The sequence below is a fragment of the Myxococcales bacterium genome, from assembly GCA_016717005.1.
Classification (GTDB): Bacteria; Myxococcota_A; Polyangia; order Haliangiales; family Haliangiaceae; genus UBA2376.
In genome coordinates, this window is the sequence record JADJUF010000007.1 from 303,014 (window position 1) to 360,684 (window position 57,671).

51 protein-coding genes and 1 pseudogene (2 of these 52 running past the window's edge) are annotated in these 57,671 nt (G+C 74.6%); 20 read left to right on the plus strand and 32 right to left on the minus strand.

The features are described 5' to 3' along the window. The 15 genes from IPL61_08220 to IPL61_08290 all read right to left on the minus strand — a co-directional run. Nucleotides 1-54, minus strand: partial view of a hydrogenase maturation nickel metallochaperone HypA gene (locus IPL61_08220; protein MBK9031308.1) — the start only. 309 nt of this gene lie to the left of the window's left edge; only the first 54 of its 363 coding nucleotides appear in the window; it begins with the start codon at nt 52-54; its stop codon lies beyond the left edge, outside the window. After that, a complete protein-coding gene (locus IPL61_08225) occupies nt 54-932 on the minus strand; it encodes an enoyl-CoA hydratase/isomerase family protein (protein MBK9031309.1) in 879 nt (292 codons plus the stop codon). The genes IPL61_08220 and IPL61_08225 overlap by 1 nt, the downstream gene beginning before the upstream one ends. 18 nt (nt 933-950) lie before the next feature. Further along, entirely contained in the window at nt 951-1,982 is a 1,032-nt protein-coding gene (gene hypE, locus IPL61_08230; protein MBK9031310.1) for a hydrogenase expression/formation protein HypE, read from the minus strand. After that, nucleotides 1,979-3,136, minus strand: coding sequence for a hydrogenase formation protein HypD (gene hypD / locus IPL61_08235; protein MBK9031311.1), 1,158 nt, complete (start codon nt 3,134-3,136; stop codon nt 1,979-1,981). The genes hypE and hypD overlap by 4 nt, the downstream gene beginning before the upstream one ends. After that, entirely contained in the window at nt 3,129-3,437 is a 309-nt protein-coding gene (locus IPL61_08240) for a HypC/HybG/HupF family hydrogenase formation chaperone (protein ID MBK9031312.1), read from the minus strand. The genes hypD and IPL61_08240 overlap by 8 nt, the downstream gene beginning before the upstream one ends. Continuing rightward, nucleotides 3,428-5,695 carry a carbamoyltransferase HypF gene (gene hypF, locus IPL61_08245; GenBank protein MBK9031313.1) on the minus strand — a complete coding sequence of 756 codons (2,268 nt, stop codon included), beginning with the start codon at nt 5,693-5,695 and terminating at the stop codon, nt 3,428-3,430. The genes IPL61_08240 and hypF overlap by 10 nt, the downstream gene beginning before the upstream one ends. Then, nucleotides 5,692-6,150 (minus strand): hydrogenase maturation protease, encoded by a 459-nt coding sequence (locus tag IPL61_08250; protein ID MBK9031314.1) that lies wholly within the window; start codon nt 6,148-6,150, stop codon nt 5,692-5,694. Before IPL61_08250 ends, hypF begins: the two co-directional genes overlap by 4 nt. After that, nucleotides 6,150-7,853: a nickel-dependent hydrogenase large subunit gene (locus tag IPL61_08255; protein ID MBK9031315.1), complete on the minus strand. Its 1,704-nt coding sequence runs from the start codon at nt 7,851-7,853 to the stop codon at nt 6,150-6,152. The genes IPL61_08250 and IPL61_08255 overlap by 1 nt, the downstream gene beginning before the upstream one ends. A 15-nt stretch (nt 7,854-7,868) precedes the next feature. Next, the gene (gene hybB, locus IPL61_08260) at nt 7,869-9,047 is read right to left on the minus strand and encodes a Ni/Fe-hydrogenase cytochrome b subunit (protein MBK9031316.1); all 1,179 of its coding nucleotides are present in this window, start codon (nt 9,045-9,047) and stop codon (nt 7,869-7,871) included. Then, nucleotides 9,044-10,039: a hydrogenase 2 operon protein HybA gene (gene hybA, locus IPL61_08265; protein MBK9031317.1), complete on the minus strand. Its 996-nt coding sequence runs from the start codon at nt 10,037-10,039 to the stop codon at nt 9,044-9,046. The genes hybB and hybA overlap by 4 nt, the downstream gene beginning before the upstream one ends. Nucleotides 10,040-10,050: 11 nt before the next feature. Continuing rightward, nucleotides 10,051-11,208 (minus strand): hydrogenase small subunit, encoded by a 1,158-nt coding sequence (locus tag IPL61_08270; protein ID MBK9031318.1) that lies wholly within the window; start codon nt 11,206-11,208, stop codon nt 10,051-10,053. Between the two features lie 140 nt (nt 11,209-11,348). Further along, nucleotides 11,349-12,119, minus strand: a complete 771-nt coding sequence (locus IPL61_08275) for a hypothetical protein (GenBank protein MBK9031319.1) — start codon at nt 12,117-12,119, stop codon at nt 11,349-11,351. A gap of 117 nt (nt 12,120-12,236) precedes the next feature. Further along, the gene (locus tag IPL61_08280; protein ID MBK9031320.1) at nt 12,237-12,458 is read right to left on the minus strand and encodes a hypothetical protein; all 222 of its coding nucleotides are present in this window, start codon (nt 12,456-12,458) and stop codon (nt 12,237-12,239) included. A 122-nt stretch (nt 12,459-12,580) separates the two neighbouring features. Further along, nucleotides 12,581-13,567 carry a YcbK family protein gene (locus IPL61_08285; GenBank protein MBK9031321.1) on the minus strand — a complete coding sequence of 329 codons (987 nt, stop codon included), beginning with the start codon at nt 13,565-13,567 and terminating at the stop codon, nt 12,581-12,583. A gap of 150 nt (nt 13,568-13,717) precedes the next feature. Beyond that, the gene (locus IPL61_08290) at nt 13,718-14,197 is read right to left on the minus strand and encodes a cytidine/deoxycytidylate deaminase family protein (GenBank protein MBK9031322.1); all 480 of its coding nucleotides are present in this window, start codon (nt 14,195-14,197) and stop codon (nt 13,718-13,720) included. Nucleotides 14,198-14,255: 58 nt separating this feature from the next. Here IPL61_08290 and ileS point away from each other — a divergent pair, with 58 nt between their 5' ends. From ileS to IPL61_08305, 3 genes are all read left to right on the plus strand, one after another. Further along, complete coding sequence (ileS, locus tag IPL61_08295) at nt 14,256-17,111, plus strand: isoleucine--tRNA ligase (protein MBK9031323.1); 2,856 nt, start codon at nt 14,256-14,258, stop codon at nt 17,109-17,111. Between the two features lie 9 nt (nt 17,112-17,120). Next, nucleotides 17,121-17,786: a signal peptidase II gene (gene lspA / locus IPL61_08300; protein ID MBK9031324.1), complete on the plus strand. Its 666-nt coding sequence runs from the start codon at nt 17,121-17,123 to the stop codon at nt 17,784-17,786. A gap of 62 nt (nt 17,787-17,848) precedes the next feature. Next, the gene (locus IPL61_08305) at nt 17,849-18,619 is read left to right on the plus strand and encodes a hypothetical protein (GenBank protein MBK9031325.1); all 771 of its coding nucleotides are present in this window, start codon (nt 17,849-17,851) and stop codon (nt 18,617-18,619) included. Here the strand turns inward: IPL61_08305 and IPL61_08310 are convergent. From IPL61_08310 to IPL61_08335, 6 genes are all read right to left on the minus strand, one after another. Further along, nucleotides 18,591-19,967, minus strand: a complete 1,377-nt coding sequence (locus tag IPL61_08310) for an anthranilate synthase component I family protein (GenBank protein ID MBK9031326.1) — start codon at nt 19,965-19,967, stop codon at nt 18,591-18,593. The two genes, IPL61_08305 and IPL61_08310, sit on opposite strands and share 29 nt — an antisense overlap. After that, nucleotides 19,964-21,700: a tetratricopeptide repeat protein gene (locus IPL61_08315; GenBank protein MBK9031327.1), complete on the minus strand. Its 1,737-nt coding sequence runs from the start codon at nt 21,698-21,700 to the stop codon at nt 19,964-19,966. The genes IPL61_08310 and IPL61_08315 overlap by 4 nt, the downstream gene beginning before the upstream one ends. Continuing rightward, nucleotides 21,697-24,147 carry a ComEC/Rec2 family competence protein gene (locus tag IPL61_08320; protein MBK9031328.1) on the minus strand — a complete coding sequence of 817 codons (2,451 nt, stop codon included), beginning with the start codon at nt 24,145-24,147 and terminating at the stop codon, nt 21,697-21,699. Before IPL61_08320 ends, IPL61_08315 begins: the two co-directional genes overlap by 4 nt. Before the next feature lie 227 nt (nt 24,148-24,374). Then, nucleotides 24,375-25,238 (minus strand): DMT family transporter, encoded by an 864-nt coding sequence (locus IPL61_08325; GenBank protein ID MBK9031329.1) that lies wholly within the window; start codon nt 25,236-25,238, stop codon nt 24,375-24,377. Between the two features lie 209 nt (nt 25,239-25,447). Further along, nucleotides 25,448-26,641 carry an outer membrane protein transport protein gene (locus tag IPL61_08330; protein MBK9031330.1) on the minus strand — a complete coding sequence of 398 codons (1,194 nt, stop codon included), beginning with the start codon at nt 26,639-26,641 and terminating at the stop codon, nt 25,448-25,450. Continuing rightward, on the minus strand, nt 26,638-29,121 hold the full coding sequence (locus tag IPL61_08335) for a hypothetical protein (protein MBK9031331.1): 2,484 nt from the start codon (nt 29,119-29,121) through the stop codon (nt 26,638-26,640). The genes IPL61_08330 and IPL61_08335 overlap by 4 nt, the downstream gene beginning before the upstream one ends. Before the next feature lie 1,313 nt (nt 29,122-30,434). Here IPL61_08335 and IPL61_08340 point away from each other — a divergent pair. From IPL61_08340 to IPL61_08350, 3 genes are all read left to right on the plus strand, one after another. Next, a complete protein-coding gene (locus IPL61_08340; GenBank protein ID MBK9031332.1) occupies nt 30,435-31,127 on the plus strand; it encodes a CPBP family intramembrane metalloprotease in 693 nt (230 codons plus the stop codon). A gap of 62 nt (nt 31,128-31,189) precedes the next feature. Next, entirely contained in the window at nt 31,190-32,842 is a 1,653-nt protein-coding gene (locus IPL61_08345) for a SpoIID/LytB domain-containing protein (GenBank protein MBK9031333.1), read from the plus strand. A gap of 399 nt (nt 32,843-33,241) precedes the next feature. After that, entirely contained in the window at nt 33,242-33,823 is a 582-nt protein-coding gene (locus tag IPL61_08350) for a carbonic anhydrase (GenBank protein ID MBK9031334.1), read from the plus strand. On the opposite strand, the gene IPL61_08355 is transcribed toward IPL61_08350, so the two are convergent. Both IPL61_08355 and IPL61_08360 read right to left on the minus strand, forming a co-directional pair. Beyond that, nucleotides 33,757-35,307 carry a hypothetical protein gene (locus IPL61_08355; GenBank protein MBK9031335.1) on the minus strand — a complete coding sequence of 517 codons (1,551 nt, stop codon included), beginning with the start codon at nt 35,305-35,307 and terminating at the stop codon, nt 33,757-33,759. The two genes, IPL61_08350 and IPL61_08355, sit on opposite strands and share 67 nt — an antisense overlap. A 171-nt stretch (nt 35,308-35,478) precedes the next feature. After that, nucleotides 35,479-35,643, minus strand: a complete 165-nt coding sequence (locus IPL61_08360; protein MBK9031336.1) for a hypothetical protein — start codon at nt 35,641-35,643, stop codon at nt 35,479-35,481. A gap of 54 nt (nt 35,644-35,697) precedes the next feature. Here IPL61_08360 and IPL61_08365 point away from each other — a divergent pair, with 54 nt between their 5' ends. Genes IPL61_08365 through IPL61_08375 form a run of 3 tightly spaced genes read left to right on the plus strand, consistent with a single transcriptional unit; the run spans nt 35,698 to nt 38,599 of the window. Beyond that, a complete protein-coding gene (locus IPL61_08365) occupies nt 35,698-37,158 on the plus strand; it encodes a hypothetical protein (protein ID MBK9031337.1) in 1,461 nt (486 codons plus the stop codon). A gap of 5 nt (nt 37,159-37,163) precedes the next feature. After that, complete coding sequence (locus IPL61_08370; protein ID MBK9031338.1) at nt 37,164-37,709, plus strand: DUF1697 domain-containing protein; 546 nt, start codon at nt 37,164-37,166, stop codon at nt 37,707-37,709. Nucleotides 37,710-37,741: 32 nt separating this feature from the next. Then, on the plus strand, nt 37,742-38,599 hold the full coding sequence (locus tag IPL61_08375) for a hypothetical protein (GenBank protein MBK9031339.1): 858 nt from the start codon (nt 37,742-37,744) through the stop codon (nt 38,597-38,599). Between the two features lie 99 nt (nt 38,600-38,698). Here IPL61_08375 and IPL61_08380 read toward each other — a convergent pair whose 3' ends face one another. The 5 genes and pseudogenes from IPL61_08380 to IPL61_08400 form a co-directional block, all read right to left on the minus strand. Then, complete coding sequence (locus IPL61_08380) at nt 38,699-39,463, minus strand: hypothetical protein (protein MBK9031340.1); 765 nt, start codon at nt 39,461-39,463, stop codon at nt 38,699-38,701. Between the two features lie 276 nt (nt 39,464-39,739). Beyond that, on the minus strand, nt 39,740-40,714 hold the full coding sequence (locus IPL61_08385) for an RluA family pseudouridine synthase (GenBank protein ID MBK9031341.1): 975 nt from the start codon (nt 40,712-40,714) through the stop codon (nt 39,740-39,742). A gap of 5 nt (nt 40,715-40,719) precedes the next feature. Continuing rightward, complete coding sequence (locus IPL61_08390) at nt 40,720-40,986, minus strand: hypothetical protein (protein MBK9031342.1); 267 nt, start codon at nt 40,984-40,986, stop codon at nt 40,720-40,722. Nucleotides 40,987-41,045: 59 nt separating this feature from the next. Then, a complete protein-coding gene (locus IPL61_08395) occupies nt 41,046-42,614 on the minus strand; it encodes a helix-turn-helix domain-containing protein (GenBank protein ID MBK9031343.1) in 1,569 nt (522 codons plus the stop codon). 41 nt (nt 42,615-42,655) lie between these two features. Further along, nucleotides 42,656-44,025: pseudogene (locus IPL61_08400) on the minus strand (L-seryl-tRNA(Sec) selenium transferase). Between the two features lie 48 nt (nt 44,026-44,073). Between IPL61_08400 and IPL61_08405 the strand changes: the two are divergent. Continuing rightward, nucleotides 44,074-46,299 carry a hypothetical protein gene (locus tag IPL61_08405; protein MBK9031344.1) on the plus strand — a complete coding sequence of 742 codons (2,226 nt, stop codon included), beginning with the start codon at nt 44,074-44,076 and terminating at the stop codon, nt 46,297-46,299. A 43-nt stretch (nt 46,300-46,342) separates the two neighbouring features. After that, a complete protein-coding gene (locus IPL61_08410; protein ID MBK9031345.1) occupies nt 46,343-47,797 on the plus strand; it encodes a sigma-54-dependent Fis family transcriptional regulator in 1,455 nt (484 codons plus the stop codon). A gap of 130 nt (nt 47,798-47,927) precedes the next feature. Here the strand turns inward: IPL61_08410 and IPL61_08415 are convergent, their stop codons facing one another. Both IPL61_08415 and IPL61_08420 read right to left on the minus strand, forming a co-directional pair. Next, on the minus strand, nt 47,928-48,830 hold the full coding sequence (locus IPL61_08415; GenBank protein ID MBK9031346.1) for a LysR family transcriptional regulator: 903 nt from the start codon (nt 48,828-48,830) through the stop codon (nt 47,928-47,930). A 3-nt stretch (nt 48,831-48,833) separates the two neighbouring features. After that, a complete protein-coding gene (locus IPL61_08420; protein ID MBK9031347.1) occupies nt 48,834-49,133 on the minus strand; it encodes an acylphosphatase in 300 nt (99 codons plus the stop codon). 50 nt (nt 49,134-49,183) lie between these two features. On the opposite strand from IPL61_08420, the gene rho reads away from it, so the two are divergent. The 7 genes from rho (at nt 49,184) to IPL61_08455 (ending at nt 54,672) form a co-directional block, all read left to right on the plus strand. After that, nucleotides 49,184-50,452, plus strand: coding sequence for a transcription termination factor Rho (gene rho / locus IPL61_08425; GenBank protein MBK9031348.1), 1,269 nt, complete (start codon nt 49,184-49,186; stop codon nt 50,450-50,452). 53 nt (nt 50,453-50,505) lie between these two features. Continuing rightward, the gene (locus tag IPL61_08430; GenBank protein ID MBK9031349.1) at nt 50,506-51,366 is read left to right on the plus strand and encodes a metallophosphoesterase; all 861 of its coding nucleotides are present in this window, start codon (nt 50,506-50,508) and stop codon (nt 51,364-51,366) included. Between the two features lie 144 nt (nt 51,367-51,510). Further along, the gene (gene rpmE / locus IPL61_08435) at nt 51,511-51,717 is read left to right on the plus strand and encodes a 50S ribosomal protein L31 (GenBank protein ID MBK9031350.1); all 207 of its coding nucleotides are present in this window, start codon (nt 51,511-51,513) and stop codon (nt 51,715-51,717) included. A 65-nt stretch (nt 51,718-51,782) separates the two neighbouring features. Further along, nucleotides 51,783-52,871, plus strand: a complete 1,089-nt coding sequence (gene prfA, locus IPL61_08440) for a peptide chain release factor 1 (GenBank protein ID MBK9031351.1) — start codon at nt 51,783-51,785, stop codon at nt 52,869-52,871. Next, nucleotides 52,868-53,335, plus strand: a complete 468-nt coding sequence (locus IPL61_08445; protein MBK9031352.1) for a hypothetical protein — start codon at nt 52,868-52,870, stop codon at nt 53,333-53,335. The genes prfA and IPL61_08445 overlap by 4 nt, the downstream gene beginning before the upstream one ends. A gap of 51 nt (nt 53,336-53,386) precedes the next feature. Next, entirely contained in the window at nt 53,387-53,995 is a 609-nt protein-coding gene (locus IPL61_08450; GenBank protein ID MBK9031353.1) for a hypothetical protein, read from the plus strand. After that, on the plus strand, nt 53,992-54,672 hold the full coding sequence (locus tag IPL61_08455) for a hypothetical protein (GenBank protein ID MBK9031354.1): 681 nt from the start codon (nt 53,992-53,994) through the stop codon (nt 54,670-54,672). The genes IPL61_08450 and IPL61_08455 overlap by 4 nt, the downstream gene beginning before the upstream one ends. 70 nt (nt 54,673-54,742) lie before the next feature. Here IPL61_08455 and IPL61_08460 read toward each other — a convergent pair whose 3' ends face one another. Further along, nucleotides 54,743-55,249 (minus strand): TlpA family protein disulfide reductase, encoded by a 507-nt coding sequence (locus IPL61_08460; GenBank protein MBK9031355.1) that lies wholly within the window; start codon nt 55,247-55,249, stop codon nt 54,743-54,745. Nucleotides 55,250-55,285: 36 nt separating this feature from the next. Then, on the minus strand, nt 55,286-56,323 hold the full coding sequence (locus tag IPL61_08465) for a thioredoxin domain-containing protein (GenBank protein MBK9031356.1): 1,038 nt from the start codon (nt 56,321-56,323) through the stop codon (nt 55,286-55,288). Nucleotides 56,324-56,430: 107 nt separating this feature from the next. Between IPL61_08465 and IPL61_08470 the strand changes: the two genes are divergently transcribed. Further along, nucleotides 56,431-57,150, plus strand: coding sequence for a TetR/AcrR family transcriptional regulator (locus IPL61_08470; protein ID MBK9031357.1), 720 nt, complete (start codon nt 56,431-56,433; stop codon nt 57,148-57,150). Then, a protein-coding gene (locus tag IPL61_08475; GenBank protein ID MBK9031358.1) for an electron transfer flavoprotein subunit beta/FixA family protein crosses the window boundary here: on the plus strand, nt 57,147-57,671 show its 5' portion. The gene runs 303 nt beyond the window's last position; the window shows 525 of its 828 coding nt (coding positions 1-525); its start codon is at nt 57,147-57,149; its stop codon lies off the right edge, out of view. Before IPL61_08470 ends, IPL61_08475 begins: the two co-directional genes overlap by 4 nt.

Below are 57,671 nucleotides of genomic sequence, written 5' to 3' on the forward strand. Positions count from 1 at the left end.
GGCCGCGACCGCGACCTGATCGACCAGCGCCGAGACGATCGAGTACTCGTGCATCACGACCTCCCGGGCGCGGGCGGCGGCGCCGGCGGCGTGAGGTCCGGCCCCGGGAACTCGGGCGCGCGCTTCGCGAAGAACGCGTCGAGGCCCTCGGCGAAGTCGGCGCCGTCGGCGATCCGCACCAGCTCCTCGAGCTCGCGATCGAGGTGGACGTCGAGCCGATCGACGCCCGCGGCCGCGTTCATCAGGCCCTTGGCGACGCCCATCGCCTCGGTCGGGCCGGCCGCCAGCCGCGCCGCCAGGGCCCGGCCCGCGCGCTCGAACTCCTCGGCGGGGAAGACCGCCGTGACCAGGCCCGCCGCCATCGCCTCGGCGGCGGTCAGGCGCTCGCCGAGGAGCGCCAGCTCCAGGGCCCGGCGCAGGCCGAGCAGCCGCGGCAGGAAGAACGTCGACGACTCGGCGCCCGTCAGGCCGGTCTTGAAGTAGGCCCACTCGAAGGTCGCGCGCCCCGACGCCACCACCAGGTCGCACGCCATCGCGAGGCCCAGCCCGCCGGCCGCGACCGGCCCGTCGACGACCGCGATGAACGGCTTGGGCGCGCGCCGGATCTCGGAGATCGTGGCGTGCAGGTACTCGAGGATCTGCTTGAAGATCGCGCCGTAGCCGCCGGTGCGCGGCGGCCCGCCGCCGGCCACCAGGTAGCCGAGGTCGGCGTCGTCGCCGCCGGCGCGGATGTACTTGAGGTCGGCGCCGGTGCAGAACACGCCGCCGTCGCCGCGCACGATCACCGCCCGCACCGCCCGGTCGCGCGCCAGCGCCAGCCCGGCCTTGCGCAGGTCGCGCGCGGTCTCGACGTCGAGCGAGTTCATCCGCGCGCGCCGCGCGATCGTGAGGACGCCGACCGGACCGTCGTACTCGATGTGGATGTGGCTCATGGTGACCTCCGCAGCGCCTCAGCAGATCCGCGGCAGCGGCTCGCCCTCGGGCTCGATCAGCAGCCGCCGCCCGAAACCGGTGTCGAGCACGACGCGGCCGGGCGCGTCGGCCACGCAGGTGCCGATCAGGGCCGCGTCGGCGCCGAGCGGGTGGGCCCGGATCGCCGCCAGCACCGCGTCGGCGCGATCGGGGCGCACGCCCATCACGACCTTGCCCTCGTTGGCCACGTGGAGCGGATCGATCCCGAGCAGCTCGCCGACCGCGCGCACGTCGGGGCGGATCGGCACCGCGGCCTCGTCGAGCACGACCCCGACCTGGGCCTTGTCGGCCAGCTCGTGCAGCGCGCTGGCGAGGCCGCCGCGGGTCGGATCCTTCATCGCCACGATCGCGTCGCCGCCGGCGGCCAGCGCCGCCCGCACCAGGCCGTTGACCGGGGCCACGTCCGAGCGCAGCTCGACCTCGAGCGCGAGCTCGCCGCGCGCCGCCAGCACCGCGAGGCCGTGATCGCCCATCGTGCCGGTCACCAGGATCCGATCGCCGGGCGCGAGCCCGCGATCGGTGACGACCCGATCGGTCAGGCCGACGCCGGTCGTCGTCAGGATGATCCGATCGACCTCGCCGCGGCCCATGACCTTGGTGTCGCCCGTCATGATCCGGACCCCGGCCTCGGCGCACGCGGCCTTGATCGACGCGGCGATCCGGACCAGCTCGGCGCGGGCGAAGCCCTCCTCGATCACCACCGCCAGGGTCAGCATGACCGCGTCGGTCGCGCCCATCATCGCCAGGTCGTTGACGGTGCCGCACACCGCCAGCCGGCCGATGTCGCCGCCGGGGAAGAAGATCGGGTGGACGACGTGGGCGTCGGTGGTGGCGACCAGCCAGCGATCGCCGATCCGGACCGCGGCGCCGTCGTCGAGCGCGGCCAGCCCGACGTCGCCCTCGGTCATCGGCGGCCCCGCGAGCTCGGCGACGAACACCTCGCCGACGAGCTGGCGCATCGCGCGGCCGCCGGCGCCCATCTTGAGCGTGACCCGATCGGACGCGGTCATGGGACCTCCGGGGCGGGCGCGGCGCGGCCGATCGCGACCAGATCGGGGTGGCCGCCGTACTGGTGCCAGATCCGGCAGGTGCCCTCGGACGACACCATGCACGCGCCGACCGGCGTCTCGGGCGTGCACGCGCGCCCGAACAGCGTGCAGTCGCGCGGCGCGGCGATGCCGGCCATGATGTCGCCGCACACGCAGTGCTCGACCAGCGCCGGCGGCGCCATCCGCCACAGCGCCTCGACGTCGATCGTGAACCGCCGCCGGGCGTCGACGTGGGCGAACTCGTCGCGCAGCCGCAGGTTGCCGCTGGGCACGTGGGCGATGCCGCGCCAGCGCCCGCCGATCGGCCGGAACACCTTCCACAGCAGCGCCTGCGCGACCTTGTTGCCCTCGCGCGCCACGCAGCGCGGGTAGCAGTTGATCGCGCGGGCGTCGCCGGTCACGACCAGCTCGACCAGCGCGACCAGGGCCGCCAGGATGTCGAGCGGCTCGAACCCGGCCACGACCACCGGCCGCCGGTGCCGGGCCGCGAACTGCTCGAACACCGCCGCGCCGGTGATCGTCGCGGCGTGGCCGGCGGCCAGGAAGCCCTCGACCCGCGCGCCCGGCATCTCGGCGACGATCTCCATCACCGGCGGGATGTACTTGTGGGCCGACAGGACCGAGAAGTTGGGCGGTGGCCCGGCCACCAGCACCGCCGCGGTCGCGACCGCCGTGGTCTCGAAGCCGCTGGCGAAGAACACGATCTCGTCGGTGGTGGCCCGGGCCAGCTCGACCGCCTGGGCCACGCTGTAGACGACGTCGATGCGCGCGCCCTCGGTCTGGGCGTCGGCCAGGGACATCGCGGTGCCCGGCACCTTGAGCATGTCGCCGTAGGTCGCGACCCGGACGCCGGCCCGCGCCAGCGCCACCGCCTCGTCGATCTCCGGCAGGTCGGTCACGCACACCGGACAGCCCGGCCCCATGATCACCTCGAGGTCGGCCGGGAACGAGGCGCGCAGGCCGTAGCGCGCGATCGCCTGCTCGTGGCTGCCGCACACGTGCATCACCGAGATCTGGCGACCGGCGCCGGCCACCAGCTCGCCCAGCCGGGCCGCCAGCGCGCGGGCCCGGACCGGGTCGCGGAACCGCATCTCGGTCACGGCGGCGTCAGCCATCGCCCGGGCTCCGATCCGCGGGGCCCGCGACCCCGGCCAGCTCGCCGCGCACGTCGGCCGCCATCAGATCGCCGTCGGCCCGCACGTCGCCGAGCAGCTCGTCGTACAGCGCCAGGGTCTCGGCGATGTCCTCGGGCGGGATCCGGCGGATCGCGTAGCCGACGTGGTTGAGCACGTAGTCGCCCGGGCCGACCGGCTCGTCGATCACGTCGAGCCGGACGTGCTTCTTGACGCCCCAGAAGTCGACCGTGGCGATCATCCCGTCGACCGTGATCACCCGGCCAGGCACGCCTAGACACATGACGCGTACGTCCTCTCTGCGCGGCCGGCGGCGACCAGCACCTGCCCCAGCGCCAGCCCGCCATCACCGGGCGGCACCGCGCGCGGCAGGTAGACCTCGAGCTCGCCCAGCTCGCGCACGACGCCCTCGGCCAGCGCCCGGTTCTGGAAGCAGCCGCCGCCCAGCACCACCGGGTGCGCGCCGACCATGGCGGTGGCGGCGCGGACGAGCGCCGCGGCGCCGAGCACGAGCGCGCGATGGAACCGCGCCGAGATGATCGAGCTCGGCTGGCCCGCGCGCAGATCGTCGACCACCGCGCGCACCAGCGGCCGGTGGTCGAGCTGCCACACCGGCCCGGCGCGATCGATCGGCAGCGGGTAGCCGCCGTGGTCCTCGAGCGTGGCCGCGTGGTTCCAGGCCTGCGCGACCTGGCCCTCGTGGCGCGCGACCGCGCGGCCGAGCACCAGCGCGCCGACGCCGTCGAACAGCCGCCCGACGCCGTGGACCCGCGGCGCGTTGAGGTCGCCGGCGACCAGCTGCCGCAGCACGCGCACGTCGGCGGCCGGGATCTCGGCGAACAGCGCCAGCGCGTCGAGCGGCGGCGCGCCGGCGAAGGCGTCGTCGAGCAGGGTCAGCGCGATCCGCCACACCTGGCGCACCGCCGCGTCGCCGCCGGCCAGGGCGATCGGCCGCAGCGTCGCGAGCCGCGTGCACTGGGCCGCGTCGCCGAACAGGAGCTCGCCGCCCCAGGCCGTGCCGTCGGTGCCCAGGCCGGCGCCGTCCCAGGCCAGGCCCAGGACCGGCCCGCGCAGGCCGCGCTCGGCCATGACCGCGGCGACGTGGGCGTGGTGGTGCTGGACCGCGACGTGGGTGACGCCGGTGCGCGCCAGCGCCAGCCGGGTCGACAGGTAGTCGGGGTGGAGGTCGTGCGCGACCAGCTCGGGCCGGACCCGGACCAGGCGCTCCATGCGCTCGATCGCCTCGGCCAGGAACTCGAACGCGCGCGGGTTGTCGAGATCGCCGACGTGCGGGCCCAGGTACGCGACGTCGCCGTGGGCCAGGCAGAACGTGTTCTTCAGCTGGGCGCCGACCGCCAGCGTCGGCCGCGCGATCGGCCGCGCCAGCACGATCGGCCGGGGCACGTGCCCGCGCGAGCGCCGCAGGATCATCGGCGCGCCCGCCACCACCTGCGCGACCGAGTCGTCGCAGCGCGTGGCGATCGGGCGGTCGTGCAGCAAGAGCGCGTCGGCCAGCGGCGCCAGCCGGGCGCGGGCGTCGTCGTCGAGCTGCGCGATCGGCTCGTCGGTGACGTTGCCCGAGGTCATCACCAGCGGCCGCCCGACCGCGGCCAGGAGCAGGTGGTGCAGCGGCGTGTACGGCAAGAGCAGCCCGATCTGCGGGGTGTCGGGCGCGACGCCGTCGGCGAGGCCGGCGCCGCTCCGGCGCGTCACCAGCGTGATCGGGCGCTCGGGCCCGGCCAGGACCGCGACCTCCTCGGGCGCGAGCCACGCCAGGCGGTGGGCCGCGGCCACGTCGGCGACCATCACCGCGAACGGCTTGGCGTCGCGGCGCTTGCGCGCGCGCAGGGTCGCGACCGCGGTCGCCGAGGTGGCGTCGCAGGCGAGGTGGTAGCCGCCCAGGCCCTTGACCGCGACGATCGCGCCGCCGCGCAAGAGCGCCGCCGCGTCGGCCAGCGCGTCGCCCGGTCCGGGCGGCTCGAGCGCGAGCCGCGGCCCGCACCGCGGGCACGCGATCGGCTGGGCGTGGAACCGGCGATCGTCGGGGTCGTCGTACTCGCGCGCGCACGCCGGGCACAGCGGGAACCCGGCCATCGTCGTCGCCGGCCGGTCGTAGGGCAGATCGAGCGCGATCGTGAACCGCGGCCCGCAGTACGTGCAGCTCGTGAACGGGTACTGGTAGTGGCGGTCGGCCGGGTCGGCCAGCTCGCCCAGGCACGCCGGGCAGGTCGACAGGTCCGGCGGGATCGACAGCGCCACCGCGCCCGCGACCGTGCTGGTGTCGATCGCGAAGCCGGTCGGCGCCGCGGCGTCGAGCGGCTGCCACGCCAGCTCGCGCACGCGGCCCGGCGCCTCGGCGCCGAGCTGCGCGACGAACGCGTCGAGCACCGCCGCCGCGGCGAACGCCTCGATCACCACGCCGCTGGCGTCGTTGCGGACCCGGCCGTCGACGCCGAGGGTCCGGGCCAGGCGGTACACCCACGGCCGGAAGCCCACGCCCTGGACCGTGCCGGTGACCGCGATGCGCCGGCCGATCGTCATGACGCGGCCACCACCTCGGCCACGACCCGGGCCGCCAGCGCCGGCAGCACCGCCTCGATCTCGGGCGACAGCTCGAGCCCGAGCGCGATCCGCGCCGGGGTCGCGCCGTGCACGACCACCCGGGCCGGCGACCGGCCCAGGAGCTGCAGGTTGGCGAGCAGATCGTTGATGCCGTGCTGGTGCGGCGACAGCTTGTTCGAGAACGCCGCGGGGATGCGCTCACCCTCGAGCCGGACCAGCGTCCCGGGCGCGCCGGCGCCGGCGATCGCGTCGACGATCACCAGCAGATCCAGATCCTCGAGGTCCTCGAGCAGCTCGTGGGTCGAGGTGCCGCCGTCGATCGTCACCACCCCGGCCGGCAGCGCGCCGGCGGCCGCGAGCCGCTCGACGCACCGCACCCCCAGGCCCTCGTCGCCCATGATCAGGTTGCCGACGCCGAGGACCACGACCCGCACTATAGCGCCCTGACTGCGACGATGTCGCGGCGCGCTGGGTCCACCAGGTGGACCGCGCAGGCCAGGCACGGATCGAACGAGTGGATCGTGCGCAGCACCTCGAGCGGCCGCTCGGGATCCGCCAGCGGCGTGCCCACCAGCGACGCCTCGTACGGCCCGGGCTGATCGGCCTCGTTGCGCGGCGCCGCGTTCCACGTGGTCGGCACGACCGCCTGGTAGTTCTTGATCTTGCCGCCGTCGATCACCACCCAGTGGGACAGGATCCCGCGCGGGGCCTCGTGGAACCCGAACCCGCGGGTCTCGCCCGACGGGAACACCGGCTTCTCGAAGGTCTGGACGTCGCCGGCGGCGATGTTGGCCATGAGCAGCCCCCACTGCTCCTCGAGGATCTCGACGTTGCGGGCGCACATCACCGAGCGCGCGGCGTGGCGGCCGATCGTCGAGTGCAGCCCGTCGAGCGGCACCTTGATCTTGCCGACGGCCTCGACCGTCGCGAGCACCCGGGTCAGGTGCTTGAGGATCGCCTGATCGCCGACCGCGGCCGCGACCAGCACCCGCGCCAGCGGCCCGACCTGGGCCGGCTGGCCAGCGAAGGTCGGCGACTTGACGAACGAGTACTTCGCGTCGGGCTGGTGGTCGGTGTACTCGGCCACCGTCTCGCCCGCGTACGGGTGCAGCGGGCCCTTGCCGCCGCGGTACCACGCGTGCTTGACGCTCTCGGCGACGTTGTCCTTGAGCAGCGCGTCGCCGAACGTGGTGATCCGCTGGAGCTTGGCCAGATCGCCGCCGGGGATGTAGCCGCCCGGGGTCGAGAACTGGGTGCCCTGCTCGTCGAGCGGGAAGTCGGGCGCGGCCAGGTAGTTGACCACGCCCTTGCCGATCGTCGTCCACTCCGGGTAGAAGGCCGCGACCGCGGCGACGTCGATCGTGTAGACCTGCGTGATGAACTGCTTGAGCTCGTCGATCGCCGCCTTGACCGCGAGCAGGCGCTCGATCGACAGCACCGACTGGCTCTCGAGCGCGATCGGGTTGGACACGCCGCCGACCGCGACGTTCTGGATGTGCGGGGTCTTGCTGCCGAGGATCGAGACGATCTTGTTGGCCTTGCGCTGGACCTCGAGCGCCTGCAGGTAGTGGGTCACCGCCAGCAGGTTGACCTCGGGCGGCAGCTTCATCGCCGGGTGGCCCCAGTAGCCGTTGGCGAAGATGCCGAGCTGGCCGCTGCCGACCAGCGTCTCGAGCCGGGCCTTGGTCGCGGCGTGGACCGTGACGCCGTTCAGCGGCCAGGCCGAGATGCTCTCGGCCAGCGCCGCCGTGGCCTTGGGATCGGCCTTGAGCGCCGAGGTGACGTCGACCCAGTCGAGCGCCGACAGGTGGTAGAAGTGGACCAGCTCGTCGTGGACGGCGTGGGCCGCGATCATCAGGTTGCGGATGTACTGCGCGTTCTTGGGCACCGGCATCGCCAGCGCGTCCTCGACCGCGCGCACCGACGCGATCGCGTGGACGGTCGTGCACACGCCGCAGAACCGCTGGGTGATGGCCCAGGCGTCGCGCGGGTCGCGGCCGAGCAGGATCTGCTCGACGCCGCGCCACATGGTGCCCGAGGCCCAGGCGTCGGTGACCTTGCCGCCGTCGACCTCACAGTCGATCCGGAGGTGGCCCTCGATGCGGGTGATGGGGTCGATGACGATGCGCGTGCCCATGGTGCCGCTCGTTCCTCACGCGGGGCCGGCGGCCGCCCGCGCCCCGCCCAGCTTGGGCAGGACCGGCAGCACCCGGATCGCGATGATGAAGGCCAGGATCTCGAAGGCGATCAGGCCGATCGTGACGACCAGCTCGCCCAGCGACGGGAAGTAGTGCCAGCCGGCGCCGGTGTCGTAGGCGACCAGGTAGGCGTCGAGGCGGTACAGGATGCCGGCCACGGCCATCGCCATGGCGGCGACGAACACCCGCGCCGGCCGATGGCTGGCCGGCCCCCACAGGAGCACCACCGGCGCCGCGAACAGCGCGGTCTCGATCCAGAACAGCAGCACCAGCGGCCGCGCCACCACCAGCCCGCCCAGCTGTCCGCGCACCGCCAGGTCGATGAACCGGGCCACGACGAACGCCGCGGCCACCACCTGCCCGACCTTCATCAGCTTGGTCAAGAGCTCGCGCTCGACCGGCCGCCGCAGCGCCAGCGACGTGACGCTGCTCTCGATCACCACCGCCGCCAGGCCCATGCCCATGGTCGAGGACAGGAACAGCACCGGCAGGAGCTGGGTCTGGTACAGCGGATCGATCTGCGGGCCGAACACCAGCAGCATCGAGCCCAGCGACGCCTGGTGGATCGTCGGCAGGACCACGCCGATCGCGACCACGACGAACAGCAGCCGGTCGATCTTCTGGCGCGTCCGCTTCCAGCCCAGCTTCTCGAGCACGACCGGCATCAGCTCGAGGAACAGCACCAGCGTGTACGCGGTCATGCACAGCGACACGCCCAGCAGCACCGAGTTCCACTGGGCGTAGCGCGGCAGGAACACGTGCCAGAAGTCCCAGTAGCGCCCGAGGTCGATCACGACCGACGCGCCGGCCAGCAGGTAGCCGAACAGCGCGGTCAGGAGCGCCGGCCGCACCATCGGGTGGTACTGGCCGCGGTTGAGGATGTAGACGACGAACGCGACGGTGAAGCCGCTGGCGCCGAGCGCCGAGCCGATCACGTCGTCGTAGGCGATCCACAGCCCCCACGGGTAGCCGTCGGACAGGTTCGTGACCGCGCCCAGGCCGCGCAGGAACCGCACCGCGATGACCGCGCCGGCGACGCCGACCAGGAGCGCCAGCACGCCGATGAACGGCGACCAGATCCGCCCGCCGATCGGCGCGGCCTCGTCGGGCCGGGGCTCGGCCGCGGCGCTCACGACCCACCTCCGGTCGGCGGCGGCGCCGCGTCACGCTTGGGCCGCATGTTGCGCCAGGCCAGGAGCGCCAGCGCGCCCAGGAACCCGAGCGGCGCGATCAGGTTGTTGTAGATCGCGTGCTGCAGCGACTCGGAGATCCGGGCCGGCGCCACCGACGGCAGCTTCGGCTTGTTGAGCAGCTCGAACGGCACGCCCGACAGGTGCATCACCTGGGTGCCGCCGATCTCGTGCTCGCCGTAGGTGCGCGCGACGTAGCGGCCGGCGGCGCCGCGGTACGTGTCCGTGCCGCCGATCTTGCCGCGCGGGTACGTGGTCTCGGCCCCCGGGGTCAGCGCGCGCCGCCGGGCGATCTCGGCCTTGAGGTCGATGACCGGGCCGAACAGCGTCGCGCCGGTCGGGCACACCTCGGCGCACGCGGCGTACTTGCCGTCGACCGCGCGGTGGTAGCAGAGCTGGCACTTGGAGATGTGCGGGTCCGGCGTGTCGAACGTGAACCGCGGCACGTTGAACGGGCACGCCGCCACGCAGTAGCGGCAGCCGATGCACGCGTCGACGTTGTACTTGACGACGCCGGTGACCTGGTCCTTGGTCATCGCCGAGACCGGGCACGCCGAGACGCACGACGGATCGACGCAGTGCATGCACGAGACCTTGGTGAACGCGAAGCCGTCCTTCACCTCGTCCTTCTTGGTGCCGGCGCCCTCGCGATAACACTTGATCACGTTGAGCGTCTCGCCCGAGATGTCGAGCGGGGCGTCCCAGTAGTTGCCGATCGTCAGGGCGGTGTGCTCGGCCGGCAGGTCGTTGGCCTCCTTGCACGCCGCCATGCACGCGCGGCAGCCGATGCACAGCGTGCCGTCGAACAGGAGCCCGAGCGCGCCGTCGGGCAGGTGCCGGGCACCGCGCGCCTGGGCCTCCCGGCACAGCGGCGTCGCGGCGACCGCGCCGGCGCCGCCAGCCAGACCTCGGAGCATGGTTCTGCGGGTCAGCATGGGGGCCTCCGCTACCGCGTGCCTTCGTCGCCGGCGGCCGCGGGCGGCTCGTCGGGACGGTTGCCGAGGTTCTTGGCGATGCGCGCGCCGACGCCGACCGCCAGCCCGCCCACGGCCGCGACCGTCGCCACGGTCGCCAGGGTCGAGCCCTGGCCCTGCTGCTCGGCCGGCCGCGCGAACTGGGTCGGCGGCGTCACGGTCAGCAGGTTGGCCAGCGCGTGGATCGGCTTGGTGAAGCCGACGCCCTGCTCGGTGCAGCCGATGCACGGGTGCCCGCACCCGACCGGCCACGTGCCGGTGCCGGCGTCGCCGAACAAGATCGACGGGCAGTTGGCGTAGGTCTCCGGCCCCTTGCAGCCCAGCTTGTACAGGCACCAGCCCTGCCGATGCCCCTCGTCGCCGAACTCGATCGCGAACCGGCCAGCGTCGAAGTGCGCGCGCCGCTCGCAGTTCTCGTGGATGAGCCGACCGTACGCGAACTTCGGGCGGCCCTTGGCGTCGAGGTCCGGCAGCGTGCCGAGGACCAGGTAGTGCACGACGGTGGTGAGGAAGTTGTACGGGTTGGGCGGGCAGCCGGGGATCGTCAGCACCGGCTTGCCGAGGATCTCGGCCACCGAGCTGGCGCCGGTCGGGTTGGGCGCGGTCGACGGCATGCCGCCCCACGACGCGCACGAGCCGATCGCGATCACCGCGGCGGCGTCGGCCGCGCACTCCTTGACCAGCTCGATCGCGGTCTGGCCGCCGATCTTGCAGTAGGCGCCGTTGGCGCCGGTCGGGATCGCGCCCTCGACGACGAGCACGTAGGCGCCCTTGTTGGCCGCCATCGCCGCGCGCCGCGCGTCCTCGGCCTGGTGGCCGGCCGCGGCCATCAAGGTCTCGTGGTAGTCGAGCGAGATCACGTCGAGGATCAGCTTCTCGAGCGTCGGGTGCTCGGCGCGCAGCAGGCTCTCGGTGCAGCCGGTGCACTCCTGGAAGTGCAGCCAGATCACCGACGGCCGTCGCGCCGTGGCCAGCGCTTGCGCCACCGCCGGCGCCGCGGCCATCGACAGGCCCATCGCGGCGGCCAGCCCGCCACAGACCTGGAGGAACTCACGCCGGGGCATCCCGAAGCGCGCTTCTGCGCGATCGAGATCGTCGGCTCGAGGTGCGAGCGGGAGCGTCCGTTGCATGGGTCCCCTCCACGTAGCGCTGTAGATCGTCGGATGTCCTTCCGGACGGTGCAGGAGCGTGCATCAAGCGCGCCCACCGATCGACGCCCGTTCGCGCGCCGTTGTGCGCAGACATCGCGCGCGCGCCGACGATCGCGCGATCAGCGCCGCAGACTTTGCGGAGATTCGCGGCGACGCCGGGCGCGGGGCTCGAGTCCGTGTTCGCCGCGAGCCCGCGCGACCTGTCGCTCCTGCACGCGCTGTTCTACCGAGGTCGCGGGGGCGTGGTGAGCACGCGGCCGGTCAACCCACGAGCCGCAGCGCCTGCAGGGCCACCGCGCCGACCTCGAACACCACCCGCGCAGTCGCGCTCTCGCGCCGATCCGCCGGCCCGCCCCGACATAGAGGATCCCGAGGCCGACGCCGGTCACCGCGATGCCCGCGCGCGCGCCGGCGAACGGCATCACCGCCGCCTCGACCACGGCGGCCGCGGCGATCCCACACGCGGTCGCGACGCCCGACGCCACCCCGACGCCCGCGAGCGCGGTCGCCACCAGCTCGAGCAACCATCGCCGCAAGGCCAGCTCGGCCGCGACCGCGACCGCCACGATCACCAGCGCCAGGGTCGCGGCCCGGGCGATCGACCCGCGCACCACCGGCAGCGTGCTCCACTCGACCCCGCGCCTGAGCGCGTCGCCGACCGGCGCCGACGCGAGCAGCGCCAGGCCCAGCGCGGCTGCGCCCACGATGGCGCCGCCCCCGGTCACCGCCGCCCGCGCGTCGCGGTCAGCCGCGCTCGCCCAGCCGCGGCCGTCGAGCAGCCGCGCCACCGTCGCGATCGCGAACAGCGCGCCGATCCCGAGCGGCCCGCCGACCGCGACCGCGGCGATCACCGCCGCGCCCGCCAGCCCGCGCTCGATCGTCAGACTCATCGTCGCCCCTGCCGCGCAGCGCCCGCCGACACGACCGCCCTGCGCACGGGACCGCCGGCGGGGTCGCTCAGCCCGCCCCCACCGCTCCGCGGACACCCGGACACCCGGCTCGCCGATCTACTGCCCGGGGCACGGACCGCAGTCAGCCTGATAGATCTGCCACTCCCCGTCGACGACGTAGCAGCAGTCGAAGTCGTGCCCGCACGTGCTCTGGCACAGCTGAATGCACTCGTTCTCGTTCGACCGGCCCACGTCGCACTGGATCGGCTCCGGGCCGGGGTCCGGGTCCGAGCAACCCAGCCACAGCCCGGCGACCACGAGCAATCCCAGGATCCGCATGACGTCGAAGGTAACGCAGCCCCGAGGCCGCGCTGCGCGGATCCCGATCGATGCGTGACCCGCGGCACGCGCCCCGGCCCACGACACCGAGCCAACCCCACCGACCGAACCGAACCGAACCCTCAGCTCGTCGGCCGCTTCGCGCGCGCCGTCCGGCCAGCCTTCTTCTTCGTCGCCTTCTTGCCGCTGTTCGGGCCGCTGTAGTCGGTCCAGCGGTAGCTGGCCTCGCCCGGGGCGCGGAAGTCGACGTGGATGAAGCCCGAGTGCGGGTAGATGCCGATGCCCATGCCGCCGCGGTCGAGCGCCTGCGCGAACGTGTACTGCTCGCGGACCGAGGCGCCCTTGACCTTGATGTCCATCGCCGAGGCGTGGAAGTGCCGGCTCGAGTCGCGGTCGACGAACCGGAAGCCCGAGACCACCTCGATCTGCTTGCCGCCGAAGTGATCCTGGATGCGCGACAGCTGGTCGTACAGGCGCGGGTCCATCGCCCGCACCTCCTTGGACCGCTTGCACCGGAAGATGTTGTCGAGCGCCGCGAGCGCCGCCTCGTCGTACTCGCCGTCGGGCTTGTAGAGCTGGACCCGGATCTCCTCCTGGAGGTTCTCCGAGCGCAGCCACAGGTCGCCCGAGGGCTGGGTCAGCTCGGCGACCTCGAGGCGGCCGGCGCCGTGGCCCTGGAACTCCTGCACGAACGAGCACTTCTTGCGGACGCGGGCCTTGCGGCCCTTGCCGACGGTGACGTCCTTGCACAGCTTGATCTTGCCGCTGGTGCGGTTGCCGCGCACCGCCGACTGCGGCGAGCCGGTCCGGGCCGCGGCGACCTTCTTGCCGCCCCTGGCCTGCTTGCCCTTCGCGACCTTGCCGCCCTTGGCGTTCTTGGCGCCCTTGCGGTTCTTCGCGGCGGTCTTGGTCGCCTTGCCACCCTTGGTCGACTTGGCGCCCTTGGTCGCCGGCTTCGCGGCGGCCTTGCCGCCCTTGGCCGCCCCGCTGCCCTTGGCGTGAGCCGTCGCGACCTCACCGACCGACCCGACGCCCGCTGGACCGACGACACCCGACGCGACGAGCCCGAGCGCGAGGGCACCGAGCAAGAGAACGCGACGTAGGTTCACATGGACCTCATGCTGCTGGGAGTTGGCAGGCTCACGGCCAGGGCGCGCGGAACCGGGGGCCAGGCTAGGCGACGCCCGGCCTGGGATCAAGAAAGATGGCCGTGATCATGTGTTCAGCCCGGATCCCCGGCGGTCGCTCCCGGCGGGCCGTCACCCGGCGCTCGGCGGCAGCGGCGGCGCGGGCGCGAGCGTCACACCCGGCAGCGGGATGTGCGCCAGCTCCAGGCCGATCTGCTTGGCCACCTCGAAGCTGCGGGTGTCCCGGTAGAACTCGCCGTAGCAGATGCGGACCATCCCGGCGTTGGCCACCTGCTTGAAGCAGTTCCAGCACGGCGACGCCGTCACGTAGAGCGTGGCGCCGGCGATCACCACGCCGTTCTTGGCGGCCTGGAGGATCGCGTTGGTCTCGGCGTGGATGGTCGCGACGCAGTGGCCGTCCTCCATCATGTGGCCGACGTCCGAGCAGTGCGGCATGCCCCGGATCGAGCCGTTGTAGCCGGTCGACAGGATCGTGCGACTGCCGACGATGACCGCGCCGACGTACTTGCGGGGGCAGGTCGATCGGGTCGCCACCACCTGGGCGATGCTCATGAAGTACTCGTCCCACGACGCGCGCTGGGGTTGCGACATGCGCGAAACCTACCCTGCCCCTCCGACGGCGCCGCGGCGCGTGGTAGCGTCCGCCGCCATGTCCGCCCAGGGTCAGGGAAAGTACAAGGACACCGTCACGTTGCCCGAGACGGCGTTCCCGATGCGCGGCGATCTCGCCAAGCGCGAGCCCGAGCTGCTCGCGGCCTGGGCCGAGGCCGACATCTACCGGCAGATCCAGACCGCGCGCGCGGACGCGCCGACGTTCGTCCTGCACGACGGGCCGCCCTACTCCAACGGCCACATCCACTACGGCCACATCCTCAACAAGATCCTCAAGGACCTCGTCGTCAAGCACAAGACGATGATGGGGTTCCGCGCCCCGTACATCCCGGGCTGGGACACCCACGGCCTGCCGATCGAGCTCGCGGTCGAGCGCGAGCTCGGCCCCAAGCGCCGCGAGCTGAGCCAGGCCCAGGTCCGCGCCGCGTGCCGCGACTACGCGCTGCGGTTCGTCGGCATCCAGCGGGCCGAGTTCCAGCGCCTGGGCGTGTTCGGCGACTGGGCCAACCCGTACCTGACGCTGTCGCCGGTCTACGAGCAGGCGATCGTCAAGGCGCTGGCGGCGTTCGCCCGCGGCGGCTACCTGTACCGCGGCAAGAAGCCGGTCTACTGGTGCCCGCGCGATCGCACGGCGCTGGCCGAGGCCGAGATCGACTACAAGGACAAGACCTCGCCGACGGTCTACGTGCGGTTCGCGCTGCCCGACGTCGACGGCGCCCAGCTGGCCCCGGCGCTCGCCGGCACGCGGGTCGCGCTGCCGATCTGGACGACGACGCCGTGGACCCTGCCGGCCAACCTGGCGATCGTGCTCAAGCCCGACCTGGGTTACGTCGCGGTGCCGTCGCCGCGCGACCCCGGCGAGGTGCTGGTGTGCGCGCGCGCGCTGGTCGAGGCCTTCACCCAGGCGATCGGCGCGCCCGAGCTGGCGGCCCAGGCGGTCGCGCTCGACGAGGACGCCGTCCGCACGCTCGAGGGCGCGCGCTACGTCCACCCGTTCGTGCCGGCGCCCAGCCCCGACGGCCCCGAGTTCCGGGTGTGGTTCGCCGACTACGTCACCGTCGAGCAGGGCACCGGCCTGGTCCACACCGCGCCCGGCCACGGCGCCGACGACTACAAGACCGGCGTCGCCCACGGCCTGCCGCCGTACGCGCCGCTCGACGACGCCGGCCGCTACACCGCCGAGGCCCCGGCCTGGCTCCACGGCAAGTCGACCGACGACGCCAACCCGCTGGTGATCGAGCGCCTGGTCGCCGACGGCGCGCTGCTCAACCCGCCGACCGATCGCTACCAGCACAGCTACCCGCACTGCTGGCGCTGCAAGGGGCCGATCCTGTTCCGCGCGACCGCGCAGTGGTTCATCAAGATCGATCACGACGGCTTCCGCGAGCGCGCGCTCGAGGGCATCCGCGCGACGACCTGGATCCCTGAGTGGGGCGAGAACCGCATCCACGCGATGATCGCCAACCGGCCCGACTGGGTGCTGTCGCGCCAGCGGCTGTGGGGCACGCCGATCCCGGCGTTCCACTGCGGCGCGTGCGAGCACCCCCACGCCGAGGCCACGACGATGGAGCACGTCGCCGCGATCTTCGCGCGCGAGGGCGCCGACGCGTGGTGGACCCGGCCGGCCGCCGAGCTGGTGCCGCCGGGCACGACCTGCGCCGGCTGCGGCGCCGACGCCGCGCAGTTCGAGAAGGAGATGAACATCGTCGACGTCTGGTTCGAGTCGGGCGTGTCGTGGCTGGCGATCGCCGCCCAGGCGCCCGACCACGCGGCGATCGACCTGTACCTCGAGGGCTCGGACCAGCACCGCGGCTGGTTCCACAGCTCGCTCCTGGCCGGCATCGGCGTCGCCGGCAAGCCGCCGTACGCCGCGGTCCTGACCCACGGCTTCGTGCTCGACGGCGCCACCGGCACCCCGTACTCGAAGAGCGAGATCGAGCGGGCCAAGCAGGAGGGCCGCAAGGTCACCTACGTGCCGCCCGAGGACATCATCAAGAAGTCCGGCGCCGAGATGTTCCGGCTGTGGACCGGGTCGACCGACTTCCGCAACGACATCCCGTACTCGCAGGAGCAGCTCGGCGGCCTGGCCGAGTGGTACCGCAAGCTGCGCAACACCGCGCGGTTCGTGCTCGGCAACCTCGCCGACTTCGACGCCGACGTCCACGATCGCGCGTCGGTCGCCGGCGGCCTGCGCGCGGTCGATCGCTACCTGCTGGCCAAGGTCGACGATCTGGTCGCGCGCGTGGTCGCGGCCTACGAGGCCTACGAGTTCCACGTCGCGCACCGCGCGCTGGTCGAGTTCGTGACCGTCGACCTGTCGGCGCTCTACGGCGACGTCGTCAAGGATCGCACCTACTGCGACGCCAAGGACGCGCCGCGCCGCCGCGCCGCGCAGGTCGTGCAGTACGAGGCGCTGCGCGCGATCACGCTGCTGGCGGCGCCGGTGCTGGCGTTCACCTGCGAGGACATCTGGGCCCACCTGCCCCGCCGCGCTGGCGATCCGACCTCGGTGCACATGGCCACGTACCCGACCGGCGCGCGCCTGGCCGAGGGCGATCCGCTGGTGGCCGACTTCGCCGTGCTGACCGCGTGGCGCGACCGGGTGACCAAGGCGCTCGAGCCGTTCCGCGCCGCCAAGCACAAGTCGGTCGACGCCGCGGTGACGCTGCGGGCGCCGGCCGCTGATCGCGCGGTCCTGGACCGCCACGCCGCCGACCTCGCCGACCTGTACATCGTCTCGGCGGTGACCGTCGTCGACGGGGTCGAGCCCGCGGTCGAGGTCGCCGCGCACGGCGGCGTGCGCTGCGAGCGCTGCTGGAAGTGGTTCGCGGCCCTGGCCGCCCTCCCGAGTGATGTCTGTCACCGTTGCGCCGCCGCGCTGCCCGCGCCATAAGGACCGCCGATGCCTCGCCGCTGGAAGATCTTCCTCATCGTCGCGATGATCACGCTGGTCGCCGATCACGCGTCCAAGTACTGGGCGCGCAACTCGCTCGACACGCACCCGGCCGGCTGCGCGATCCCGGCCGACATCGTCGCGCACAAGTGCGTGGGCGTGAAGGAGACGGTGATCGACGGCTACTGGGACTGGCGGCTGTCGTTCAACCCCGGCTCGGCGTTCGGCCTGTTCGACAGCCAGGACGGCGCCCGGGTGTTCCTGTCGATCGTCGGCATCCTCGCCGTGGCGGCGATGGTGTTCATGGTCAAGAAGGCCAAGGACGAACAGCGCCTGCTGGCGATCGCCTTGGGCCTGGTCGCCGGCGGTGCCGTCGGCAACCTGCTCGACCGCATGTACTTCGGGGTCGTGACCGACTTCGTCCTGTGGCACTACCACGCCAAGGAGTGGCCGGTGTTCAACGTCGCCGACGTCGCGCTGGTGATCGGCGTCGGCATGATGTTCTTCGACGTCGGCGGCGACGGCAAGCAGGACAAGGCCAAGCGCCAGGCCAAGGCCGCGGCCCGGGCCGAGCGGATCGCCAAGGCCGACGCCGAGGACGCCGCCGCCAAGGCCAAGGCCGACGCCGAGGCCAAGGCCGACACCGCTGCGGCCAAGGCCGACGGCGCCAGCTGAGCGACCTCGCCTCGAACCGCTGCTTTCTCGACTTTCACGGCTGCAGCTGGCACGATCCGCCGATGGGTCGTGCCTCGCACCTGATCATCGGGCTCCTCGCGACCGCGGTCCTCGCCTCCACCGCGTGCACCAGCGACGACGGCGACTGGGTCGTCCGGCCGCCCGGCAACGGCACCGGCACCAACGGCCGCGCCGACGCGGGCGTCGACAGCGGACCGACCGGTGACGCGAACGCGACGCTGGTCGGGGTCGTGTGCGTGGTCGATGATCTGCGCGCACCCGACGTGTGCCCGACCGTGCCGGCCGCCGCTGGCGTGCTGGTGCGCCGCCTCGGCGAGTTGACCGGCGTCGACTCGAACGCGGTCGGCGCGTTCAGCCTGCCGGTGGCCGATCCGATCGAGCTGATCGAGGTCGCGGTCGGCTCGACCGCGCTGGTGCCGGCGCTGGTGCCGGTGCAGAACGACGGCGCGGTGGTCCACACGCCGACGCCGACCGTGACCGCCTGGGCCGACGCGCTGGCCGACGTCGGCGCCAGCGTCAGCGACGGGCACGGCTCGATCGCGCTGTACGTCGAGACCGCGGCCGGCGCGCCGGCGAGCGGCGTGGTGTTCACCCAGCCGGCCGGCGGCTCGCTGCCGCCGTTCTACGATCTGGCCGGGGTCCAGGCCTGGGCCTCGGGCGGCGGCACCGGGCCGGCCGGCGCGGTGCTGTTCGTCGATCTGCTGCCGGCGACCTACTCGCTGACGGGCCTGGCGCCGGGCGGGGCCGTCGTCAGCCCCAGCGTCCAGGTGATCGCCGACACGATCACGTTCGTCCGCGTCGCGCTGCCGTAGCGAGCTCAGCGGCGGCGTCGAGCCGCGCCAGCGCCGCGCGCCAGCCGGCGGCCTTGTCGTCGGTCTCGGCCAGCTCGGCGGCCGGGTCGCTGTCGGCGACGATGCCGCCGCCGACGTGCACCGCCAGCGCGCCGTCGACGATCGTCGCGATCCGGATGCCGATCGCGAGGTCGAGCCCGCCGCCGCCGCCGAACCAGCCGAGCGCGCCGCAGTACGGGCCGCGCGCCACCGGCTCGAGCTCGTCGATGATCTGCATCGCGCGGATCTTGGGCGCGCCGGTGATCGAGCCGCCGGGGAAGGTGGCGCGCAGGAGCGCCGCCCAGGTGGTGCCTGGCCGCGGCGTCGCCGACACCGTCGACACCTTGTGGTAGAGCGCCGGCAGCTCGACCACCGCGCCCAGCTCGTCGACCGCGACCGAGCCCAGCGCCGCGACCCGGCCCAGATCGTTGCGCTCGAGGTCGACGATCATCAGGTGCTCGGCCGCGTCCTTGGGGTGATCGATCAGATCGTCGGCGGCGGCGCGATCAACCTGCGCGACGCCGGTGCGCCGGCGCGTGCCCTTGATCGGCGCGGTCACCAGGCGCGCGCCGGCCCGGCGCAGGAAGCACTCGGGCGAGCCCGACACGATCGTCGCGCCCTCGGCCTCGAGCAGCCCGCCGTAGGCCGCCGGCGCCACCGCGTCCAGCGCGGCGTAGACCGCCAGCGCGTCGCCGGCCGCGCGCACCGGCGCGCGCAGCCGCCGGGCCAGGTTGACCTGGTACACGTCGCCGGCCTCGATGTAGGCGCGGATCGTCGCGACGCCGGCCTCGTGCGCGGCGGCGGCCTCGTCGGCGACCAGCGGCCCCAGCCGCGGCGGCGCGCCGATCGCGGCGGGGCCGTCGCGCAGCGCCGCCTCGAGCCTCGCGCCGGCGGCCGGATCGTCGGCGACGATCGTCGCGGTGGTGGCGCCGGCCGGCCACCACGCCAGCGCCGGGTACGCGGCCAGCCACGCGTCGGGCGCGCTCGATCCGGGTGGCCGCGGCCCGAGCCGCTCGATCGCGCGGCCCAGATCGTAGCCGAGGTACCCGACCACGCGCGGGCGCCGCGGCCCGGCGTCGCCGAGCCCACCGGCGTGGGCCCGCAGGAACCGATCGATCGCCGCGATCGGATCGTCGGTCGTCGTCGTGACCTCGGCGCCGTGCCGGACCACGATCCGATCGGGCCAGACCGTCAGGGTCGCGCACGGATCGGCGGCGACCACCGAGCCGCGCTCGCCGGTGGCGTCGACCGCGGCGTGGCAGAGCACCCGGCCGGGCCGACCGGCCAGCCGCGCGGCCGCGGCGATGGGAGCCAGCGCCAGCGCGGTCACGAGCGCGGCGGCGTCGGCGCCTGCTCTTCCTCGACCAGCACCACGCCCTCGCCGGTGCACTCGACGAACAGCTCCGAGCCGGGCCCGGCGTCGGCCGAGGTCACCGCGCGCGGCACGACCCGCCCGATCCAGCCCGCCAGCGCGGTGGCGTCGACGTAGAGCACGCGCTCCTGCGCCAGCTTGACCGACAAGAGCGGCCGCCCGGTCCGGAACGCGACCGCGCCCGAGCCGCGGAACTGCACCATCGGGATGCTCTCGCGCGAGCCCGGCACGTGGCCGTTCTCCCACCGCAGCTGGGGCTCGAACGCGAACACCAGATCCTCGCGCAGGTAGAAGATGTCGTCGTCGAGCGTGACCGCGGTGAACTGGCCGCCGAGCGGCGCGGCGATCAGGTGGCCCTGGCCGGTGACCGAGAACATCGCGCGCCCCGCGGTCTCGAACGGCTCGGTCCGGCTCTGGCCGCGCGACCGCCGCTGGGCCGGCTCGTACTCGAGCTGGCCGCCGGTGACGTCGACGCCTTCGGTCCGGCTCCACATCTTCTCGCGCACGCGCACGATCAGCACGCCGCCGGCGCTGATCTCGAACGGCTCGTCGCCGTCCTCGAGCCGGACCAGGCGCGTGGTCGCGAACTCCGACAGCGGCTGCGGCGGCCGATGGCCGGCGGCGACCCGCGCCGCGCCGCGCGCGGCCGACGGCGCGGCCTGGGCCACGGCCCGCGAGATCGCGCCGTGATCGACCTCCTCGACCAGCGCGTCGAGATCGTCGATCGGCGCCCCCGCGTCGGACGTCGCCGGCGGCGGCGGCGGCGGCGCCGAGCGGCGCGAGCCCAGGCGCGGGCGCGGCTCCCGCGGCGGCGGCGGCGGCGCCACGATCGGCACCGGCGCCGACTCGACCACGGCGGCGGCCTCGACCACCACCGCGTCGTCGTCGGCCTGGGTCGTGTCCAGCGCCGAGAGCGCGTCGAACGCCGAGTCGTCGTCGGTGGGCGCCGGCGACGGCGCCGGCGCGACGGCCACCATCTCCGGCGCGGCGGCCACCGGCTCCGGCGCCGCGGCCACCGGCTCCGGCGCCGCGGCCACCGGCTCCGGCGCGGCGACGACCGGCTCGGGGACGGTCCGCTCGGGCGCCGCCGCGACCGGCGCGGGCTCGTCGGCCGGCGGGGTCGAGACGAAGCGGGTCGAGGCGCTCGCGACGTCGACCTCGACCGGCGCGGCCGCGCGCAGGCGGTTGACCACGCGCTCGATCGCCATGCGCTCTTGCGCGGTGAGGTTCTCGGCGATCTCGCGCGCGAGGTCGACCTGCCCCGCCTGGAGGAACGCCTGGTAGGCGTCGGGGAAGCGGCCGCCGCGGGCGTAGGCCAGCCCGAGGTAGCTGACCGCGCGCCCCTGGCTGGGATCGATGTCGCGGCTCTTCTCGAGGGCGGCGGCCGCGCCGACCGCGTCGCCGAGCTTCAGCAGCACCAGGCCGAGGTTGAGCTGGTGCGAGGCGTCGCCCGGGGTCAGGCTCACGAGCCGGCGGTAGACCGGCAGCGCCTCGGCGTACTTGTTGGCGCGGAAGTACGCCAGGCCCAAGAGCGCCAGGGCCTTGGCCCCCTCGGGGTCAGCGTCGAGCGCCGCCAGCAGCTCGCGCTGGGCCTCGCCCAGCCGGTTCTGGCGCAAGAGCTCACCGCCCGCGATCAGGTGCTGCTCGTACCGATCGAACGGAGAGACGCCGGCGGGGCCCAGGTCGGTCACCGCGGCATTATCACCCGTGGCGGCGGCGGCGTCTCGCCCGGCGGCCGGTCGAACGTCGCGACCTCGACCTGCCCGTCGGCGGCGATCGTGATCGTCACGGCGCCGGCCTCGTCGGTGCGCACCACCGCGGCCCCGACCGCGCGCCACCGCGCCACCACGGCCGCCGACGGGAACCCGAAGCGGTTGCCGCGCCCGAGCGAGATCACCGCCAGCCGCGGCCGCGCGGCCGCGACCAGCGCCGGGCTCGACGAGGTCGGGCTGCCGTGGTGGGCGACCTTGACCACGGTCGCGGCGACGTCGCCCGCCGCGACCAGCGCGTCCTCGCCCTCGTCCTCGACGTCGCCCAGGAACAGCACGCGGGCGCCGCCGCGGCTGACCCGCACGACCAGCGAGTTGTCGTTGACCGTCCGCACCGGATCGGCGGTAGCCACGGCCTCGCCCGCGGGCCCGCGCGGCCCCAGCACCTCGACCGTGACGTCGCCGAAACTCCGCGGGCCCAGCGGCGGCGCCACCAGCTGGGTCCCGGTCGCGACCAGCGCCGCGACCACGTCGGCGTACGAGCGGCCGTGCGCGGGCGCGTCGGCGAACGGCGCCGATGGATCGGGCGCCGCGTCGTCGCCCGGCGCCGCCGCCCACAGCGCACGGATCGGCACCTCGGCCGCGACCGCGAGCAGGCCGAGGTAGTGGTCGGGGTGCGGGTGGCTGACGATCGCCACGTCGATCGCCCGCACGCCCCGGGTCCGCAGGTACGCCGCGACCGCGCGGCCCGGCGCGAGCTGGGCCCGGGCCCCGGTGCCGGGCGCGCCGCCGGCGTCGATCAACCACACCTGCCCGTCGGGCAGCTCGAGCACCGCGCCGTCGCCCTGGCCCACGTCGAGGAACGTGATCCGCAAGGTCGCCGGGCGCGCCGCCGCCCGGTGCGCCCACCACGACCCGCCCAGCACCGCGCACGCGACCGCGGTCATCGCCGCGACCCGGGCCCGCGCGACGCCGTGGCGCGCCGCGAGCCACGCGCCGAACAGCCCGGCGCACGCGCCCAGCTCGAGCGGCGTCGGCGGTCGCACCCACAGGGTCGGCGTGGCCCGGGCGATCACCGCGATCACCGCCGCGGCCCAGCCGGCGATCGCGATCGCGAGGTCGAGCGCGACGCCGCCGACCGCCGGCGCGACCGCGGTGATCAGCGTGCCGATCACGCCCAGCGGCAGCGCCGCCAGCTCGAACGCCGGGCCCGCCACCAGGTTGCCGACGACGCCGCCCAGCGACACCTGGCCGAAGTGCCACGCGCTGATCGGCGCGGTCGCGACGGTGACGTGCCACGACGTGCGCACCGCCGCCACCAGCGCCCGCGCCGCGCGCCGCCACCCGCGGACCGGCGCGGCCGCGCGCCCGCGCGCCGACGCGATCAGCGTGACCGCGGCGACGAACGACAGCTCGAACGCCGGATCGAACACGACCGACGGCCGCTGGCCGATCGCGAGCAGCGCCGCCAGGCCGAGCGCGTCGCCGATGCGCGCGCGCCGCTCGCACACCTCGCCGAGCAGCACCACCGCGACCACGACCAGGGCCCGCACGGTCGCCACCTGGCCGCCGGTGACCAGCGTGTACCCGACCGCGAGCGGCAGCGCCGCCGCCGCCGCCGCCCGCCGCGGCGCCAGCCGCGCCGCCAGCGGCGCGATCATCGCGAACAGCCGGGTCAGCGCCGCGAACGCCACCAGCGCCACCACCGCCAGGTGCAGGCCGCTGACGCTGAGCGCGTGATAGACGCCGGCCGCGCGCCAGGCGTCGTCGGTCGCCGGCGTCACCGCGCTGCGATCGCCGACCACGACCGCGCGCACCAGCGCGTTGCCGACCCCGTCGCCGCCGCGGCGCGCGATCGCCCGCGACGCCCAGCGCGCGACCTGCGCCGGCCGCCGCCACAGGCTCGCGCGATCGCCCGACGCCAGCACCTCGAGGCCGCGCCCGCGCAGCTCCCAGCGCGCACCGCGGTCGCGCGCGATCTGCGCACGATCGGGGCTGCCGGGATCGCGGTAGCCGCGCGGGGTCACCAGGCGCCCGACGACGCGCACGCGATCGCCCGGCCACGCCCGCGGCGCGCCGCTGATCGTCACCCACACCGGCCCGACGTCGCCGTCGACCAGCATCCCGGTCGCGCTCGCCAGCGCGGTCGGCGGCCCGGCGATCCATCCCTCGATCGTGTCGAGGGCGCGATCGTCGATGCCCGGCGGCGCGATCGCGTCGCGCGCCGCGCGCGCCTCCCGCGCGGCCGCCCACGCGGCCACCGCCGCGACCGCCACGACCAGCCGCGCCCGCCGCGGCAGCGGCCACGCGCCCGCCGCCGCCAGCCCGACCAGCCCCCACGCCCACGGCGCCGTCGGCAGCACCCGCGCGATCACCACGCCGGCGACCGCCGCCACCGCCAGCCACGCCACACGCACCCAGGGCCACACGCCCCTGCTATCGACCGCGCGCCGCGGCGGTTGCGTGTCGCCGGTCAGCGCCGCGCGACCGGCGCCCGGCGGCGGTTGCGTGCCCGCCGACTAGTTGCGCGCGACCGGCGCCCGGCGGCGGGTGCGCGCGCAGGGTCAGCGCCGCGCGACCGGCGCCCCGCGGCGGGCGCGCGCGCAGGGTCAGCGCCGCGCGACCGGCACCCCGCGGCGGGTGCGTGCGCGCACGGTCAGCGCCGCGCGACCGCGGCCCGCCGGCCCGTCGCCATCGCCGCCAGGCCGACGACGATCAGCCCGGCGCCGAGCCAGGTGGTCGCGACCGGCAGCTCGTCGAACACCACCAGGCCCCAGCCGACCGCGAACGCCACCTGCAGGTACCCGGTCGCCATCGCCCGCGCCGCCGGCTCCCGCGCCATGCCGTAGGTCATGCACACCTGCGCCAGCTGGGTGCACGCGCCGACGCCGAGCAAGAGCAGCCACTCGCGCCCCGAGGGCCACACCAAGGTCGGCGCCGCCCAGGCCAGCGCCGCCGGCAGCGCCACCAGCGGGAAGTAGAAGACGATCACCAGGGGGTGCTCGTCGGCCGCGAGCTGGCGCACGGTCACCAGCGCCGCCGCCGCCATGATCGCGCCGACGATCGCGATCGCGACCGCCGCCGGCGCCAGGCCGTGGCCGCTGGGCTGGGCCACCATCGCCACACCCGCCAGGCCGAGCGCGAGCGCCAGCGCGGTCCGGCGCGCGACCGGCTCGGCCAGCCACACCCACGCCAGCATCGCGCCCCAGATCGGCGCGCTCTGCTGGATCATCGTGGCCTCGGCCAGGGGCATGTGGCCCAGCGACCAGTAGTAACAGCCCAGCGCGACGAACCCGAACGCGCCGCGGCTGATCAGCGCGCCGCGGCGCCGGCCCCACGGCGACCGGCCCTCGCGCCGGGCCAGGCGCGCCACCATCACCGCCGACAGCACCAGCGTCACGACCGCGCGCGCCAGCACGATCTCGCCGCTCGGCAGGGTCGCGCTGGCCAGCTTGACCAGCGCGCTCATGCCCGAGAACGCCAGCGCGGCCACCGTCAGGTACCAGAGTCCGGGCGACAACGCGGCCACTGTGGCAGATCGCGCGCCGGCGTCGAGCGCCGTCGGATCGCGCGATCAGGTCGCCGCGCGTCGGCGAAGCACGCCAGCGCCCCGGCGCACGCGCCCTGCAGGTCCGGGCAGGTCGCGAGCTCCTTCCGCGCGGCCGCCGCGAGCGTGCCCCACCGGGTCAGGCCTTCGTCCTGGAACGCGGGCGCGCGCCTCGGCGATCGTCAGCGCCGCGACCAGCGCACGCCGGCGCCGACCAGCACCGCCCAACCCTGGTAGCGGGCCGGCATCGTCTCCATGCTCGTCGTCGCGCGCTCGGCCACGCGCAGGTACTCGGCGAAGCCGTCGACCACGACGCCGCGGGCCACCACCGTCGACGCGCCCGCGGTCACCGACCAGCGCAGGCCGTCGGGCGAGGTCGGCGCCAGGGTCGCGTCGGGCGCCGGCGACGGATCGATCGCGACGCCGGCCCGGACCACGGTCGCGGCGCCGAGCGCGCGCTCGCCGCCGACCCGCACCGCCGCGGTCGTGTGCCAGGCGTTGTGCTGGTGGACGTCGGCGGTCGCGTCGTCGGCGAAGTCGATCGTCAGCTGATCGTACGTGCCCCACAGCGTCACCTCGACGTCGGCCAGCGCCCGCCACGGGCCGCGGGCCCAGGCCGCCCCGAGCACCAGGCGATCCGGCAGGGTGATCGTCGCGCGCGCGGCCTGATCGGGCGCGGCGCCGCTGAACTCCGGCGGGGTCTCGAAGTCAGCGCCGCCGGTCATGGCGATCCGGGTGCGGCTCTTGTAGGTCGCGCCCAGCGCCAGCGCGCCGCGCTGCCACCACAGGGCCGCGTGGCCGCCGACGCCGGTGCCGGCGACGTCGACCGCGGCGTCGCCCTCGACGTCGATGAAGTCGAGGCGCCGGCGCACGGTCAGGCGGCCGCGATCGACGTGGGGCCCGACCGCGAGCCGGACCTCGCCGAGCCGCACGCCCACGAACGGCGCGAGCCGACCGACGACAAGCTCGGTCGAGACGATCTCGAACCGCCCGGCCCAGTCGCTCGGCCAGGCCACGCCGCCGCCGAACGGCACGCCGATCGCGACGCCCGCGGTCCAGGCGCCGCCGCTCCAGGCGGCGTCGAGGTGGGGCGGCGTCGACCACGCGCCGTCGGTCTCGGCCGACCAGGTGCCGTCGGCCGCGGCCGCCCGGATCTGCGGCCGCGCCAGCACCACGCCGACGCCCAGGCGCCAGCCGCCGCCGTCGGCGAGCGCCGCCGGGTTGGTCCACGCGGCGCCGGCCTCGTCGGCCCGCGCGGCGCCGGCGCCGGCGGTGCCGGCCGCGGTGATGGTCTGCTCGGGCACGGCGAAGCCGCCCGCGCGCGCGGCGCCGGGCGCCGCCGCCAGCGCCACGGCGCCGATGATCAGGGTCCTCATGGGCGGAAGCTCTCGTCGAGGAACCCGGCCAGCTCGCGGCCGCCGCGCCCGAACTCGGGCTCGATCGGGATGACCAGGAACGCGTGCTCGGCGACGTAGTCGCGCTGCGGCGCGCCGGTCACGCGCGCCAGCGTGCGGGTGTAGGCGTTGGGGATGATGAAGTCGAGCGTGGCCATCTGCAGCATCAGCGCGCGGTCGCCGGTGGCGGCGCCGACGTTCTGCGGGTCGACCGCGTCGACGATCCACCGGGCCACGTCGAGGAAGCGCTCGGCCTCGAAGCTGTCGGCGGCGATGCCCTCGCGGGTGAAGAAGCCGCGCACCTGCGGCCCGAACCAGGTCGAGTCGGCGAACATGTCGACCAGATCGGCGCCGGGCACGTTGAGCACCGCGCGCCGGATCGTCGGCTGGGTCGCCAGGAGCGTCGCGCCCAGGATCCCGCCGAGCGACTGGCCGGCGTAGTAGATGCGGGTCGTGTCGACCGGCGCGCCCAGGACCGGCTGCCAGGCGCCGGTCGCGAGCGACCGCACCACCGCCGACAGCTCGATCACCGCCTGATCGAAGTGGTCCTTGGTGTTGGCGATGTGCTCGATCTCGAGGAACGCCGCGCCCGACGCCACCGGGTAGTTGAGCACCGGCCACTGCGCCAGGTGGTTGCCGGCGCCGCTGGCGTCGACGCAGCGCCCGACCTCGTCGCAGGTCGAGCCGGCCTGGCACGGCGGCAGCGAGACCAGGTTGCCGGTGCGCGGGTCGACCACCGAGATGGGCCCGCCCGCGATGCACTGGGTGCGGGTGCCGTGGTACGGCAGATCGATCGCGATCGCCGCGAAGCCCTTGGCCGCGAGCGCGTCGCCGATCGCCAGCACGAACCGGCGCTCGGTCATCACCCCGTGGCCGAACACCACCACCGGCACGCCCTGGCCCGGCGTCAGGCCGCGCGGGATCGTCATCGTGAACGCGACCTGATCGATCCGGTGGCCGCCGTCGGTGCGCCAGGCCCGGGTCGCGTCGTCGAGGAAGACCGGCATCGGCAGCGTGCCGGTGGCGACCCGGTCGACGTTGAGCAACGACGTGATCGCCAGCGGGAAGTCGAGCAGCGCCTGCCCCGGCGTCTTGTACGCGACCGCGACCGGGTCCGGCGACACCGCCAGCCGCGCCGCGGTGGCCGCCACCTCGTCGAGCCGCGGCGCGATCGTCTGGGTCACGAACGGCCAGGCCGCGACGACGCGGTCGCGGCCGCGCAGCGCCAGGAGCGCGGCCAGGCGGTCGCGGGCGTCCTCGATGCGGACCGCGTCGACCAGCGGCACCGCGCCGACGGTCGAGGCGCCGGCGTCGACGACCGGGGCCTTGGCCAGGAGCAGCGCGCCGGCCGGCATCGCGATGATCGGCTGGCCGTCGCGATCGCGCACGCCGTCGGTCACGACCACCGCGAACGCCGCGTGCTCGGCCAGCGGCACGGTCGCGGGCGTGATCACGACGTGGACGTCATCGAGCACGCGCGCGGTCGCCGGCAGGCGCGTCGGCGCGGCGCCGAGCTGCCACAGCTCGACGGTGGTGCCGGTCACGGTCGCGGGATCGACCGGCGCGGTCAGCTCGAACAGCAGGTTGGCGCTGGTCGCGAAGCCGTCGTAGACCCGCAGCGCCGCCTTGGCCTCGAGCTCGACCGGCGTGTCCCAGCGCGCCGGCGGCAGGTCGACCTTGCCGGTCGCCGGATCGATCAACAGCTGGATCGGGATCGGCATGCGCTGCGACGGCTTGTCCATCGCCAGCTCGGTCCGCGTGGTGATCGTGAACCGCCACAGCGCCGCGATCTCGGCCCGCGGCAGCCCGCGCTCGGCCAGGTGATCGAACATCGGCAGCAGCTCCTGCCGGATCTCCTCGAGCTTGCGCGCGTTGTCGGCGCGCTCGGCGAACGTGTCGCCCGGGAACGCGCGGTTGTGGGCGGGATCGTCGAGCGGCGTGGTCTGGCGCAGGAAGTAGAACGCCGCGTCGGCGATCACCGGCTGCCCGCCCTTGCCCTCGACCCCGGCGGCGCCGCCGCGCACGACCACATAATACTGTCCGCCGCGATCCCAGCCGACCCGAGGCGCGTCGAGCGTCACCCGCAGCTCGTCGTCGGCGACCGTCACGGTGACGTCGTCGACCCGGTGCGGCGTCGGCCCCCACTGCCAGACCTGGACCGTGTCCGGGGTGACCGTGGCCGGGGCGATCGGCGCGCTGAAGTCGACCGTGGCCGCCGACGCGCTCGACCAGCCGTCGAGGGTGTTGAGGTAGCCGTACAGCTCGGCCTCGGCCGCCGAGGTGTCGTCGTCGATCGGGATGTCGAGGTGCCCGGCAAGGTCGTCGCGCAGCGCGTCGGACGGCATCGGGATCACCTTGGCGTCCGGGTCGAACCGAGCTCGAACCACGTCCGGAGCCGGGTCAGGATCGTAGGCAGCGCAGGCCGAGGCCACCGCCAGCACCGCGAGGATGGGTCCCCTCATGAGGCGGACTCTACGCAGGTCGAACCGGCCTGACCAGTGCGTTTTCTGCACCGCGTCACGATTCCGGCTGCGCCCGCCGATCGGCTGACACCCGCCGGACACCTGGCCTTCCGATCGGCTGACCACCTGGCCTTCCGATCGGCTGACACCCGACGCGCCGCCCGGCCGACCGATCGGCTGACACCCGGCACGCCGGTCGGCCGACCGATCCGGCCGACCGATCGGCTGACACCCGCCCGACCGATCGGCTGACCACTCGCCCGACCGATCGGCTGACACCCGTCGCCCGCCCCGCGCAGCCGCGCCCGACCGATCGGCTGACACCCGTCGCCCGCCCGCGCAGCCGCGCCCGACCGATCGGCGCGCCGGTCGCCCGCCCGCGGCACCCGTCGCCCGCCCGCGCACCGTCGCCGCCGCGCACCCCCGCCCGACCGATCGGCCGACCCCCGTCGCCCGCCCCGCGCAGCCCCGCCCGACCGATCGGCTGACACCCGTCGCCCGCCCGCGCAGCCGCGGCCGACCGATCGGCTGAGTGCCGTCGCCCCGATCCGCTGGCATCCGGCAGGCTTGCGGCCGATCGGCCGTCGGGCCCGACAATCCGATCGGCTGACACCCGCGCCCGCCCGCGCAGCCGCGGCCGACCGATCGGCTGAGTGCCGTCGCCCCGAGCCGCTGGCATCCGGCAGGCTTGCGGCCGATCGGCCGTCGGGCCCGACAATCCGATCGGCTGACACCCGGCACGGCGGCGCTGGCGCCGCGTGGCCAAAGAGTCAAGGCGTGGACGGGCGCCCGCCGCCGCCTTCGCCTCGACCCTCACCCGCGCCCGGCGTGGGAGCCGGCTCATTGCCCATGCGGTCGGGCTCGGCGGGGCTCGGCGGGGCGTCCGCGTCGAGGTCGAAGCTCCCCATCGAACCGGCGCCGGTGTCGAGTCGCCCCGAGGCCCCCGGGCGCGCCGCCTCGCGCGCTGCCCGCAGCGCGTCCCGGAGTCCCGGAGCTGCTGCGCCGAGGCGTCGGGGGACAACGCTGCGTCCGGCGTCGTCGCGACCTCCATCGCGGCGTCGGCCCGGCTGCCGCTGTCACGCGCGGCGGTCACTCGCGATCCTGACTTGGAGGCACATCCTGCGACCAGCGCGAGGGACACGGCCAGGAGTTGGAGCACGCGCGCCATAGGTTCGGACGCTGCCATTTCACCCCGCGGCGCGCCAACGCAGATCGCGAGGAGATCGCGGGATCTGCTCCGCGCCGGTCAGGTGCCCCGGCGGCGGCGCAGGTCCGGGCTCGCCGCGACGGCACCGGTGCTGCATAGTGGTCCGATGCTCGGAACGCGCGAACCGCCCCCCAGCCGGGCGTCCCTCGTGCTCGGGCTGTACGGGGCGCTGGCGCTGACCGCGGTGCTGGTCTCGGCCGGGCGCGGCGACGCCGACATCTTCCGGATCGACGAGAGCCGGGCGCCGTGGTGGCACCTGGTGTCGGCGGCGCTGGGCCTGGCGCTGGCCCTGGGGGTCGTCGTCGCGAGCCGCGCGGCGGCGACGCGGCTGGCCTGGGCGCGCACGCTCCACCGCGACTTCCGCGCGATCCTCGGCGAGCTCCCGCCGCGCGAGATCTTCATCCTCGCCGCCGCCAGCGCGATCGGCGAGGAGCTGGTGTTCCGCGGCGCGCTCCTGCCGTGGGTCGGCCTGGTGCCCCAGGCGATCCTGTTCGCGGTGCTGCACATCGGCCCGAACCGCCGCCACCTGGTCTGGACCGCCTGGGCGCTGGCGATGGGCCTGGCCTTCGGCGCGCTGGCCCTGTTCACCGGCGACCTGCTCGGCGCGGTGGTCGCGCACTTCGCGATCAACTTCATCAACCTGCACTACATCGTGCGGGTCGAGGATCCGGGCCGGCGTGCGGCAGTGCTGGCGGTCGGCGTCGAACCCATGCGCGTGTTGGGACACGCCGCGGTCGGAGGGCTCGCCCCGGGCCAGGTCGGGAGCTCGGCGTCGAGCCCTGACGCCGGCCGGCCCTGAGCTGCCGCGGGCGGCGGGCGTTTTTTTTGCCCCGATCCGCCGGGGTGCCTAGCCTGGGGCCCATGCGCGCGCTCGCTCTGGTCCTCGCGGTGGCGGCGGTGGCGTCTCCGGCTCGCGCCGACGAGACCTCGACCACCGACAAGCTCCGCATCCTGTACTCGTCGCGGTTCACGTTCACCGACGACGGCCTGCCGCTGGTCACCGTCGAGATCGTCGGCGGCCGCGACCAGATCACCCTGTCGGCCCCCGGCGGCCTGACGGTCGTCCCCGACGGCGCTGGCGGCGCGGCCGCGACCGTGGCCGGCGCCACCACCTGGACCGTGCGCGCCGCCGACACCGCCCCCGCCGAGATCCGCGAGTGGACGGTGGTCGAGCGGCTCGGCCCCGACGACGCCACCGGGGTCGCGGCCGCGACCGCGGCGTGGCAGCCGCGCGGGTACGACGCCCGCGCGTTCGAGCTCGGCACGCTCTTCGCCGTCGACGGCGAGGTCATCGACACCCGCGAGGTCGTGGTCGCGATCGATCCGGTCGCGCGCGGCCAGGGCGCGGCCCGAGCCCGGGCCATCGCCGAGAAGTACGACGTCGCGACCTCGGTCCACGCCGAGCTGGTGCGCCGGCCCCGCGGCACCGTGATCGCCGCCGCCGGCGCGACCACGATCTCGAACCCGTCGGTGCTGTGGCTCCGCCCGACCCGCCCCGACGAGACCATCACCGTCACCGACGTGCCCACCAGCACCGGCGGCTCGCAGCTCACCACCGGCAGCGAGGACCGCCGCTACTGGGGCGCGGTCTACGTGACGCTCGGCGCCGACGGCAAGCTGACCGCGGTCAACGCCGTGCCCGAGGACAAGCTCCTGGCCGGGCTGGTGCCGGCCGAGATCTTCCCGGACGCGCCCACCGCCGCGCTCGAGGCCCAGGCCATCGCCGCCCGCACCGAGCTCTTGTCCAAGATCGGCCACCGCAGCCTGATCGAGCCGTTCCTCTTGTGCTCGACCCAGCAGTGCCAGGTCTACGCCGGCGCCGGCAAGGAGCACCCGCGCACCACCAAGGCGGTCCAGGACACCCGCGGTCAGGTGCTCCTGCGCGACGGCGGCGGCCTCGTCGACGCCCGCTACAGCGCCTCGGCCGGCGGGCGCCCCGAGGACAACGACTGGATCTGGGGCGGCGAGCCCGATCCGTCGCTGCGCGGGGCGATCGACACCGACGACCGCGCGCTCGCGAAGCAGTTCGCGACGATCGACGACAGCAACCTCGAGGCGTTCCTGGCGGCGCCGCCGGCGAAGTTCCCGAGCGGCGCGACCAGGTGGGGCGCGCGGCACTTCCGGTGGACCGTCGAGATCGACGCCGCCGAGCTCGGCAAGCGCGTGGCCGCGGTCTACCCCAAGGTCGGCGCGATCCGCGCGCTCGAGCCGATCAAGCGCTCGCGCGGCGGCCGGGTCGGCGCGCTGCGGATCGTCGGCGCCAAGGCCACGGTCGTCGTCGAGGGCGATCTCACCCTGCGCCGGCTGCTCGGCGGCCTCAAGTCGACCTTGTTCCTGGTCGCGCCCAAGGGCCCGGCCGCGGCGCCGACCGCGTTCGTGTTCCGCGGCGCCGGCTTCGGCCACGGCGTCGGCATGGATCAGGTCGGCGCGATCGGCCTCGCCGCCGCCGGCAAGACCCACGCGCAGATCCTCACGCACTACTACCGCGGCAGCCACCTGCACCGCCTGTACTGAGCCTCGTCGAAGCGGAGGCCGCCGAGCACGCGGCTCCCCCGAGGACGGCCGGGCGGTGGGCGCTCGAGCACACGCCAGTCGTCGATCGCCGCGGGACGAGTCGAGCCGGCTTCGGCGTCGCGAAGGACCTCGTCGGGGTCTCCGCGGCGGGCTGCTTCGAGGCGGCCGTCGGTGTCGCCATGACGTGCCGAACTCTATCAGAGCCATCCTCCGACCAGTCGCGACCCCAGCCTCCGGCGCCGAGCTGCGCATCGGCGTGCTCGGGCGGATCGGCGCGGGCCCCGCGGGTGATCGGCGCCACGCTGACGACGAAGGAGCGCGACCTCGCCGCGCTCGAGCGCCGCCGCCGGACAATCCGCTGACTTGACAGGTCGTCCGTTATAACGGACACTGCGCCGCATGAGCAAGATCCGCGACGAGGTCCTCCACGCCAACCACCGCTACGCCGAGGAGTTCGGCACCAAGAGCACGCTGGCGCTCCCGCCGGCGCGCGGCTTCGCGATCCTGACGTGCATGGACGCGCGCCTCGATCCCGCCAAGGTCGCCGGGCTCGCCGAGGGCGACGCCCACGTGATCCGCAACGCCGGCGGTCGCGCCAGCGACGACGCGATCCGCTCGCTCGTCATCTCGCACAAGCTGCTCGGCACCGACGAGTGGTTCGTCATCCACCACACCAACTGCGGCATGGAGCTGTTCACCGACGACATCATCCGCGGGCTGCTGGTCCAGAGCCTCGCCACCGCCAGCTTCGACGGCACCCGCTGGTCCGATCCCGGCGGCGCCGACGGCTCGCCGGCCGGCGACTTCATCGACTGGCTCACCATCGCCGATCAGGCCCGCAGCGTCGCGATCGACGTCGACCGCATCCGCCGCCACCCGCTGGTGCCCGCCGGCATCGCCGTCCACGGCTTCATCTACGACGTCAAGACCGGCCGCCTCGTCGACGTCCCCGAGGCCGCCGCCCGCGACCGCGCCGCGTAGCTCCACGTCGGCCAGGTCCGCCGGGCCCTCGTCGCCGCCGGCCCCCTCACCTCGCTGACGCCGCCATCGCCGGCCACGATCGCGCCACCCTCGGCGCCCTGGTGTTCCTCGCGCCCGGCCGCGCCGACACCCCCGAGCGCCGCGCCGCCCGCGCCGCCACGTCGGAGCCAGGTTCGCGGCGACGCTACCAGAGGCGTCGCCACCACGGCGGACACGCCGGATTGAGCGTGGCCTCGAACGCGACCTGGCCATCGCGATCCTTCGCCAGGCGCTTGAGCGCCGCCGGCGTGGTGGCGCGATGGCGCGCCACCGCGCGGCGCACCGCCGCCAGGCGACTGGCGGCCAGGCCGGCGAGCACCTCGGGCGGCGCGTCGGCCCGCGCGGCGATGAGCGCGTGCACGCTGGTGTCGTCGAGCTCGTCGTCGCGGGCCGCGGCGAGCGCCGCGAGCGCGCCGCCGCCGGCGCCGACGGGTTGGCCGCGACCGCGCCGCGGGTCCGGGTCGCGCCGTCGGCCGCGAGCGCGGTGAGCGCGCCGCCGGCGCCGCCGGGTTGGCCGCGACCGCGGCGCGGACCTCGGGCGTGGCATCGGCGGCGAGCCGGGACAGGCACGCGCCCGGCGCCGCCGGGTTGGCCGCGACCGCGCCGCGGACCCACGCCTGCGGCGACGCCGCCAGCTCGTCGATCACCGCGGCGGGCAGCCGAGCGCTCGCCGCGGCCGCGCCGCCGTCCGTGCGGGCCAGCTCGACCAGCGTCGCGACCGCGGTCGCGGGGTTCGCGACCACCGCGGCGCGGACGCCATCGTCCGCGTCGGCCGCGAGGCGCGCGAGCGCCACATCCAGGGTCGCGGGGTTGGCCGCCACCTGGCGCCGCACCGTCGCGACCACGTGCCAGGCGAGCGCGGTGAGCGCGTCGGTCGCGGTCGTCGCGTCGCCCGCCGCCGCCAGCGCCGGCCCCAGGCTCGCCGGATCGAAGGCCACGATCCACCCGTGCGCGCGATCGCCGCCGCGCGCGCGTCGCGGCAGGTGGACCTCGGCGGTGCAGTACGCGCAGCGCGTGCGCGATCCGGCGGCGGCCTCGAGCTCGCCGCCGCAGCCCGGGCAGCGGAAGATCGTGGGCTGCGCCTCGGCCCCGCCGCCGAGGTCCTCGCCGATCAGATACGCGATGCCGCTCGCGGGCAGCGGCGCGGGCGCGGGGCGGACCGGCAACGCGACGCCGCAGCCGGGGCACGCGATCGCGCCGCGCGCGAGCTGCACGTCCACGTCGGCCAGCGCGAACGCCGCGTCGCACCACGGGCAGCACGGATCGTCGAACGGTGGCCGCAGCAGCGCCTCGTCGCCCAGCTCGCCGGCGAGGCACGCGACGCCGACGGCGGCGGCCTCGCCGCACGCCGGACACGGCAGCGCGTCCGCGAACCGCGCGACCGCGAACGAGGCCTCGCACGCCTCGCACGCGACCTCCGGCGCGACCACCAGCCCGACCAGCATGTCCGGATCCTAGCCCAGGCTGCGCCCGTCGGCGCCCGATCAGCGCGTGGCCATGTCGAGATCGAACGCAACCCACCGGATCGAAGGCGTGCACCTCGAACTCGCGCCGGACCCGATGGAACGCGGCCGGCGGCACCTGCCCGTCGACCGCGAACGCGTCGTCGAGATCGATCACCAGACCAGCACGTGCGTGACCACGCTCGCCATCGCGCCGGTGCTGGTCGCGTCGACCGCGAAGCTGTCGACCGGGATCAGCGGCGCGGGCGACGCCGGCCCGGTCCCGCCGCCGGCTGATCGAGTAGCCGTCGTCGGCGGCGACACCGCGCCCCGGCCCAACCCGTTGGATTCATTGCACCCGCGCTCGGCATGCGGCTTGCGAAGTCGGGGCCCATGCGTCTCACCGCCGTGGTCATCATCGCCCTGTCGCTGGCCGCCTGCGTCGAGGACGACGCGGCGGTGGACCTCGACGAGGTCGACGCGCCCGACGACGACGGCAAGGCCGACGTCGCCACCGAGCTCAGCGTCCGGGTCGGCGAGACCAGGGTGACGGTCGATCGCGCGCTGGCCCGCAAGGGCAACAACTTCGTCATGCACGGCCGCACCAGCCGCAACCTCGACGGCATCCAGGCCTACGTCTTCGACGACATCTTCGGCGAGTGGGCCCAGCCCAGCCCGAGGGTGTTCGAGATCTCGTACGGCCTGACCTGGAGCGGCCCGCTGTTCGACGGCACCAACCTGTTCCTCGGGCTCGGCTTCGTCCCCAGCGCCGGCCGCGCCGATCATGTCACCGCGCGCCTGATCGTGTTGCCGCGCCTCGGCGCCACCAGCGGCTCGTCGAGCCTGGCGTTCACCGCCGAGCTGACGCCGATCGTCGTCGCCGGCCAGACGGTCTACCGGATGCAGGGCCGCGCCACCAAGCCCCTCACCGCGATCGCGGCGACCGCGGGCGGCACCACCACCACCGCGACGCTGGTCGACCCGACCCACTACACCCTCGACCTGTCGCGCGAGCAGGTGGTCGCCAACGCCGGGGTCGCCGGCACGCCGATCGTGGTGACCGCGCAGGCGGCGACCGGCGCGCTGGTGCGACGGGCCGCGCTCGGCCTCGCGGTCAAGAAGCTCGGCGCCACGACCGGCGACGCCTACGCCACCTGGCCGGTGCCGACCTGCACGGCGGTGACCCGGACCTGCCTGGTCGGGCTGCCCGCCGGCGCGCTCGACCTGGCGCGCTGCGGCGACGCCGGGACGGTGCGCGCGTGCGCGCGCGAGGTCGGGGTGTTCGTCGACGGCGCCACCGTCGCCGCGGCCGAGGCCGCGGTCGACGCCCGCCTCGCCGATCCGGCCGGTTTCGGCGCCGATGCGATCGGCCTGGTCGGCGCCGATCACGCCGGGCTGCTCACCGCCGCGACCCGCGCCACGGCGGTCGCCGCGATCGATCGCGAGGGCGGCCGCTGGTACCTGTCGGCCGCGACCCGCGCCGCGGTGCTGACCGGGGTCGTCGATCGCGCGGTCGACGCCGCCTACGCCCGGCCGCTCGCCCTGGTGCCGGCCCACCCGCCCGCGCCCGGCGACGCCGCGGCGACCCGCCAGGTCGTCGCCGACGCGGTGCTCGGGTACCTCGCGACCCAGGACTTCGTCCACACCGAGCTCGGCCGCTCGCTCGACGAGCTCACCGTGGCGCTGCGGGCCCAGCACGTCGCCGACCTGCGCGGGTTTCGCGACGGCCCCAGCGACGTGGTCGCCGACGGCCCCAGCGACGTGTACCTGGGCCGCTGGCTCGGCCTCTACACCGAGGTCGCGATCGATCGCGCGACCGGCGCGCCGGGCCGGGTCCTCGTCGAGATCGATTGAGCCGCATGGGCCGGCACGTGATCTTGCTGCGCGGCGTGAACGTCGGCGGCAACAACAAGCTACCGATGGCCGCCCTGGCCGCGCTGCTCACCGAGCTCGGCTGCACCGGCGTCCGCACGTACATCCAGAGCGGCAACGCGGTGGTCGACGCCGGCGCGGCGCTGGCCAAGCGGCTCCCGGCCGCGCTGGCGGCGGCGATCTCCAGCCGGCTCGGGCTGACCGTGCCGGTGGTGGTGCGGACCGCGGCCGAGCTGGCGGCGGTGACGCGCGCCAACCCGTTCCTCGCGCGCGGCGCCGATCCGGCGACCTTGCACGTCGGCTTCCTCGCCGACGCGCCGACCGCGGCCCGGATCGCCGCGCTCGATCACGATCGCTCGCCGCCCGACGCGTTCGCCGTCCACGGCCGCGAGCTGTATCTGTGGCTGCCCAACGGCGCCGGCAAGAGCAAGCTCACCAACGCCTACTTCGATCGCGCGCTCGCCACGGTCGTGACGGTGCGCAACTGGAACACCGTCGGCAAGCTGATCGAGCTGAGCGCTCAGCAGATGTGACCGATCCGCGGGTTCTCGGCGATACTGCGGCGATGCCGAGCGCCCGCCGTCGTGAGCCCCACCCCGCCCCGCGCCGCTGGCACGCGCTGGGGCTCGTCGCCGCGCTGGCCGCGGCTGGGTGCAGCGATAGCCCGAGCCCCATCGTCGACGCGATGGCGCCCGACGCGCCAGCGCTCGACGCGACGCGCGTCGATGCGCCGGACCTCGACGCGCCCGCGCCCGACGCCGCCGCGGTCGACGCCGCCGCGGTCGACGCCACCGCGGCCGACGCGCTCGACGTCGACGCGGTGGCCGCGACCACGCAGTCGGACTGGGCCGCGGCCTCCGGCCTGTTGCCCACCCAGGTGTGCGTGCCGTGGGAGCTCACCGACACCTCGACCCCGGAGGCCCCGGTGCAGAACCTCACCGAGCTCATCCTCGGCAACGACGCCGACGCCGAGGCCATGTACTACCTGCACCCGGAGGCGGTGCTGGCGCTGCCGGCGGTGCTGGTGATCGAGGCGCGCATGGAGTTCGGCTCGGGCGGCAGCCAGGGCCCGAGCCGCAGCGGCGCGGCCATCTCGTTCGCCGAGGGCCCCACCGATCGCAAGAACGCGCTGTTCATCGACGACGGTGTGGTGTTCCTGCTCGCCAGCGAGAACGCGCGCGGCGCCAGCGCGGCCGTGGCGACCACCGACATGCCGCACACCTACCGGATCGAGGTGACCATGACCACCGGCGCCATCGCGGTGTTCCGCGACGCCCAGCCGCTGCTCACCGGCGCCCTGTTCGTGTCACCGTACGACGTCCCCACCGCGATCTATTTCGGCGAGTCGAGCGTGGTCGCGCACGGCACGTCGATCTGGGAGCGCGTCACGCACAACGCGCTGGCGCCGGTCGCCTGCCCCTGACCGGCTTGTCGAGCACGATCAGATGGGCCGGCCCCGCGGCGTCAGCGCAGGACGTCGAGGGCGGCGGGCGCCTGTCCGCGTCGGGTTCAGGTCGGGTGATCACGCGCCGCTGCGGACGAAGCCTTCGGCCTGCTGTTCGCGGACCAGACGGCGCACCTCGGCGCTCGGCTTTGCGGCGGTGCGCGTGCGGGTCACGGCGTCGTCGCCCTCGCCGATCCGCAGCTCGAAGCCGTCGCGGCGCTCGCGGACCGCCCAGCACCTGCCGTCGGGATGACGGAGCTCGATCCAGCTGCCGACGCCGGCCTCGAACCGCGCCTTGGCCCGCCGCTCGTCCTCGCCCGGCGGCAGCTTCACGTCGACGCAGGCCCTGTGCTCGCGCGCCCACGCGTACGCCTTCTCGAGCGCGTCCTTGCCGTCGGTCTCGAAGCCTTCCGTCAGCGCGGTCAGCCACGACGAGATCGTCGGGAACACGCACCACGCATCGCCGCTGCTGACGTCGAACGAGACGACCTGCTCGGGCGATCCACCGAAGCACCCCACCGGATCGAAGGCGTGCACCTCGATCGACGAGATGGCGAGCGGATACCACGCGCTGTTCCACAGGGCGTGGCTCCAGGTGCGCGAGCGCCCGGCCTCGACCGCGGTGGCGTGGTCCGTCAGCTTCGCGCGCTCGCGATCGAGCTGCGCAGGCTCGATGAACCGGAGGTCGCCGTAGCGCCAGCCCCCGACGTGACCGAGCACGCGACCGACGTCGAGCGGGAGGCCGCCGTTGTCCCCGTCGTGGCGCGTGATGGCGCCGCGCTTGACGTGCTTGTGTGATCCGAGGGTCCGGACGAAGAGCTGGAGCAGGCTGTCGCTGATCACCGTCCGGTTGTATCGCTTTTGGGCCGACCGCGCCCGGGCGGCCTGGCCACGACGAGGTCAGCGCGCGCGCCACCGCGACCGTGCGGCGCGCGTCACCTCGCCTGCTGCGGCGTGCCCATCGCCGGCGACATCCTCGACGGCGGCGGCGCGCGCGCGCACCTCGTCGAGCTCTTCCTCCACGCCGCCGTCATCCGCTGCCGCGGGCCGGCGCGATCGACGCGCCGCTGCCGCCCGATCGGCGCGCGCGGCCCCGGCCGCTGCTGCAGCAGGACGACCTCAGCCCGCCGCGCGCACCGTCGCGAGCAGCGCCGCGAAGTCGGCGGGCGGCGGGGTCTCGAACTCGAGGCGGGCGCCGGTGGCCGGGTGCACGAACGCCAGCCGCGCGGCGTGCAGCGCCTGCCGCCCCAGCGTCGTCGCGGCCGCGGCCAGCGCGCCGTCGTAGCGGCGGCCGTAGACCTGATCGCCGACCAGCGGCCAGCCGGCGTCGGCGAAGTGCACGCGGATCTGGTGGGTGCGGCCGGTCTCGAGCCGCAGGCGCACCAGCGCGGTCGCCAGCGGCAGGCGCTCGAGGACGCGCCAGTGGGTGATCGCCGGCTTGCCGGTCGCGACCCGCGACGAGAACCGCTTGCGATCGACCGGGTGCCGGCCGTAGAGCGTGCGGATCGTGCCGACGTCGCCCAGCTTCACCGGCGGCGCCGGCCCGCACACCGCGACGTACTCGCGCTCGACCGCGCGCTTGTCCTGCCACGCCGCGGCCAGCGCGGTCAGCGTGGCCTCGTCCTTGGCCACGACCATCACGCCGGTGGTGTCGCGATCGAGCCGGTGGACGATGCCGGGCCGCAGCTCGCCGCCGATGCCGCCGAAGTCGTCGACGTGGTGCAGGAGGCCGTGGACCAGCGTCCCGGTGGCGTGGCCCGGCGCCGGGTGCACGACCAGGCCCGCGGGCTTGTCGAGGACGATCAGGTGCGCGTCCTCGTGCAGGATCGCCAGCGCCATGGCCTCGGGCGCCAGCGCGATCGGCACCGCCGGCCGGATCGTCACGACCACGCGCGCGCCGGCCTTGAGCCGGATCCCGGCCTTGGCCGGCACCGCGCCGTCGACCGTGACGTCGCCGTCGTCGATCAGCCGCTGGATCTGGGCCCGCGAGATGCCCAGCGCGCCGCCGACCACGAACGCGTCGAGGCGCGGCCGCTCGCTCGTGTAGGGCACGCTCAGCTCGTGCACCACCGGCGCCGCCGACGCCTCGACCATCGCCGCTACCAGATCTTGGACTTGACGTGGCCCTTGGACTTCACGAGCACGTCGACGATCGCCCGCTCGTAGATGTTGAGCACGAAGATGTCGTCGGTGACGCGGCTCTTGAACAGCTCGCGGCCGTCGTTGATCTCGTCGTGCATCACGTCGAACAGGTTGTCGTTGGCGATGCCGTCGAGGATCTTGGCCTCGTGGTACAGGGTCAGATCCGACGCGATCGCCCGCGCCAGCTGGCGGGCGCGCTTGGCGTTGTCGATCAAGTTGGCCATATCCGGATCGTAGGCGGCGGGTGCGCACGCGGTCAAGCGGCCGCCTCCCCTCCCTTGCGCTACTCGGTCGGCTCGGACTTGGTCTTGCGCCGCCCCGGCGGCCCGTCGCCCCCCTCGCTGATCTGGCCGCGGCCGGCCCGGTACCGCTCGAGGTAGGTCTCCTTCACCCGCACCGCCGGCAGGCCCAGGATGCGGGCGTACTCGACCAGGAACCCGCGGACGTAGACCGGCGCCGGCAGCTTGGCCCACTGCTCGGCCTCGAGCGCGGCCAGGAAGCCCATGCCGATCTTCGACCGCTCCGACAGCTCGCGCAGCTCGATGCCGGCGGCCTCGCGGATCTGCCGCAGGATCGGGCCGCTGAACTCGGTGCGCGGCCCGAACTCCGGCATCGGCGGCCGGAGCACCGCCGCGGCCTCGCGATCGGCGCGCAGCGACGGATCGATCGCGACCGCGGTCGGCACCGCCGCCGGCGGCATCGGGATGCCCTCCGGGTACAGCTCGGCGTCGTACTCCTTGCGCTTGGCCGCGTCCATCAGCGTCGTGTACGACAGGTCGAGGCGCCGGTGGACCGCCTCGAGGCTGGCCGGATCGTAGAGCCCGGCGATCGCGATCGACTCGGCGCCGTAGACGTCGCGGATCCGCCGGTTGGCCCGGCGGATGTCCTCGAAGCTGGCCGACGGCGCGACCTCGAGCAGATCGTAGTGCGAGTCCGACGGCAGCACCCCGCCGTCGAGGATCGGCGCGCGCACCGCCATGACGTTGCGCGTGACCTTCTCGATGCACTTGGTGATGCGGGCCTCGGGGTGCTCGACCAGCAGCGGCCGGCGGCGCCGGGTCGACGCCCAGACCGCCTCGTCGTACTCGAGGTGGCCGAGGTAGCCGATCGGCACGCCCAGCCGGCGGCGCGCCACCGACGTGATCGCCCGGCCCAGCTCCATGTCGTGCTTGGACCGGGCGCCGTTGATCACCAGCTGGGGCGCGAAGCCCAGGATCGCCGCGCGCAGGTGCTCGAGGTACGGGTCGTCGTGCTCGACCGCGTCGAGGTAGATCTCGAGCGGGCCGATGATCCCGCCGCGCGGCGCCGCGTGGCGCTCGGCCAGCTCGCCGAGCCCGTGCTGGCGCAGGCGGTGCAGGAACGCCGCGCCGATGAAGCGGTGCATCAGCTCGACCGAGGTCGGATCCGGGACCGCGGCGACCACCCCGACGTCGGCGCCGAGGAACAGCTCGAGCACGACCGCGCTCAGGCCGCCGGCGAGGTCCAGCACCACCCAGTCGCACGGCAGCTCGCGCACCGCCGCGAGCAGGTCCTGCGCCGTCGCCAGATCGACGTCGGCGACCCAGGCCGGATCGGCCGCGCCCGCGACCAGGCGCATGCCGGCCACCGGCGTCGACACCGCCAGGTCGGCCAGCGGCGCGCCGCCCGGCACCAGCGCCTCGGCCAGGGTCCGGCTCGGGCGCGGCACGCCGCAGAACAGGTGCAGGTTGGGCGCGCCCAGCGACGCGTCGACGACCACGACCTTCTTGCCGAGCGTGGCCAGGAAGATGCCCAGGTTGGCGGCGATCAGGCTCTTGCCAACGCCGCCCTTGCCGCCACCGACGGCGACCACCTGGGGCTCTCGGGCTGTCATGACGGCGGGGACCCTAACACGGTCCGCCGCGGGCGCGACCGTCAGGCCCGGCCGAGCGCCGCCACCACCCAGCCCAGCTCGTCGTCCCCGATCGTCCGGGCGTCGAGCCAGACCCGGCCGTCGGCGATCCGGGCCACCACCGGCACCGGCGCCGCCCGCAGGCGGGCGTCGAGCGCGTCGGCGTCGCCGTCGACCACCACCGCCCACGACGGCTGGCTGGCGGTCGGCATCGCGCCGCCGCCGACGGTCGAGGCCGAGCGCACGACCGCGACCGGCGGCCCACCGGCGGCGGCGATCGCCGCGGCCAGCGCCTGGGCCCGGGCCGCCAGCGCCTCGTCGGACGCGGCCAGCCGGGCCACCACCGGCACCGTCTCGGCGGCGTCGTCGCGGTACAGCGCCAGCGTCGCGCACAGCGCGGCCAGCGTCAGCTTGTCGGGGCGCAGCGCCCGCATCAGCGGGTGCGCCCGGATCGCCGCGATCGCCGCGGCCCGGCCGACCAGGATCCCGGCCTGGGGTCCGCCCAGGAGCTTGTCGCCGGAGAAGCACACGACGTCGACGCCGCTGGCCACGACCTCGGCCACGGTCGGCTCCTCGGGCAGCCCCAGGGCCCGCTGGCGCGGCCGGTCGAGCATGCAGCCCGAGCCGAGATCGACCATCGCCACGACGCCCGCGGCCCGGGCCAGCTCGGCCAGCGCGCGCTCGCTGACCTCGGCGGTGAAGCCGACGATCGCGAAGTTCGAGCGGTGGACCTTGAGCAGCATCGCCGTGCGCTCGCCGATCGCGCGCTCGTAGTCGGCGCGTGGGTCTTGTTGGTGGTGCCGACCTCGCGCAGGGTCGCGCCCGACAGCGCCAGGATCTCGGGGATCCGGAACGAGCCGCCGATCTCGACCAGCTCGCCGCGCGACACGACGACCTCGCGGCCCGCGGCCAGCGCCGCCAGCGCCAGCACCGTCGCCGCGGCGTTGTTGTTGACCACGCACGCGGCCTCGGCGCCGGTCAGCGCGCACGCCAGCGCCGCGGCGTGGGCGTGGCGGCTGCCGCGCTCGCCCTTGGCGAGGTCGTACTCGAGGTTCGACGCGCCGGCGGCGACGTCGACGATCGCCGCGATCGCCGCCGGCGCCAGCGGCGCGCGGCCGAGGTTGGTGTGGACGACCACGCCGGTGGCGTTGACCACGCGCCGCAGCGGCGGCCGCGCCAGGGCCCGGGCCGCGTCCACGACCGCGTCGGCCGGCACCGCCACCGGCGCCGCCGGATCGGCCACGATCGCCGCGCGCCGCGCCCCGATCGCCGCGCGCGCCGCCGCCACCACCGACCAGCGCGGCAGCTCGGGCGCCAGCGCCGTCGCCGCCGCGGTCAGCTCGTGGACGGCCGGCAGCTCGCGCAGGCGCGCCGGGGCGGTGGGGTCGGCCATGGCCGCCGATGGTACCCGAGCGCGGGCGCCGGCTGCTATCGTCGGCGCGTGGACGTCCAGGCGGTCTCCGCGCTGCTGGCCGCGCTGCTGATCATGGCGATCGGCGCGTCGGTGCTGCTGCGCGACCGCAGCGACCGCTCGTACGTCTCGTTCGCGACGTTCACGTTCGTGGTCTCGACCTGGCAGATCGCCACGTTCATCGAGATGGCGACCGGGTCGGCGTGGTGGCGCTGGCTGGCGCTGTGGCCGGCCGCGACGATCCCGCCGACCGCGATCGCGTTCTTCCGCCAGTTCCTCAGCCAGCCGTCGATCGGCGGCCCGCACCGGCCGCCGCGCGTGACGCTGGCGTGGACGCTCTTGTCGTACGCCGGCCTGATCTACGGCGCGGTCATCTACCCGATCCACGAGTCCGACTGGTTCCTGGTGCCGTTCGGCGCCTACGTCTTCGGCGGCCTCTACCGCTGCGTCTACGACATGTACATGCAGTACCGCGCGATCCAGAAGCGGGTCGAGCGGGCCCGGATCCGCTACCTCGCGCTGGGCGGCTTCGTCGCGACGACGCTGGCGCTCACCGACGTGCTGCCGCGGTTCGGCGTGGCCTGGCCGACGATCGGCAACGTCCTGTCGATCCTGTACCTGTACTTCATCAGCCAGACGCTGTTCCGCAGCCGGCTGATCGACGTCAACGAGCTGGTCGGCAAGATGGCCGTGCTCGGCTCGCTGGTCGTGCTGCTGTCGGCGGTGTACTCGCTGCTCCTGTCGTGGGTCGGCGGCGGCCAGCAGGGCCTGTACCTGCTCAACGCGCTGGTCGCGTCGTTCGTCATCCTGATCCTGTTCGAGCCGGTGCGCAGCCTGCTCGAGAACAGCATCAACCGCTGGCTCGTGCGCCAGCGCCACGAGATGCGCGGCCGGCTCGAGGCGCTGCGCCGCGAGCTGACCAGCGTCGTCGACGTGCCCGACATGATCGGCCGGGTCTTCACCGCGCTCGAGGAGTCGCGGCGCGTGACCGACGCGGCGGTGTACCTGCTCGACCCCGACGGCGCCGGGCTCGACCGCGGCGGTCACTTCGGCGCGGTGCCGCCCGAGCGCATCGACGCCGGCGCCGCCCGGGCGTTCTTCGATCGCCTGCGCACCGGCTACCTCGATCTCGACCTGGTCCGGCGCGAGCTGGCCAACCTGCCGGCCGACGCGCCGGCCGATCGGCGCGAGGCGCTGTCGGCGGTCGTGGCCACGACCGAGCAGCTCTCGGGCGCGCTGGTGTTCCCGTTCCTGGGCTCGGCCGAGACCGAGCAGGGCCCGTGGCTGCTCGGCCTCCTGACGATCCGCGACGATCGGGCCGAGGGCGCGTTCGATCTCGACGACGTCGACGTGTTCCGGGCGCTGGCGTCGCAGGCGGCGCGCGTGATCGAGTCGAGCCAGGCCTACGAGGGCGTCAAGGAGCGCGATCGCCTGGCCGCGCTCGGCGAGATGTCGGCCGGCCTGGCCCACGAGATCCGCAACCCGCTCGGCGCGATCAAGGGCGCGGCCCAGCTCCTGGTCGGGCCCGATCGCAAGCCGCTGCCGCTGGGCCCCGAGACCGCCGAGTTCATCGACATCATCCTCGAGGAGGTCGACCGGCTCAACAACGTCGTCAGCCGGTTCCTCGACTACGCCCGCGCCGATCGCGCCGACGGCGGCCGCCCGCAGCCGATCGAGCTCAACCACGTCGTCAAGAAGGTCGTCGCGCTCCTGTCGTCGGCGCCCGACGCCAAGGGCGTCGAGATCAAGGCGCGCTACGACGATCAGCTGCCCAAGGTCGTGGCCGATCCCGAGGCGCTGGTGCAGGTGTTCCTGAACCTCGGCCTCAACGCCGTCCAGGCCATGCCCGACGGCGGCACGCTCGAGATCCTGACCACCCGGCGGCGGCGGTCGCGGCTCGGCTACGGCCAGTTCGCCGAGGTCCGGCTGCGCGACACCGGCCACGGCATCGCCGCCGACAAGCTCAACAAGCTGTTCATCCCGTTCTACACGACCAAGGCCCGCGGCACCGGCCTGGGCCTGGCCATCGCCCAGCGCATCGTCAGCCAGTCGGGCGGCACGATCGAGGTGCGGTCGACGCCGGGCGCCGGCTCGACCTTCTCGGTGTTCTTGCCGGTGGCGCCGGGCACGCCGGCCCAGGCCACGATCACCGGCCAGATGACCAACCCGCTCCTGCGCCCCAAGGCCGCGGCCGCGCCCCACGATCCCGACGACCTCACGCCGGTGACCGACCTGCCCATCGACGCGTCATCGTGACCAGTTTGCTTGTGGGCGCGCGTGGGATACCGTGCAGCACCCGATGACCGAGCCCTTGCGCGTCCTGGTCGCCGACGACGAACCCAACCTGCGGCGGGTGCTCACGGCGATCTTGCGCCGCGACGGCCACGACGTGGTCCTGGCCAACGACGGCGCCGAGGCGATCGCCGCGCTCGACTCGGTCGACGTCGTGATCACCGATCTGCGGATGCCCCGGCTCGACGGCATGGAGGTGCTGCGGACCGCGGTCCGGACCCACCCGCACGTGCCGATCGTCATGATGACCGCCCACGGGTCGGTCGGGCACGCGGTCGAGGCCATCAAGGCCGGCGCGTTCGACTACATCGAGAAGCCGTTCGAGCAGGACCAGATCCGCGCGATCGTCGACAAGGCCGTGCGCCAGGCCGCCGCCAACCGGGCCGCGCCCCAGGCCGGGCTCTACCGCCCCACCGACGACGTCCGCGGCCGGTTCGGGCTGGTCGGCGACTCGCCCGAGATGCACGGCGTGTTCGAGGTGATCGAGCGGGTCGCGGACTCGCCGTCGACGGTGCTGATCACCGGCGAGAGCGGCACCGGCAAGGAGCTGGTGGCCAAGGCCCTGCACGAGGGCTCGAGCGTCAGCGGCGGGCCGTTCATCAAGATCAACTGCGCCGCGATCCCCAAGACCCTGATGGAGTCGGAGCTGTTCGGCTACGAGAAGGGCGCGTTCACCGGCGCCACCACGTCGAAGCCGGGGCGGTTCGAGCTGGCCGACGGCGGCACGCTGTTCCTCGACGAGATCGGCGAGATCCCGGTCGAGATGCAGGTCAAGCTGCTGCGCGCGATCCAGGAGAGCGAGTTCGAGCGCGTGGGCGGCATCAAGACGATCAAGGTCGATGTCCGCCTCATCACCGCCACCAACCGCGACCTCGAGCAGGAGATCGCGCGCGGCAACTTCCGGGAAGACCTCTACTACCGCCTCAACGTCGTGCCGCTGCTGATCCCGCCGCTGCGCCGGCGCGACGGCGACGTGCCGCTCCTGGTCCGCCACATCCTGCGCCGCTTCAACGAGCGCCTGAAGAAGAACGTCGTCGGCATCAGCGACGACGCGATGGCGGTGCTCGGCGCGTACAGCTGGCCCGGCAACATCCGCGAGCTCGAGAACGTGCTCGAGCGGACGATCCTGTTCTGCAAGTCCGAGATCATCGCCAAGGCCGACCTGCCCGACGATCTGTGCGCCGCGGCGGCGACGGCGACCTCCTCGGCCGCGGCCCCGCGCGACGACGACGGCGACGACGACGCGGTCGATCTCGCCGGCGACGCCTCGCTCAAGGACATCGTCCGGGCCGAGACCAGCCGGGTCGAGAAGGAGTTCATCGCCAAGGCCCTGGCCGAGACCGGCGGCAACGTCACCCAGGCCGCCAAGCTGCTCAAGATCAGCCGCAAGAGCCTGCAGATGAAGATGAAGGAGTTCGGCCTGCGCGACACCGAGAGCGGCTCGACCCCGTCGAAGGACTGACGCCGGGCGGCCGTCGCCGCAGGGCCGGGCGCTCGCCCGCCCTGCGTGACGCGGCCGGCGCAGGTCGGCGCCGGTCAGGTCCTCGCGCCGCCGCCCCGGCGACCGGCGCGCCGCCCGCGGGTGGCCGCGATCACACCGCGCACACCGCGGCCAGCCGGGCCCGGGCGGCGTCGGTCATCGCCTGCCCGGCCCGGCGGCCGAGCGCTCCCCGGTGGCGCGCCGCGAACACCTCGATCGGCGGCAGCGCGATCATCGTCAGGCGGCGCAGCTCGCGCCGGGCCAGGTGCGGCGCGGCGGTGACGTCGGGCAGCACCGTCAAGAGCGTGCCCGACAGCGCGACCTGCAGGTTCGAGCGCAGCATCGTGATGCGCATGCCGACCGTGCGCGCCAGCTCCGCGGGCCAGCCGTCCTGGACCCGGCCGCTGTCGCCGACCCGCGGCACCGAGAACGGGTGCGCCAGCACCGCGGCCCGGGTCGGGCGCCGCGCGCCGAACAGCGGGTGCCGGCGACCGCAGTAGATCGACGCGCCCAGCGCGCCCAGCCGCTCGACCGCGATCTCGTCGCTGGTGAGCTCCTCGTAGTAGAACGCGACGTCGAGCACGCCGCGCACCAGGAGCGCGTTGGCCTCGGCCGGCCCCACGACCGCGTGCTCGGGCGCGAGCCCCGGGTGCGCGCGCTTGAGCTCGATCAGCGCCGGCACCACGACGTGATCGGTCAGGACGCCGATCGACGCGACCCGCAGCGCGCCCAGGAACGGATCGTCGGCGCCGTCGGCCAGGCCGGTCTCGACGGCGCGCGTCGCCGCGCGCACCGCGTCGCGCAGCGCCACCCCGGCGCTGGTCAGCACCAGGCGCTTGCCGACGCGGTCGAACAGCGGCCGGCCCAGCGCGTCCTCGAGCAGCCCGAGCGTGCGCGACACCGCCGCCGGCGTCAGCGCCAGCCGCCGCGCCGCCGCCACGACCGAGCCGGCCTCGGCGATCTCGACGAACGCCGGCAGCCAGTTCCAGACGTTCCGGCGCAGCGAGGTCAGCATCGATCAGCGCCGGATCGCGAACCCGACGTCGCCGTCGGCGACCGGCCGCTCGTCGACGTCGACCGCCGCCACCGCGGCCAGCGCCGGGCCGCGCTGGCACCACGCGAGGAGCGCCGCCACCGCCGCGGCCGGGCCCTGGGCCTCGAGCGCGACCGTGCCGTCGGCCTGGTTCGCGACCCAGCCGGCGAGCCCGAGCCGCGCGGCCGCGCGCGCCGCCCCGGCCCGGTAGCCCACCCCCTGCACCCGCCCGCGCACCCGCGCACGGATGCGTCGCGTCGGCGGCGTGGCTTGACCCGGTGCCATGGAGGTCCCTACTCTAACACTGCCTCCCCGCGCGTCCGCGCACCCCGCCCGTGGCCCCCCCGCCGACCCCGCCGTCTCCGACCCCGTCCGGTTCCACCGGCGGCGGCGTCGCGTCCCTCGAGCTGGGCGCGCTGCGCCGGATGAGCCCCGACGAGCTGTGCACCACCGCCGAGCGGCTCGGGGTCGACGACGCCCGCGAGCTGCGCAAGGCCGACCTGGTGCTGGCGGTGCTCGAGGCCCACGCCGATCGCCGCGGCGAGACCCACGCCGAGGGCGTGCTCGAGGTGCTGGCCGACGGTTTCGGCTTCCTGCGCAACGCCGACGCGATGTTCGCGCCCGGCACCGACGACGTCTACGTGTCGCCGTCGCAGATCCGGCGGTTCGGGCTGCGCACCGGCGACGTCGTGCGCGGCAGCGTCCGCGCGCCCAAGGAGAGCGAGCGCTACTTCGCGCTGTTGCGGGTCGAGTCGGTCGAGGGCGGCGCCCCCGATCAGCACCCGCACCGCCCCGACTTCGACGATCGCGAGGCGGCGCCGGCGACGACGCGGCTCGAGCTCGCCGGCGCGCCGCCGGCGGTGCGGCTCGCCGAGCTGTACGCGCCGCTCGGGCTCGGCCAGCGCATCTTGATCAAGGCGCCGCCCCGGTCCGGCAAGAGCGCGCTCCTCGGCGCGCTGACCCGGGCCCTGATCGCCAACCACCCGCGCGCCACGATCACGCTGGTCGCGATCGACGTCCGGCCCGAGGACGCCGCCGAGCTGGCCCGCGGGCTCGACGGCCACGTCGCGATCTCGACCATGGGCGAGCCGCCGGCGCGCCACGTCCAGCTGGTCGAGATGATGGTCGAGCGCGGCAAGCGCACGGCCGAGCGCGGCGGCGACGCGATCGTCGTGATCGACTCGCTCGGCCGCCTGGCCCGGGCCTGGAACGTCGTCACCCCGCCCAGCGGCCGCACGCTGATCGGCGCGCTCGACGCCGCGGCCGCGACCCGGGTCCGCCGGCTGTGGGCCGGGGCCCGCCGGCTGACCAGCGGCGGCTCGTTGACGCTCGTCGGCACGCTGACCAGCGAGTCGGGCCAGCGCCTCGACGAGGTCATCGCCGACGATCTCGCCGAGACCGCGTCGGCCGAGCTGGTCCTGGTCCGAGGCGGCACCGCCGCCGCCCCGCGGCTCGACCCGACCGCCACGTTCTCGCGCCAGGCCGAGGCCCTCGTCGACGACGTCGACGCCTGGCGCCGGGCCCGGGCCGCCCCGCCCGACCGCGCGGCGGCCGCCGCCGCGACCGCCCCCGACCTGGCCGCGCTGATCGCGGCGCTCGCCTGATTCGCGTCCGTGCGCCTTCGCGCGCACGCGCCAGACGTGGATAATGGTGGGCCATGGCCCGCGTGCTGCGATTGCCGGATCACGGCCGGCTCATCGTGTGCACGGACCTCCAGGGCTGTCTGCGCGACTTCCACCGGATCGTCGAGATCTTCGACGAGGTCCACGCCGCCACCGGCGACGCGCACCTGCTGTTCACCGGTGATCTGATCCACGGCCCGCACCTCGACGAGCGCGACTGGCCCGACTTCCTCGGCGAGTACTACCGCGACGCCTCCGACGAGGTGATCGACGAGCTGGTCGTGCTGTCGCTGCGCCACCCCGGGCGCGTCCACGCGCTGGTCGGCAACCACGAGCACGGCCACATCGGCGGGCCGCACACCGCCAAGTTCGCCGCCGACGAGGTCGCGGTGCTCGAGGCCCGGATGGGCGCGGTGGCCGCGGCCCGGATGCGCGAGGTGCTGCGCGGCTTCGCGCTGGTGGCGATCGCGCCGTGCGGCGCGGTCTTCACCCACGGCGCCCCCGCCGCGACCGTGACGTCGGTCGCCGAGATCGAGGCGACGCCGCTCGAGGGCTTCGAGCTCGGCAGCGCGCTGGACATCCTCGACGCGCCGGTCATCGGCCCGATCCTGTGGGCGCGGTCGGCGACGACCGAGGCCGCCGCCCGGTTCGTCCGCGCGCTCGGGGGCACGTTCTGCATCTACGGCCACGACGTCATCCCCGAGGGCTACGAGTGCGTCGGCGACGAGCAGATGGTGGTGTCGACCAGCTTCGGGGTCGCCGACGCCCGCAAGGTCTACGTCAGCCTCGACCTCGGGCGCCGCTACCGGTCGGTGCGCGAGCTGCGCGTCGGCCACGAGATCTTGCCGCTGTACCCCGACAAGGCCGAGCCACGGCTGACCCAGGTATGGCGCTAACCCGCTGACATCGCTGACCGATCCCGCCCGCTGCGCCGGTCGGTAGATCGTCGCCGCTAGATCTGCTAGAAACCCGTCGCTCGAACGCTCCCACTCCCGGCGCACTACCGCGCCGGCATGCGGAGCCCGCGAGAGGGATGTGCCATGAAGGATACCGCCAGCCACCCGCACTACCGCCCCACGAAGATCTCCTGCGCGTGCGGGTCGATCTTCGACACCTTCTCGACCAAGGGCGACTTCGCCGTCGAGATCTGCTCGAAGTGCCACCCGTTCTACACCGGCACCCAGCGCCTGATGGACACCGCCGGCCGCATCGACCGCTTCCGCAAGCGGTACGCCCCCAAGGCGTGAGGCACCGGCACGTCGGGACCGGGCCGCGCGCGCTCGCGCCGGCCCGGGCCGGTCGTGGGTGATCCATGTTCGACGAACCGCGCTTCCACGACAAGATGGCGGCGCTGGGCCGCCGCCACGAAGAGGTGACGGCGCTGCTCGGCGACCCCGAGGTCATCAGCCGTCGCGCCGAGTTCGGCAAGCTGTCGCGCGAGTACGCCGACCTCGAGCCGCTCGTCACGGCGTGGCGCGCGTACCAGAAGCTGCGCGCCGATCTCGAGCAGGCCCGGCAGATGGCCAACCTCGAGACCGACGCCGAGCTGCGCGAGCTGGCGCGCGACGAGCAGCGCCAGCTCGAGGCGGCCCGGGCCACCGCCGAGCAGGCCATCAAGGTCCTGCTCTTGCCCAAGAACCCCGACGACGCCAAGAACACCGTGCTCGAGATCCGGGCCGGCACCGGCGGCGACGAGGCGGCGCTGTTCGCGGGCGATCTGTTCCGCATGTACACGCGCTACGCCGAGCGCCACGGCTGGAAGCTCGAGATGCTGTCGGCGTCGTCGGGCGCGGCCGGCGGCTGGAAGGAGATCATCGTCCTCATCGACGGCAAGGACGTGTTCTCGCGGCTCAAGTGGGAGTCGGGCGTGCACCGCGTGCAGCGCGTCCCCGCGACCGAGGCCCAGGGCCGCATCCACACCTCGGCGGCGACCGTCGCGGTCCTGCCCGAGGCCGAGGAGGTCGACGTCAAGATCGACGAGAGCCGCGACCTGCGCATCGACGTGCAGCGCGCCAGCGGCAGCGGCGGCCAGTCGGTCAACACCACCGACTCGGCGGTGCGCATCACCCACCTGCCGACCAACCTGGTGGTGATCTGCCAGGACGAGAAGTCGCAGCACAAGAACAAGGCCAAGGCGATGAAGGTGCTGCGGTCGCGCCTGTACGACCTCGAGCTGGCGCAGCGCCAGGCGGCCGAGCGCGACGTCCGGCGCACGATGGTCGGCTCGGGCGATCGGTCCGAGAAGGTCCGCACGTACAACTTCCCCCAGGACCGGGTGACCGATCACCGCATCGGCCTGACCAAGCACAACCTGCCGGGCGTGATGGACGGCGATCTCGACGACATCATCGACGCCTTGCACGCCCACGATCAGGCCGACCAGCTCCAGGCCCAGGCGTGAACCCGCGCGGGTCGGCCGCGCTGATCGTGGCGGCGCCGATGGCCGCGCTGATCGTGGCGGCGCTGGCCGGGTGCCAGCGGGCCCCGGTGCGGACCTGCGACGACGACCTCGGCGGCGTCTGGCGCGGCGCCGACGGCGACTACCAGCTCCTCGACAGCCGCGGCCGGCTCGAGCTCTACCCGCTCCACGACGAGCTGCCGCGCGACCTGCCGCCCGGGGTGGTGGCCGCGCCGGCGGTGGTCGATCTCGCGCGCGCCGGCGCGGCGCCGCCGAGCGGGACCGTGACCCGCCGTTACGAGCGCGGCGCGCAGTTCTGTCGGGTGTCGCGGCCGGCGCGCCTGCGGCGCTGCGCCGACGCGCGCCTCGAGCTCGAGGTCACCCGCCCGACGCCGCCGGTCGACTGGACCGCGTGCACGGCGGCGCCGGGGCCGCCGATCGTGATCGAGCTCGCGCGCGTGCGCTGACCGCGGACGGGAATAGATCGCGGCCACGGCTCGCGCGTCTTCCCGACTACCGTGCGGGCCTGGGCGCTGATGATCCTGATCGCGACGGCGCTGGCGCCTGGCGCCGCGCGCGCCGGCGCCGACGACGACGACGCGATGCGCTGGCCGCACCGCACCACGGCGCTGTACCTGACCGCCGGCGGTCGCTACCTCGGGGACCGGTCCGTGGCCGCCCCCGGCGTCACCGGCGAGCTGGCCTGGGGCTGGGGTCGCTGGCAGGCGCTCGTCGACGGTCGCGCCGGCTGGGCGTTCGCCGGGCGCGACGGCGGCGGCCCCGCGATCCGCGCCGGCGCCGGCGTGCGCTGGCTCGCGCGCTCGTACCAGCCCGACTCGAGCGCGGCGCTGCAGCTCTACCTCGACGTCGGCGCCAGCGTCGAGCACCTGGCCCTGGCGGACGGCGGCCTGACGCTGCCGTCGGCGTGGGCCGGCTGGGGCTGGCAGGTCCGCGCGATGCGCGACCACCACCGCGTGATGATCCGGTTCGTCATCCGCATCGAGCTGTCGCCCTCGGTCGATCGCGCGCGGGTCGATCAGCTCCTGTGCCGCGGCGCGTGCGGACCGACCGTGACGTCGTCGCCGCTCGACGAGGGCTTCAGCGGCGGCGTCGGGGTGGCGTGGTGAGGGCGGCGCTGGCGCTCGTCGCGGTGGCGGCGGCGGCGCGCCCGGTCGCGGCCCACCCCCAGCGGCCGCCCGACGACCGCTGGCGCGCGCCGCCGCCGCCGCCGCCGCCGCCGGTCGACATCGCGACCGCGTCGCCAGCGCCCACGCCCGCGCCCGCGCCGCCGCGGTGGCAGTCGTTCGGGTTCCGGACCGGGGTCCAGCGCCTGTCGGTCGTCGGCCACGATCGGCTCGCCTTCGACTACGGCCTGGAGTGGGGCGTCGCGCTGGTCGGGCGCGTCCACGGGTTCGCCGAGTACGATCTCCTCCTCGAGAGCGAGCCGTCGCCCGCCGACGGCGACCCAGCCCACGGCCGCGGCCACGCGCTCACCACCGGCGTGCGCTTCCCGGTGCTGACCACGCTGCTCGGCCGCGCTGACGACGTCTCGGGCACGCGCCTGCGGCCGCACGTCGATCTCGAGCTCGGCGGCGCCGCGATGCTGGTGTCCGACGATCAGCTCGGCAGCCACGCGCTGGCGCAGGCGCTGATCGGCGCGCGCCTCGGCCTGGAGATGGTCCGCACCAGCGACGCCGGCGGCCTGCGCCCCGGCACCGCCGACATCCACTTCACCTGGCGCGCGACCACCACCGGTGACGGCGTGACCTGGGCGTTCGCCCTGGGCATGGACTGGGGCGGCTGAGCCCGCCACGCGGGGCCGCGCACGATCGCCGCGGAGGCGCGGCGCCGACCCGCGCATCACCGCAGAAGGATCACGGCACGAGCTTGGCGAGCTGCTTGTCGAGCTTGCCCTCGTCGCCGCCTTCGTAGCCCTCGTGCAGGTCGACGACGATGCCCTTGGGGCTGATCACGTAGCTCGACGGCTGCGTCGGCGGCTCGTAGATGTCGGCCGCGGCGCTCTTCTCCTCGGGGGCGTAGACGCGGACGAGGTTCTTGATCTTGAGCCCGTCCATGAACTTCTTGCCCTTGGCCGGGTCGTTGTCGAGGTTGACCGCGACGAACGTGACCTTGCCCTTCCACCTGGCCGCCAGCTTGTCCCAGGCCGGCAGCTCCTTCTTGCAGGGCTTGCACCACGAGCCGCCGAAGGTCATCACGATCCACTGGCCGCGCGCCGCCTTGAGCTTGAACGCCTTGCCGCCGGCGTCCTTGGCGCCGTCGAGCTCGGGGGCGCGGTCGCCCTTCTTGACCTCAGCGGCAGCGTGGCCCGCGAACGCGAGGGACAGGGCGGTGGCGAACACAGCGGTGGTGGCACGGCGCATCGGGGTACTCCTGGGACGGATGGCGGCGGCTGGGATTCACTTCGGGGCGGCGGCGGGGGCCGGGGCCGGCGCGGGGGCCGCCGGGGCGGGCTCGGCGGCGGCGGCGCGGACCGCGATCTCCTCGTCGATGGCCGCGGCCATGTACTTGGGATCCGCCGGGCCGCCGTAGAGGCGCCCGTTCAGGAACAAGGTCGGCGTGCCGTCGACGCCGACGTCGGTCCCGTCCTTCATGTCGGCCTTCACGCGCGGCTCGGCCGCGGCGTAGTCGGCGTCGAACCGGCCCAGGTCGAGGCCGAGGTCGCCGGCGTAGCGGCGGAGGTCGTCCTTCTTCTGGTTGCCGAACTTCTCGAACACCAGGTCGTGCATCTCGTGGAACTTGCCCTGGACGCTGGCTGCGAACGCCGCCTGCGCGCACCCGAACGAGTCGGGGTGCTTCGACACCAGCGGGTACATCTTGTAGTAGACCTTGAGCTTGCCCTTGTTCTCGGCGATCACCCGATCGAGCACCGGCTTGAGCGCGACGCACGCCGGGCAGCCGTAGTCGAAGAACTCGACCAGGGTCACCGGCGCGTCGGCCGAGCCCACCGTCGGCGCGCCGACGACGTTGATCGTCCAGACCTTGTTGTTCTTGACGTAGCGCTCCTCGAAGATCGCGCGGACCGTGTCCTCGCTCTGCTCGTCGACGATCAGGTCGTGGACCAGCTTGACCGCGAACGGCGCGCGCTTGCACGAGCCGTCCTGCGCGAAGCTGGTGCGCAGGCTGTGGGCCTTGCCGCACGGCGACGACAGCGTCCCCACCATCTTGAAGAACAGATCGGCCTTGGCGCTGTCGAGGGTGCTGACGTCGAAGCCCGGGATCGGCGTGCGATCGAGGGGCGCCGACGCGCCGGTGGTGCCGGAGCCCTGGGCGTGGTCGGCGGCGTTGACCACGTCCTTGGGGTCAGTCCGGGGTGTGCCCGTGTCCTTCTTGCACGAGGCCCCGGCCAGAAAGCCCACGGTCATCACGGCGGCGATCGACCCGATCACGCGACCGAACAGCGAGCGGTTTTCGTTGCACTTCCGCGGCGTTTGCACGCCAGGGGTTGTAGCGAGCGAGCGGGCCGGGTGCAAGCGCCGTCCGGCGATCCCCGACGGGGCCCCAGCTTGACGTCCCGCGTCAACGGCGGTACAAGGCTAACTGAATGACGGTTCATTCATCGGAGGCTCGGGCCGGGCGCGCCAGCGCCGACCCCGATCGCGTCGCCAAGCGCGAGCGCATCCTCGACGCCGCCGAGCGGGTGTTCGCGCAGCGCGGCTTCTACGCCTCGAAGGTCGCCGACATCGCCAAGGAGGCGGGCGTCGCCGACGGCACGATCTACCTGTACTTCAAGAACAAGGACGACCTGCTGATCTCGCTGTTCGAGTCGCGGATGGAGCGGGTCATCCAGATCCTCGGCGACGCGATCGCGACCGCGACCGTCCCCGGCGTGCAGCTGCGCGCCTTCGTCCACGCCTACCTGGGGCTGATCGCCGCGCAGCCGACCGCCGCCGAGGTGCTGACGATCGAGCTGCGGCAGTCGACCAAGTTCATGCGCGAGTACTCGCCGCACCGGTTCGGCGAGCTCCTGCGCATGCTGGCCGGGGTCATCGCCGCGGGCCAGGCCACCGGCGAGTTCGCCGACCTGGTCCCGGCGCCCCACGCCGCCCGCATGATCTTCGGCATGCTCGACGAGCTGGCCCTGGCCTGGCTGCTCGGGCGTGCGCCACGCCGTCGCGGTCAAAAGTCGCCGCCGGCGGTGGCGACCGGGCGCGAACGGGGCAAGATGCCCGCGCCCCCCGGCACTGATTTCGACATCGTCCGCGCCGCCGACTGGGTGGCGGCGCTCGTCACCACTGGCCTCGAACGAAGGAGCCCTGCGTGAAGATCCTGGTCCCGATCAAGCGAGTCCCCGATCCCGAGCTCAAGGTGAAGCTCAAGGACGGATCCATCGACCTCGCCGGCGCGAGCTGGGTGGTCAACACCTTCGACGAGTACGCGGTCGAGACCGCGCTGCGCCTGCGCGAGAACGCCGCCTCCGGCGAGACCCACGGCGAGGTGGTGGTGGTGACGATCGGCCCCGAGGACGCCGCGCAGCAGCTCCGCTCGGCGCTCGCCATGGGCGCCGATCGCGCGATCCGCGTCGACGGCGAGGACAAGACCCTCGACGCGCGCGTCGTCGCGGCGGTCCTGGCCAAGGTGATCGAGGCCGAGAAGCCCGATCTGGTGGTCATGGGCAAGCAAGCGGTGGACGGCGACGCCAACCAGGTCGGCCAGATGCTGGCCGGCAGGCTCGGCTGGCCCCAGGCCACGTTCGCCGCGACGGTCGAGCTGGCCGCCGACAAGGCGTCGCTGACGGTCGGCCGCGAGGTCGACGTCGGCGTCGAGTACAAGACCATCGCGCTG

Coding starts and splice junctions, on each gene's coding strand:
- IPL61_08225 (MBK9031309.1), bottom strand. CDS start 932: ATGAGCCACATCCACATCGAGTACGACGGTCCGGTCGGCGTCCTCACG.
- hypE (MBK9031310.1), bottom strand. CDS start 1,982: ATGACCGCGTCCGATCGGGTCACGCTCAAGATGGGCGCCGGCGGCCGC.
- hypD (MBK9031311.1), bottom strand. CDS start 3,136: ATGGCTGACGCCGCCGTGACCGAGATGCGGTTCCGCGACCCGGTCCGG.
- IPL61_08240 (MBK9031312.1), bottom strand. CDS start 3,437: ATGTGTCTAGGCGTGCCTGGCCGGGTGATCACGGTCGACGGGATGATC.
- hypF (MBK9031313.1), bottom strand. CDS start 5,695: ATGACGATCGGCCGGCGCATCGCGGTCACCGGCACGGTCCAGGGCGTG.
- IPL61_08255 (MBK9031315.1), bottom strand. CDS start 7,853: ATGGGCACGCGCATCGTCATCGACCCCATCACCCGCATCGAGGGCCAC.
- hybA (MBK9031317.1), bottom strand. CDS start 10,039: ATGCTGACCCGCAGAACCATGCTCCGAGGTCTGGCTGGCGGCGCCGGC.
- IPL61_08270 (MBK9031318.1), bottom strand. CDS start 11,208: ATGCAACGGACGCTCCCGCTCGCACCTCGAGCCGACGATCTCGATCGC.
- IPL61_08275 (MBK9031319.1), bottom strand. CDS start 12,119: ATGAGTCTGACGATCGAGCGCGGGCTGGCGGGCGCGGCGGTGATCGCC.
- IPL61_08280 (MBK9031320.1), bottom strand. CDS start 12,458: ATGCGGATCCTGGGATTGCTCGTGGTCGCCGGGCTGTGGCTGGGTTGC.
- IPL61_08290 (MBK9031322.1), bottom strand. CDS start 14,197: ATGTCGCAACCCCAGCGCGCGTCGTGGGACGAGTACTTCATGAGCATC.
- ileS (MBK9031323.1), top strand. CDS start 14,256: ATGTCCGCCCAGGGTCAGGGAAAGTACAAGGACACCGTCACGTTGCCC.
- lspA (MBK9031324.1), top strand. CDS start 17,121: ATGCCTCGCCGCTGGAAGATCTTCCTCATCGTCGCGATGATCACGCTG.
- IPL61_08305 (MBK9031325.1), top strand. CDS start 17,849: ATGGGTCGTGCCTCGCACCTGATCATCGGGCTCCTCGCGACCGCGGTC.
- IPL61_08330 (MBK9031330.1), bottom strand. CDS start 26,641: ATGAGGACCCTGATCATCGGCGCCGTGGCGCTGGCGGCGGCGCCCGGC.
- IPL61_08335 (MBK9031331.1), bottom strand. CDS start 29,121: ATGAGGGGACCCATCCTCGCGGTGCTGGCGGTGGCCTCGGCCTGCGCT.
- IPL61_08340 (MBK9031332.1), top strand. CDS start 30,435: ATGCTCGGAACGCGCGAACCGCCCCCCAGCCGGGCGTCCCTCGTGCTC.
- IPL61_08345 (MBK9031333.1), top strand. CDS start 31,190: ATGCGCGCGCTCGCTCTGGTCCTCGCGGTGGCGGCGGTGGCGTCTCCG.
- IPL61_08350 (MBK9031334.1), top strand. CDS start 33,242: ATGAGCAAGATCCGCGACGAGGTCCTCCACGCCAACCACCGCTACGCC.
- IPL61_08355 (MBK9031335.1), bottom strand. CDS start 35,307: ATGCTGGTCGGGCTGGTGGTCGCGCCGGAGGTCGCGTGCGAGGCGTGC.
- IPL61_08365 (MBK9031337.1), top strand. CDS start 35,698: ATGCGTCTCACCGCCGTGGTCATCATCGCCCTGTCGCTGGCCGCCTGC.
- IPL61_08370 (MBK9031338.1), top strand. CDS start 37,164: ATGGGCCGGCACGTGATCTTGCTGCGCGGCGTGAACGTCGGCGGCAAC.
- IPL61_08375 (MBK9031339.1), top strand. CDS start 37,742: ATGCCGAGCGCCCGCCGTCGTGAGCCCCACCCCGCCCCGCGCCGCTGG.
- IPL61_08385 (MBK9031341.1), bottom strand. CDS start 40,714: ATGGTCGAGGCGTCGGCGGCGCCGGTGGTGCACGAGCTGAGCGTGCCC.
- IPL61_08390 (MBK9031342.1), bottom strand. CDS start 40,986: ATGGCCAACTTGATCGACAACGCCAAGCGCGCCCGCCAGCTGGCGCGG.
- IPL61_08395 (MBK9031343.1), bottom strand. CDS start 42,614: ATGACAGCCCGAGAGCCCCAGGTGGTCGCCGTCGGTGGCGGCAAGGGC.
- IPL61_08410 (MBK9031345.1), top strand. CDS start 46,343: ATGACCGAGCCCTTGCGCGTCCTGGTCGCCGACGACGAACCCAACCTG.
- IPL61_08415 (MBK9031346.1), bottom strand. CDS start 48,830: ATGCTGACCTCGCTGCGCCGGAACGTCTGGAACTGGCTGCCGGCGTTC.
- IPL61_08420 (MBK9031347.1), bottom strand. CDS start 49,133: ATGGCACCGGGTCAAGCCACGCCGCCGACGCGACGCATCCGTGCGCGG.
- IPL61_08430 (MBK9031349.1), top strand. CDS start 50,506: ATGGCCCGCGTGCTGCGATTGCCGGATCACGGCCGGCTCATCGTGTGC.
- rpmE (MBK9031350.1), top strand. CDS start 51,511: ATGAAGGATACCGCCAGCCACCCGCACTACCGCCCCACGAAGATCTCC.
- prfA (MBK9031351.1), top strand. CDS start 51,783: ATGTTCGACGAACCGCGCTTCCACGACAAGATGGCGGCGCTGGGCCGC.
- IPL61_08460 (MBK9031355.1), bottom strand. CDS start 55,249: ATGCGCCGTGCCACCACCGCTGTGTTCGCCACCGCCCTGTCCCTCGCG.
- IPL61_08470 (MBK9031357.1), top strand. CDS start 56,431: ATGACGGTTCATTCATCGGAGGCTCGGGCCGGGCGCGCCAGCGCCGAC.